Here is a 54,436-nt window from a genome sequence, read left to right on the forward strand (position 1 = left end):
CACCGCGCTGGTGGCGCACCGCCGCTTTCCTGCGCTCGAACGCAAGAAAGGCGCGTCCTTCTTCGGCAGCGTTGCGCGCTCGCTCGGCCTGACGCTGCTGGCGTTGCTCGCGCTCGTGGTCTCGATGCCGCTCTGGCTCATTCCGCCGCTCGTGCTGATCCTGCCGCCGCTGATCTGGGGCTGGCTCACCTACCGCGTGATGAGCTTCGACGCGCTGGCCGAGCACGCAAGCCCTGAAGAGCGTGCCGCGCTGCTGCGCGCGCACCGGCTGCCGCTGCTGTGCATCGGGGTGCTGTGCGGCTACCTGGGCGCGGCGCCCAGCATCGTCTGGGCCTCCGGCCTGCTGTTTGCCGCCGCCTTCTTCGTGCTGGTGCCGCTCGCGATCTGGATCTACACGCTGGTGTTCGCGTTCTCGGCGCTCTGGTTCGGCCATTACTGCCTCGATGCCCTGGCGCAATTGCGCGCGCAGCGCGGCGCCTCCGACGCTCCATCCGGCCCAACCGACGGCCTACCCGCGGCCGAGGCCGATCAGGCCCTTCTCTCCCATTGGAAATCCCCATGACCCGCGCATTCGGTCTGATCGTCGTCGGCGACGAAATCCTTTCCGGCAAGCGTGCCGACAAGCACATGCCCAAGGTCATCGAACTGCTCGCCGCGCGCGGCCTGCAACTCGGCTGGGCCGAATACGTGGGCGACGTGCCCGCGCGCATCACCGCCGCGCTCGGCCGCGCCTTCGGCTCGGGCGACATCGTCTTCTCGACCGGCGGCATCGGCGCCACGCCGGACGACCACACGCGGCAATGCGCCGCGCAGGCCCTGGGGGTGCCGCTGGAGCTGCATCCCGAGGCGGAACTGCTGATCCGCGAGCGCATGCAGGACACCGCGCGCGAGCAGGGCATTGCCTACGAGCCCGACCGGCCCGACAACATTCACCGCCTCAACATGGGTGTGTTCCCGAAGGGCGCCACGATCATCCGCAACCCGTACAACAAGATTCCGGGTTTCAGCGTCGAGCACGTCCATTTCGTGCCGGGCTTTCCGGTGATGGCCTGGCCCATGATCGAGTCGGTGCTCGACAGCCGCTATGCGCACATGTTTTCCAGCGGCAAGTCGGCCGAGAAGTCGGTCATCGTCTTTGGCGCCATGGAAGCAACGCTCACCCCGCTGATGCAGGCGATCGAAGCGGCGCATGCCGGCATCAAGGTGTTCAGCCTGCCGAGCGTCGACCATCCGCAGTACGGCCGCCACATCGAACTCGGCGTGAAGGGCGATCCAGTTCACCTGGATGCCGCCTACGCACAACTGATCGAGGGCCTGCACGCCTATGATGCGAGGCTTGGCCCGGAATTGGTGCGGTAGTTTTTATTGCACCAATTTGGTGACTTTTCGCCTTTTTTTGGGGTTTGCGGCCGCTGCGGAAGGCTCTCGACGAGCGGCGACAATGGCATAGAAACTGCATCCTCCGTCCCTGTATTCCTAACCACCATCCAACTCAGGAGAAACTGATGGCAAAGACCGTCGCCGATGTACTCAAGCTCGTCAAGGAAAACGAGGTCAAGTTCATCGACTTCCGCTTCACCGACACCCGCGGCAAAGAGCAGCACGTGACCGTGCCCGTCTCGGCTTTCGATGAAGACAAATTCACTTCGGGCCATGCTTTCGACGGCTCGTCCATCGCTGGCTGGAAGGGAATCGAGGCTTCGGACATGCAGCTCATGCCCGACCCGAACACCGCCAACATCGATCCCTTCTTCGAAGAAACGACGCTGATCCTGACCTGCGACGTGATCGACCCCGCCGACGGCAAGGCCTACGAGCGCGATCCGCGTTCGCTCGCCAAGCGTGCTGAGGCCTACATGAAGGCCTCGGGCCTGGGCGACACCGCCTACTTCGGTCCGGAACCCGAATTCTTCGTGTTCGACGGCGTGCGCTGGAAGAACGACATGTCGGGCTGCTTCGTGAAGATCGACTCCGAAGAAGCCTCGTGGAACACCGACAAGGAATACGAGCACGGCAACACCGGCCACCGTCCCGCGGTCAAGGGCGGCTACTTCCCGGTTCCCCCGGTCGACAGCTTCCAGGACATGCGCTCGGAAATGTGCCTGGTGCTCGAATCGCTCGGCATCCCGGTCGAAGTGCATCACCATGAAGTGGCCAATGCCGGCCAGATGGAACTGGGCACCAAGTTCAGCACGCTGGTGCAGCGCGCCGACTGGGTCCAGCTGCAGAAGTACGTGATCCACAACGTGGCCCACGCCTACGGCAAGACCGCCACCTTCATGCCCAAGCCCATCGTCGGCGACAACGGCTCGGGCATGCACGTGCACCAGTCGGTCTGGAAGGACGGCAAGAACCTGTTCGCCGGCGACGGCTATGCAGGCCTGTCGGACTTCGCGCTGCACTACATCGGCGGCATCATCAAGCACGCCCGTGCCCTGAACGCCATCACGAACCCCGGCACCAACAGCTACAAGCGCCTGGTGCCCGGCTTCGAAGCCCCGGTGAAGCTGGCCTACTCGGCCAAGAACCGCTCGGCCTCGATCCGCATCCCGTTCGTGGCCAACCCGAAGGGCCGCCGCGTCGAAGCACGCTTCCCCGATCCGCTGATGAACCCGTACCTCGGTTTCGCGGCGCTCCTGATGGCCGGCCTCGACGGCGTGGAAAACAAGATCCACCCGGGCGAAGCTGCCAGCAAGGACCTCTACCATCTGCCGCCGGAAGAAGACGCGCTGATCCCGACCGTGTGCCACAGCCTCGACCAGGCCCTGGAATACCTCGACAAGGACCGTGCGTTCCTGACCAAGGGCGGCGTGTTCACCGATGCCTACATCGATGCCTACATCGAACTGAAGATGCAGGAAGTCACGCGCTTCCGCATGGCGACCCATCCGGTCGAGTTCGACATGTACTACTCGCTGTAATTGGCCCACCCCCGAAGCGGCGCACTTCGTGTCGCCGCCTCCCCCTCGAGGGGGCAACACCGGCGGCCCGGCAGAGCCGGTTCCGCGGTGTTGCTGGAATGAACTCGAAAAGGACGGCTTGGCCGTCCTTTTTGCTTGGCGCGGAACATCTTGTCACCAGTGGCGTCGAATTGCAGGAAAATGCACCTTTGTCGCGCCAAGATCGATTCTCATGAAGACTGCTTCTCTCATTTTCCTGGCCGGTTCATTGCTGGCCGCCTTGCCCGTGCTCGCCCAGGAGCGCGTGTGGCGCTGCGGCAATGAATACACCAACAACTCGACCATCGCCCAGCAAAAGGGCTGCAAGGTCATGGAAGGCGGCAACGTCACGGTGGTGCAGGGCACCAAGCCATCGGGCGGTGGTTCGGCCGGCGGCAACTCGGCGCCGGCAGCTTCCCGTGCGCCCGCGGGCAGTCCGCGCGTCGAGGGCGTCGACCAGCGCGCACGCGACGGTGAAGCCCGCTCGGTGCTCGAAGCCGAACTCAAGAAGGCCGAGGCCCGCCAGGCGGAGCTCAAGAAGGAATACAACAACGGCGAGCCCGAGAAGCAGGGCAGCGAAGGCCGCAACTACCAGAAGTACCTCGACCGCGTGGCTGAAATGAAAGCCGAACTGGCGCGCAACGAGAGCGACATCGCGGGCATCCGCCGCGAACTCGGCCGCCTGCCGGCCAAGCAGTAGGGCCATGGCGTTCGGGAAGAAGGCGTCCGGCGCCACTCCGCGCTTTCAGTCCTTCGACCTGCTGTCCACGCTGATTGCGGTGGTCAGCACCAACGGTTCGGTGCTGTTTGCCAACGCCGCCCTCGAAGACGCGCTGGGCACGTCGCGCCGCACGCTCGAAGGCTCTCAGTTCGGTGCCTGCTTTCACGAGCCGCACGTGCTTCGCACCGCCATCGACGGGGCGCGCAGCAACGACTTCGCCACGCTGCGTTATGAAGCCTTCCTGCGCCGCGTCAACCACGAGCTGATGCCGGTGCAAGTCACGCTGGCGCAGGGCGACAAGCCGGGCGAGCTCATCATCGAGATGTCGCCGCTCGAGCAGCAGGTGCGCCAGGACCGCGAGGAACGCCTGCTCGACCAGGCGCAGGCCAACAAGGAACTCATCCGCAATCTCGCGCACGAGATCAAGAACCCGCTCGGCGGCATTCGCGGCGCGGCGCAGTTGCTGCAGATGGAGGTCGAGTCGCGCGACCTCATCGAATACACGCAGGTCATCATCCACGAGGCCGACCGGCTGCAGACGCTGGTCGACCGGCTGCTGGCACCGCATCGACGCCCGCACGTGGTGGGCGACGTGAACATCCACGAAGTCTGCGAGCGCGTGCGCTCGGTCATTCTTGCGGAGTTCCCGCGCGACCTGCACATCGAGCGCGACTTCGACGTGTCGATCCCCGAATTCCGCGGCGACCGCGAGCAGCTCATCCAGGCCACGCTCAACATCGTGCACAACGCGGCGCAGGCGCTGGCCGAGCGCCGCGCCGCGGGCGATGCGCAGATCACTTTCAAGACCCGCATCGCCAGGCAGGTGATATTCAACAAGCAGTGGTATCGATTGGCACTGGAATTGCATGTCATCGACAATGGACCGGGTGTGCCGGACACGATCAAGGACCGCATCTTCTATCCGCTCGTCTCGGGCAGGGAAGGCGGGACAGGGCTTGGATTGACGCTTGCACAAACTTTCGTGCAACAGCATCACGGCGTGATCGAGTGCGACAGCGTCCCGGGCCGAACCGATTTCAAGATATTGATTCCGCTGCCCTAGCAGCCACGGCAACAAGGAGATGCATGAAGCCGATCTGGATAGTTGATGACGACCAATCGATCCGCTTCGTGCTGGAGAAGGCCCTTTTGCGCGAAGACCTGCCCACGCGCAGCTTCACCAACGCGCGCGAGGTGCTGGCCGCCCTCGAACTCGCCGACGACGACGAACAGCAGGGCCCCCAGGTCCTGGTGAGCGACATCCGCATGCCTGGCGGTTCCGGGCTCGATCTGCTCGACAAGATCAAGGCCAAGCACCCCGGCCTGCCGGTCATCATCATGACGGCGTTTTCGGACCTCGACAGCGCCGTTTCGGCGTTTCAGGGTGGTGCCTTCGAATACCTGCCCAAGCCCTTCGACCTGCCGCGCGCCGTCGAGCTGATCCGCCGCGCCGTGGATGAAAGCCAGCGCGAGGAAGTGGCCGAGGAGCGCATGGTCGCCGCGCCCGAAATGCTGGGCCAGGCGCCCGCCATGCAGGACGTGTTCCGCGCCATCGGCCGGCTCTCGCAAAGCAACGTCACGGTGCTCATCACCGGCGAATCGGGCTCGGGCAAGGAACTGGTGGCGCGCGCGCTGCACAAGCACTCGCCGCGTGCCAACGGTCCCTTCGTGGCCATCAACACCGCGGCCATTCCCAAGGACCTGCTCGAGAGCGAACTCTTCGGCCACGAGCGCGGTGCCTTTACCGGCGCGCAGACCATGCGGCGCGGGCGCTTCGAACAGGCCGAGGGCGGCACGCTCTTCCTCGACGAGATCGGCGACATGCCCTTCGACCTGCAGACGCGCCTGCTGCGCGTGCTGAGCGACGGGCACTTCTACCGCGTGGGCGGCCACAACTCGGTCAAGGCCAACGTGCGCGTGATCGCGGCCACGCACCAGGACCTCGAGCAACGCGTGAAGCTCGGCGGCTTTCGCGAAGACCTGTTCCACCGCCTCAACGTGATTCGCCTGCGGCTGCCGGCGCTGCGCGAGCGCGGCGAAGACGTGCCGGCGCTCACGCGCCACTTCCTGCAGGTGAGCGCGCGCCAGCTCGGCGTGGAGCCCAAGCGCATTTCCGATGCGGCGCTGGCCAAGCTGGCTTCGTTCAGCTTTCCGGGCAACGTGCGCCAGCTCGAGAACATCTGCCATTGGCTGACCGTGATGGCGCCGGCCCAACTGATCGAGGCCAAGGACCTGCCGCCCGAGGTCATGGCCGCGCCCGCCGGCGCGCCGGCACAGGCCACAGAAACGAGCGCCGCGGCGGCACCCGTGCAAGCCGCGGTGCAGCCATCGCCCGGGCTCGAACGCGAAGCGGCACCGGCGAGCGGCGCTGCACCCGAAGCCACTGAAGGCCTGGTGGGCGCAAGCAGCTGGGAGAGCGGCCTGGAGATCGAAGCTCAGGCGCTGCTCGCGGCCGGGCGCACCGACGTCTGGGATGTGCTGTCGCGCCGCTTCGAGTCGCGGCTGATCCTCACGGCGCTGGCCAACACCCGCGGCCGCCGGATCGAAGCCGCTCAGAAGCTGGGCATCGGCCGCAACACCATCACCCGCAAGATCCAGGAACTCGGGATCGAGTAGGCTGCCTCACAGATAGAGAGGGGCCCCTTCCACGGAACACCGCGGAACCGGCTTTGCCGGGCCGCTGGTGTTGCCCCCGGCAGGGGGTGGCGTAGCGACACGAAGTGCGCGAAGACTGGGGGCGAGCTTATTCACCGGCTGCGCTGGCCCAGTGTCAGCGAGTCAAGCTGGAAGTTGCCGCTCTTGTCCCAGAGCCAGGTGTCCACATACGTGTGACCGCCCAGGCTCCCCGGGCTCGGCAGCGGGGACGCCGCCTTGATGAGCTCCGCAATCTTGCCCGGCACCTCGGGCGCATGGCTCGGCACGCGACTGAACGTGACGTTCTTGACGTTGCCTTCGGCATCGAGGTCGGTCTCGACCACCACCACCGCATAGACCAGAGGGGGAATCTTTCCCTTGTAGATGCGCTGCGGATAGGCCTTGTAGATCTGGCGCGCGCCGGTCTTGCGGTAGGCCCGCACGGCAGGCGTCTGCGCGGTGATCAGTCGCACGGTGGGCACGTCGCCCCTTGTGCCGGGCGCCTCGTCGGTGGCGGAGGTGGGCGACTTGCCGTCGTCGGCCTTGTCCGCAGGCTTGAACGCGGAACAGGCAGCGAGCGCGAGCGCCGCTGCGATGATCGTGAGGGTGCGGATGGTCATGGTCATCAAATCCCCTGGTCGAGATCGAGCACCACCGGTGCGTGGTCGCTCGGCTTTTCCCACTTGCGCGGCACGCGGTCGATGATGCAGCCCTTGGCGCGCGGCACCAGCGGCTCGCTCACCAGGATGTGGTCGATGCGCAGGCCGCGGTTCTTCTGGTAGCCCAGCATGCGGTAGTCCCACCACGAAAAGCTTTTTTCGGGCTGCTCGAAGAGGCGGAAGCTGTCGACCAGGCCCAGCTGGAGCAGTGCCTTGAAATGCTCGCGCTCCTCGGTCGTGTGATGGATGGTTTCGGCCAGGCCCACGGGGTCGAAGCTGTCGCGGTCTTCCGGCGCGATGTTGAAGTCGCCCAGAAGCACAAGGTTTGGATGGGCCGCCATTTCCGCACGCAGCCATTCGCGCAACGCGCGCAGCCAGCCCATCTTGTATTCGAACTTGTCGGTGCCCGGCGCCTGCCCGTTGACGAAGTAGCCGTTCACGATGCGCAGCGGACCCGCGGGCGTCTCGACCGTGGCCGCGATCACACGCGACTGGTCGTCGGTGAAGCCGCCGATGTTCCGCGCCACGTCGCGCATCGGCGCGAGGCTCAGGATGGCGACGCCGTTGTAGGTTTTCTGGCCGAACACGGCGGCCTCATAGCCGGCCGACTTGAGCACGTCGAGCGGGAACTTGTCGTCGCTCATCTTGAGCTCCTGCAGGCACAGCACGTCGACCGGGTTGGCGATCAGCCAATCGAGCACATGCTGCAGGCGGGCAGTGAGGGAGTTGACGTTCCAGGTAGCTATTTTCATGAATTATTCTAAGCTGTTGATTCTGAAAGGATTTTTTGTTTATTTTTGGCGCTGGACTCGGCTTGTACGCGGTGGCATACCCATTTTGTGCCTCACTGTCCTTCGCCACCAGGTCAGAGTTAGCCAGCTTAGCAAAAGCCTTCGAATCTCCCCTGGCCCCCAGGGTAGCGGACGCAGCTGCAGTTTGGGGATAACTGGGGTCAGCATTGGGTGCTACAGGCGCTGAGGTGCTGAAGGCCTCCGTTCTCGCGGGCCTGGCGGGGGTCCAAGAAGCGGCGATTCGGCCTGTGGCGGACGTGCGGGTGTTGACGCCCGAGGAGGGCTTCCCGAAGTTGCCTTCGTCCGAGATGTGGCCGGAGCGGGCGAACCGTGAGTTGCCAAGAGCGGCCAAGTGCCTGTACGAGTTTCTGGTGGAGCAGCTACCTCCATGGGTGGCTGAATGACCGTTCGCTCGTGCCCTTGAGGTGGAATCAGCGGCTCTTCAATCCCCTCCAGCGCCCCAACAATAGTTCGGACCGGGCCGATCAGTGCGCAGGATCCATGCGCAGCCGGTACGCCACACCATCGCGGCCGGGGTCGGCGCCGCCGTGCAGGCCATCGGCCTGTACCTGCACGCCGTGCACCCAGCCGATGGTGTAGTTGTACGGGTTGCGGCCAATGGCATAGCCCTGTGCTTCCAGCGCGCGCGTGGTGGAGCGCGGAATGCGATTGCACACGTCGATGGAGTTGCTGGTGGACGAGAAGCGAGGCGCCGACACGGCGGTCTGCATCTCCATGCCGTGGTCGATCACGTTGAGCAGCACCTGCAGCACGCCCATGGCGATCTGCGTGCCACCGGGGGCGCCGAGCACCACGTCGAGCTCGCCGTCCTTGAAGGTCATGGTGGGACAGGACGAGGTGAAGCGGCTCTTGCCTGGCTGGATGCTGCCTGCACGGCCCGGGCGCGGGTCGAACACGCCCATGCAGCCGTTGTACAGGAAGCCCATGCCCGGGGTGATGATGCCTGAGGGCATGGCCAGCGAGTGGGTCAGGGAGACGGCGTTGCCGTCGGCGTCCACCACGCTCAGGTGGGTGGTGTCGCGCGGCACGGGCGCGCCGGGGTTCACGCGCTCCACGTTGAAGCGATGGCCACCGCGGATCTGCTCGGCCACTTCGCGGGCCGTGTCCTTGGACAGCAACCGATCCAGCGGCACGTCGAAGAATTTCGGGTCGCCGATGCAGCAGTCCTTGTCGATCGTCGCCTTTTTCATGGCCTCGCACACCCTCTGCAGGTAGGCGGGGCTGTTGTGCTCCAGGCTCGCCAGATCGAAGTGCTCGAGGATGTTGAGCATCTCCAGCAGCATGGCGCCGCCGCCCGGGGGCTGGTTGGTGGCGATGGTGCGGTCGCGGTAGCGGCCCACCAGCGGCGGGTTGCGCTGCACCTGGTATCGGGCCAGGTCGTCGAGCGTGATCAGCGCGCCCAGCGACTGCAGGTGCGCCGCCATCTTTTGCGCCAGATCGCCCTGGTAGAACGGGTGCGCGCCTTCTTCGGCAATCTGGCGCAGCACGGCGGCCATGCCTTCGTTGCGCAGCGGCGCACCGATGGGCTTGGGACGGCCGTCGGGGCGGCAGTACAGCTGGCGGCTGTCCTCGCAGTACTGCAGTCGCTCCAGGTTGCCGACGCGGCCCATGCTGGGCTCGTCGATCCAGAAGGCGTGCATGCCGGGGCGGACAAAGTAGCCGTCCGCGGCCCAGCGAATCGCGGGCTCCACCACCTGCCGCCACGGCAGGCGGCCGTGCGCCTGGTGCATGGCCTCCAGGCCCTTGAGCGTGGCCGGCGTGCCGATGGACTGGGGACCGATGTCGTTGACGCGCCCCTTGAGGATGAAGCCGAAGCCGTCCCTGGTTTCGCCCTCCAACAGGCGCTCCCACATGTCTTCTCTGGCCGCCAGCGGCGCGGGCGAGTGAAAGTCGAAATACTCGTGCACCTGGGCGCCGGGTAGGTACACGGCGGCGGTGCCAAAACCTGCGATGCCGCACATCAGCGGATCGACCACCGTTTGCGCCAGCGCGGTGGCCACGGCGGCATCCACCGCGTTGCCGCCTGCGCGCAGGATGTCAATGCCGGATTCGGCGGCCTCCGGCTGTGGACAGACCACCATTGCTTCTTTTTTCATGACTTTGTGCTGACGAACTCCTTGCTGCATCGGCGATACCGCAAGGGGTGAAGATGGGGAAAAAAAGGAAGCGGCGCTTGCGCAGGTCGCCGGCTCACTTGGCGCTGAGATTCAGCGCCCCGAGCGTGGGCCCCCAGGCCTTGGCGTCGCGCGCCGCCGTTTCCATGACCAGCGCGGAAGGGCCGGACATGGGAATCACGCCCATGCTCTTGAGCTTGGCCTGAACGTCGGGGCTTTTGTGGAAGGCAGCCGTTGCCTTGTTGAGCTTTTCCACGATGTCGGGCGGCGTGCCGGCGCGTGCCACCACGGCACTCCAGCCCATGTTGTCAAAGCCCTTCACACCCAACTCGCCCAGCGTGGGCACGTCGGGCAGTTCGGGGGTGCGCTGCGGCGACAACACCGCCAGCGGATTGAGCTTGTGGTTCTTGATGTGGGGCAGGGCGGTGCCATACACCGGTGCCATCACTTCGGTCTGCCCGCCGATAGTGGCCAGGATGCCGTCGGCCTCCCCCTTGTAGGGGATGTGGGTCATCGAAATGCCCAGGGCGTTGGACACGAGCTCGACCGCCAGATGGGTCGAGTTGCCCAGGCCGGCAGAGGCGAAGTTCAGCTTGCCGGGCGCCGCCTTGGCTTTTTCCGTCAGGTCCTTGAGCGTCTTGATGCCCGTGGCCGGGTTGGCGGACAGCACGAACGGCACCGTGGTCAGCATGGTCACGCCAACAAAATCCTTCTCGGGGTTGTAGGGCAGCGGCTTGTAGGTGAATTGGTTGAGCACCATCAGCGACACGCTGCCCAATAGCAGGGTGTAGCCGTCGGCGGGCGCATTCAGCGCGCTCTGTGCGGCAATGAGGCCGCCCGCACCGGGCTTGTTCTCCACCACGATGGTGGCGCCAATGGCCTTGCCTGCGTGTTCGGCCCACATGCGTGCGATCGTGTCGCTGCTGCCGCCCGGGGCCTGCGATACGACGAGGCGCACAGGCCGGCTGGGGTAGGAGGAGGCTTGCGCGTACGCGGCGGTGGCCGTGGCGGCCGCGACCGCGGCGCCCATCAGGATCTTGCAGACGTTCGTGATTGCTTTGGGCACAGGGATTCCTCTGAGGGTCCGACATAAAAGATGAAGTAATTTTCATGACAACCCTGCTATCCGCCTAGTGAAAATGCAAAATGGAACTATGAAAATCTACTCATGATTGAACGTTCAGAAGGCCTTTCCTGGGCGCGAGGCATCAAGGTCCGGCATCTGGAATCCTTTCTGGTGCTGGACGAGGCGGGCACGCTGACCGAGGCGGCGGCGCGGCTGCATATGACGCAATCTGCCATGTCGCACTGGCTGGCAGAACTGGAACGCGTGGCGGGCACGCCGCTGATGGTGCGCGGGCGCAAGGTGCAGCTGACGCCTGCGGGGCATCTGCTCAAGCGGCTGGCCATCACCGTGCTGGGAGATATCGTCCGCACTGGCCGCGAGATGCATGCGGTGGCTGCGGGACGCGTGCCGCGTCTGAACGTGGGCAGCGTCTGGGCAGGCATCGCCGGCGGCCTGCCCGAAGCCGTGACCGCGTTCCAGCAGCGCCATGCCGATGTGGCCGTGTCGATTCACGACGGGCTGTTCGACGACCTGCTCAAGGGCCTGGACACGCGTGCCATGGACGCCGTGATCGGCGTTCTGGATGCAAGGGCGCACCAGCCGCAGCTGGCGCATCACGTGCTCTTCGACGACCAGGTGAGCATCGTCATCGGCCAGGGCAGCAAGCACTGGGACAGCGACCAGCCGCTGGGCTTTGCCGACGTCCTGAGGGAGAAATGGGTGATGCCGCCCCTTGGCACGCTCACCCGCATCCAGATGGATGCCTATCTCATCGAGCAACAAGCATCGTGGCTGGTGCCTAAGGCAGAAACCGCCTCGCTGGCCATGATGCAGGCACTGCTGCAAAAGGGCGACTATGTCGGCGTGTGTGCGCAATCCATGGCGGACTACATGGCCTCGCTGGGGCTGTTCAGGAAGATCGCCATTGATTCGAACATCCGCTTCGGTCCGATCACCGTGGTGTGGAACCGCGAACACGTCTCGGCCACTCTCATGGATTTCATCGCCTGCCTGAAGGCGCATGCGCGGAGCTTGCCTGCCGCGCCCGTGCAGACGCCGCCCCGCGCTTAGCCTCCGGGCCACCGCTGTGGCCGTCGTTGCAGCCTGTTCATAGGCATCGCCCAGGTGGCAACGGGCATCTCCGCTCCATGACTCGCCGGCCCGATGCGCCGGGAACCGCAGAGAGTGGTTTCAATCGCTGAGCTGCACTGCAGCAGGCCCAGCCTGATTCGTGCCGCTCGAAGACGCGGATACCGCAGCCTAGAAATCAGCGACCTTGCCCCATGCCGAGTTGCTGAAGCGCTCCGGCCGGTAGGGCATGGGATCCACGATCGGTTCGGCGCCGCTGGCGAGGTCCGCGATCAGGTGGCCGGCGCCGGGGCCGATGCCGAAGCCGTGTCCGGAAAAGCCCGCGGCCAGGATGAAGCCCGGCATACCGGGCACCTCGCCGATGCCGGGAACACCGTCCGGCGTGCTGTCGATGTAGCCGGCCCAGGCATGCGTGATCCTGGCGTCGCGAAGCTGGGGCAGCAGTTCGATGGCGCGGCGGTGGGTCTCCCTGACCGTGGGCAGATCGGGCTTCGGATCGAGGATGCGCACGCGCTCCATCGGCGTCGGCGCGTCGAGCCGCCAGCGTGCGAGCGTTTCGTGGCCACTCCGAATGGCTTCCAGGCCGCCCGGGCGAAGGTTGCGCCAGCGCTTGGCGAACATGGGCACGAATTGCGGCGCGAAGCGCATGAACTGCCCTGTCGGGTCCACGCGTGCACGGCCGCTGATGGCCAGTGCATAGCGTCCGTCGTTGCGGCGCGTGGCGGACACGCCCGCGCTCACCACGGCATCCGGCAGGCGCTGCTCGACCGGCGACACGCTCAGTATGGATTGGCGGATCGAGGCCTGCGGAAAGCGGATGCCCAGCTGCCGGCAGAACGAAGACGCCCAGGCGCCGCCGGCCAGCACGGCCGTCCGGGTCTTGATGACCCCGGCTTCCGTGATCACGCCGCTGACCCGTCCGCCTTCCGTCTCGATGCCGCGGGCCGCGCAGTTCTGGTGGACGCTGCCGCCGAGCTTGATGAGCGCAGCAGCCACGGCCGGCGCGGCCTTGCCGGGATCGGCGGTGCCGTCGCTGGGCGAGAAGACGCCGCCCTTCCAGGCGCGGCCGGTCGCATGGCCGCGCTCGGCGGCCTCGCGGGCACTCAGCATGAGGGTCGTCACGCCTGCGGTCTTCGCAAAATCGCGCCAGCTGGCCCAGCGGGAAATCTCGGCCTCGTCATTGCTGAGATACAGCAGCCCGCAGCGATGAAAACCGGTGTCTTCGCCGCTCTCGGCGGCGAATCGTTCCCAGAGATCGAGGCTCTTCGTCGCTAGGGGTAGTTCGCGGGCATCGCGGTTCTGCTGCCGGCACCAGCCCCAGTTGCGGCTCGACTGCTCGGCGCCGATCCGGCCCTTCTCCACCAGGGCGACCGACAGGCCGCGCCTGGCCAGGTAGTAGGCGCTAAAGACACCGATGATGCCGCCGCCGATCACGACGACATCGGCTGAAGCCGGCAGCGTGGGTGAAGTCTGGATGTGTTGCAGCGGGGGTGACATCTCGCTCCCCGATTCAAGCCGGGACGCTTTGGCACACGTAGAACTTCGCCACGCGATCGCTGCTTTCCCAGCCGATCGGTGCGCCCTGGGGCACGAACAGCGCGTCGCCGGCCGCCGTAGAAAGCACGCTGCCGTCAGGCGCTGCGAAGCGCACGCTGCCGGCCAGCAGATGCATGAACTCGTTCATGCGATGCGGCCGAACGATGCGGTGGTAGGGGGTCGAGTCCCAGGCGCCGGCGCTGTATTGCGCGCCGTCGTCGATGAAGACCTTGTCGCTGCGGCACGCCGGCGCGGGGCCCAGCAGCACTTCCGCGGGCAGCGTCGCGGTGGGCTTGAAGTCGGCGGCGGCGTGCAGCGGGAAGACGCCGCGCTTCGTCGGTCTTTCGCAAGCGGCCGCGCAGAACACGAAGCGCACGCGGGATTCGGCCTGGACATGAAGCGAGGTGCCGCATCCGATGACGGCGCCCGCCTGGGGGCCGACCACCAGCGGGGCCGCGCCGGCCGCCGTCAGGGTCAGCTCGCCCTCGACCACGACGATGGTTTCGATGTGGGGATAGCTCGCGACTTCGAGCTCGCCGATGAAGCTGGTGCGGCCCGCGCTCATCGCGCCGGATCCTTCCCACGCGATCTCGCGATGCCGCGCAAAGGGGTCGTCGTTGCCGAACGGCGCCCTGCGGAAAGCGGTGGAAAGAGGCGCACCATCGGCGCGGTGCAGTACGAGGGCCACGGTCATGATTGCTCCAGCGCGATGCGCAATGTCTTCTTTGAAATCTGTCATTCGGTCGCGGGTGCCGAGGCATCCTGGAAGCCGAGAATGGCCTTGGTTTCCAGGTACTCCTCGAGACCTTCGATACCGTATTCGCGGCCGTTTCCGGAGCGCTTGTAGCCACCGAAGGGGGCATGCGGATTCCAGGCTGGATAGTTGATGTGCACCTGCCCGGACCGGATCCGCGCCGCGACGGCACGCGCCGCGGCCAGGTCCTTTCCTTGCACGTGGGCGCCCAGTCCATAGACGGTGTCGTTGGCAATTTCCACGGCCTCGTCCACGCTGTCATAGGGAATCAACACGAGCACCGGCCCGAAGATCTCCTCCTGCGCGATCTGCATCCGGGAATGCACCGCGGTGAAGATGGTCGGTCGGCAATAGAAGCCGCGGCTCAAGCCCTCCGGCCGGCCGAGGCCGCCGCAGACAAGCCGCGCGCCTTCGGCGATGCCGACACCGATCATTTCCTGCACGCGATTGAACTGCGCGCGGTTCGCCACGGGGCCGTGCGTGGTCTGCTGCGAACGCGGGTCGCCCACGACCATGCCGGATGCCGCCTCGAGCGCGATCCGCTCGACCTCCTGCAGGCGCGCACGGGGCACGATCATGCGGGTCGGAGCACTGCAGGACTGGCCGACGTTGCGGAAGCCGGCCGCCACGCCTCCTGGTACGGCGCGCGCCAGGTCCGCATCCGGCAGGATGAGGTTGGGAGATTTTCCGCCGAGTTCCTGGGCCACGCGCTTCACCGTCGGGGCCGCCGCCTGGGCCACCAGGACGCCGGCCCTTGTCGAACCGGTGAACGAAATCATGTCCACCTCCGGATGCTGCGCCAAGGCCGCGCCGACCTCCGGTCCGCTGCCGTTCACGAGGTTGAACACACCGGGCGGGATGCCGGCGTCTTGCATCACTTCGGCAAAGAGCAAGGCGCTCAGGGGCGACAGCTCGCTGGGCTTCAGGACGACCGTGCAGCCTGCTGCCAGGGCGGCTCCGACCTTGGCTGTGATCTGGTAGAGCGGCCAGTTCCAGGGTGTGATCAGGCCGCACACGCCGATGGCCTCGCGCAGGATGGCCATGTCCCCGCGATGGGTGATAAACGCATAACCGCGCGCATTGTCGCGCGCCACGCGGATGTGCTCCGCTGCTGACGGCACCTGTGTGCGGCGCGCGAAGTCGATGGCCGCGCCCATCTCCAGCGAGATCGCCTGGGCGAACAGTTCTGCCCGCTCGAGGATCAGGGCGTGGACGCGATCGAGGAGCAGGGCCCTGCTCTGGGCGGAACGCACGGACCAGGCCGCGAATGCACGCCGGGCCGCGGCCACGGCCGCAGCGACATCTCCTGCGCTGCCCAGCGCGATCTCCGCCACAGGCTCCTCGGTCGACGGGTCGACGACGCTGCTGCGAGCCTGCGTTTCGGGCACGGCCCACTCGCCGTCGACAAACATGCGGTCCAGGCGCCCAGCGCGCCTCAGGTGCTCGACGATCGAGGAGTTCATGGATTGATGGGGCCTTTGCATGTCCAAAATCTTAGGCCGTGCATCCCGCGGGCCGGTGCTTCAATGGGGGTCTTGAACAAAGCAGGCTGCCGTTGTGCGAGCCGCGACAGCAGATCCTGCCGTCGTGCATCTTGGCCACACGGTGCAGGGCGAGCCGGTGGAGATATTTCCCTCTCTCGGCAGCAGTTGCCTGGACGAGCCGCTGCTGCGCCATCCGATGGATGCGGTATTCCCCACGGCCACGCGCACCGCGGCACGTCCGAGGAAGAAGCGGAACTGGCTTCATGAAACATCCCGAAACCGCAGCAGATGACAGCATGTAGAACATGTCCTGCATCAGCCATGGCGTCCGGCTGGCATGGCGGCTTCGCCGGGCGGTGAAACTCCCGTCTCCAACCCACCTGGAGACCCCGCGATGCCGGACGACATGGAGATCCGCGTCCCACAGGACGACGAGCGAATCGACATCACCGACCTGAAAGAGGTCGACTACTGGACGAAGTGTTTTGGCGTCAGCGAGGCCCGCCTGCGCATGGCGGTCGCGTCAGCGGGGTCCATGAAGGACGACCTGCGGATCTACCTCGGCCTTCCCTGAAGGCCGGGCTGAACGCAAGGGCCGAGCGGCGCACCGCCGTCCGAATCCCTATGGCCGCCGAATCGAAGCTTGCGATCTACGGCGCCATCGCGGCCAATGTGGCCATTGCCGCCACCAAGTTCACGGTCGCCGGCATCACCGGCAGTTCGGCCATGCTGTCCGAAGGCATCCATTCGGCGGTCGACACCTTCAACGGCGTCCTGCTGCTGGTGGGCATCCGGTTGAGCCAGCGGCCCGCGACCACCGAGCATCCCTTCGGCCACGGCAAGGAGCTGTACTTCTGGAGCCTGATCGTCGCGGTGCTGATCTTCGGGCTGGGCGGCGGCGTGTCGTTCTACGAGGGCATCCAGCACATCCGCAAACCGGAGCCGATGCGCGATCCGGGCTGGAACTACCTGGTGCTGGGCCTGGCCGCATTGTTCGAAGGCGCGAGCTTCCTGGTTGCACTGCGGCAGTTCCGTGTCCAGTCGCACGGCGCTCCGTTCTGGCGCGCGCTCGGGCAGAGCAAGGACCCCACCACCTACACCGTGCTGGCCGAGGATTCGGCGGCGCTGGCCGGGCTGGCGGTGGCGGCGCTGGGCATCTACTTCAGCCACCGGCTCGGCATGCCCGCGCTGGACGGCGCGGCCTCGGTGGTGATCGGGCTGCTGCTGGCCGGCGTGGCGGTGCTGCTGATCAGCCAGGCCCGCGGGCTCCTGATCGGCGAGGGCATCCGCCCCGAAACCGCGCGCGCCATCCGCAGCCTGGCCATGGAGCAGCCGAGCGTGCAGGACGTCGGCCACGTGCTGTCGATGTACATCGGCCCCGACGAGGTGCTGGCGGTGGTCGACCTGAATTTCAGGGAGGGCACGGCGACCGGCGAAGCCGCCGATGCCATCGCCGCGATCGAGCAGCAGGTGCGCGGGCGTTTCCCGATGATCCGGCGGCTCTTCATCGAGGCGAGCGAGGCGCCCGTGGAAGACGCGGCTTCCGCGCGGGCCGGCGGGATCGTCGGCGTTGGCTGACGGCCGCTGGCGCCATTGCCTGAGCGCTGCCGTGCCGCAGGCACTCCACTGTCGGGGCTCATTCAGGAGGTCCAGCGATGAACAAGCCACCGCCCGAGCGCCGCGAGCGTTCCCCCGACGAACCGGAAATCACCCAGGAGGAATCCGTGCCCACGGATGGAAAGGACACCGAGGGCGAGAAGCAGATGAAGAAGGTCGAAAACAAGAAACTCCAGGACCCCGGCGATGCCGAGCGCAAGACGCCGGACAAGTCCTGAGGCCGTCCGCGGCCGGCGCGCAGCGGCCGCGGCGCAGTGGCGTTGTCTTGTCCCGAAGAAGGGTGATGCCCTACAACCCAGGGGCCGCAGCTCCTGATAAAAATTCTTGCGCCAGCAGATCGCAAGCAGAACAGGGCAGAAAGGACTGTCTGTCCGACGATGGAGGAAGAAAAATGAAACTCGACGGCACGGCCTTGCCGTCCGCCCAGGACGGCCTGATGAAAGTCGGTGTTCCCGGCCTCGACGATGTTCTTGGCGGCGGGCTCACGTCCAACCGCCTCTACCTGGTCGAAGGCACGCCCGGTGCCGGCAAGACCACCATCGCGCTTCAGTTCCTGATCGAAGGCGCGAAGCGCGGCGAGTCGGTGCTGTACGTCACCTTGTCGGAAACCGCGCAGGAGCTCAAGGGCGTGGCGCGTTCCCATGGCTGGGACCTGAGCGGCATCGAGGTGCGCGAGATGCTGCCGTCCGAGGCCGCGCTCGAGCCCGACGAGCAGTACACGATGTTCCATCCATCCGAGGTCGAGCTCAGCGAGACGACCCTGCGCATCCTCTCGGACGTCGATGTGCTCAAGCCTTCGCGCGTGGTGTTCGACTCGCTGTCCGAACTGCGCCTGCTGGCCGGCAGTTCGCTGCGCTACCGGCGGCAGATCCTCGCGCTCAAGCAGTTCTTTGCCGGACGCCAGTGCACGGTGCTGCTGCTGGACGACATGACCGCCATGAAGCACGACCTGCAGGTGCAGAGCATTGCCCATGCGGTGATCCGGCTCGAGCAGATCAGTTCCGACTACGGGGCCGCGCGGCGCCGGCTGGTGGTCAGCAAATACCGGGGCCAGCAGTTCCGCGGCGGCTATCACGACTACCGCATCGAGCGCGGCGGCCTGCGCGTCTTTCCGCGCCTGGTTGCTTCCGAGCATCCCTCGGCACCGGCGGCCACGCAGGCGCGCATTCCCAGCGGCCTGGAGGCGCTCGACGCGCTGCTGGGCGGCGGCCTGGAACGCGGCACGAGCACGCTGTTCGTCGGCGCGCCGGGCACGGGAAAATCGACGGTGGCCGTGCAGTTCGCGCTGGCGGCGGCGCGGCGCGGCGAATGCGCGGCCCTCTTCATCTTCGACGAGAGCATCCACACGCTGCGCACGCGCTGCGAAAGCATGGGCATGGACCTGGGGCCGTTCATCGAATCCGGCCGCATCAAGGTGCGGCAGGTCGACCCCGCCGAACTGTCGCCGGGCGAGTTCGTGCACCTGATCCGGCTGGCGGTGGCGGAGTGCGGTGCGGCGGTGGTGGTGATCGACAGCCTCAACGGCTACCTCAACGCGATGCCCGACGAGCGCTTCCTGATCGTGCAGCTGCACGAGCTGCTTTCCTACCTGGGCCAGGCCGGCGTCGCCACGCTGCTGGTGGGCGCGCAGCATGGCCTCATCGGGATGCAGATGAAGACGCCGGTGGATGCGAGCTACCTGGCGGATGCGGTGGTGCTGCTTCGCTACTTCGAGCTCGAGGGCGAAGTGCGCCAGGCGATCTCGGTGCTCAAGAAGCGCGGCGGCGCGCACGAGCGCAGCATCCGTGATTTCTCGATGACCGCCACAGGCCTCAAGGTCGGCGAGCCGCTGCGTCATTTCAGGGGCATCCTGACGGGCATTCCCGTTCCCACCGACGGCGTGCAGCGCGCATCGTGAGCCCGCCCGCCGCATCCGCCGAGCAGCGCATCCTGTTGCGGACCGCAACCTCCAGGGACGCCCTCATGGCAAGTGCCGTGCTGGCCCGCGCGCAGATTGCGGCCTACACCTGCGACAGCCTGTGCGAGCTCGTGCGGGCTATCCAGGAAGGCGCCGGCGCCATCATGCTGGCGGAAGAGGTGCTGGCCGATCCGGCCGCGGCCGCGCTGGCCGAAGTGCTGGGCTCGCAGCCGCCGTGGTCCGATCTGCCGGTGCTCGTTCTTGCTCGCCAGGGCGCGGATTCGCCCGTCATCGTCAAGGCCATGGACCGGCTCGCGAACGTCACCGTGATCGAGCGGCCGATGCGCGTGGCCTCGCTGATCAGCACGGTCCGCACGGCACTCAGGGCGCGCAACCGGCAGTACCAGCTGCGCGAGCTGCTCGACGGCCTGCGCGAATCCGACCAGCGCAAGACCGAGTTCCTTGCAACGCTGGCGCACGAGCTGCGCAACCCGCTCGCGCCGATGAGCACTGCGCTCACGCTCCTGATGCGCAAGCCGCACGAGCCCGCGGAGGCCCGGCGCTACTACGAGCTCATGGGGCGGCAGATCGACCACATGGTGCGGCTCGTAAACGACCTGATGGAGGTCTCGCGCATCACGCGCGGCAAGATCGAGCTGCGCATGGAGGCGGTCTCGCTTGAAGCGGTGATCGAGGACGCCATCGAGCTGAGCCGGCCGCTGCTCGAAGGCGCCAGGCACACGCTGAGCACGCGGCTGTGCAGCGAGCCGGTCGTGGTGCGGGGCGACGGCGTCCGCCTCACGCAGGTGTTCTCCAACCTGCTCAACAACGCCGCAAAGTACACCGCGCCCGGCGGAAAGATCCGCATCGTGCTGCGCCGGGAAGGGCGCGACGCCGTGGTCGAGGTCTGGGACAACGGCACCGGCATTGCGCCGGACATGCTGAAGTCGATCTTCGAGATGTTCGTGCAGGTGAGCGGCACTTCCAAGGCGGCGCAGGGCGGCCTGGGCATCGGCCTCACGCTGGTGAAGAGCCTGGTCGAGCTTCATGGCGGCAGCGTCGAGGCAACCAGCGCGGGCCTGGGCCAGGGCGCGATGTTCTGTGTGCGCCTGCCGCTTGCCCGCGTCGAGGCCGGCGTGCCCGCGTCGTCGGCACCGGCCGTTCGCGGCTGGCCGGCCTCGTTGCCGGGCACGGTGCTGATCGTCGACGACAACCGGGACGCGGCCGATGCACTGGGCGAACTGCTGCGCTCGATGGGCGCCACAACGCGCGTGGCCTACAGCGCAGATGCCGCGCTGCGCATGGTGGCCGAGGGTCTGGCGCCCGGGCTCGCGATCCTCGACATCGGCATGCCGGGCATGGACGGCTGCGAGCTCGCAACCAGGCTGCGCGCCAACCCCGCCCTGGCCGGATTGATCCTCGTCGCACTGACCGGCTGGGGCCAGCACGGCGACAAGGAGCGCATTGCGGTGGCCGGGTTCGACCACCATCTGCTCAAGCCGCTTGACCTGCCGGCGCTGATCTCGACCCTGGGGGCCGCGCCATGAACCATGACGCGACCATGCTTTCGGCGGCGGACCATCCGGCCGGCAGGCCCTCGCTCTGGCGCCGCTGCCGCCGATGGCTGCTGCCGCTGCTGGGGCTCGCGGTGCTGGGCCTGCTGCTGTCGCATGCGCACAAGGTCGACTGGGCAGGCGCATGGGAGGCGCTGCAGCGCTATCCGGCGATGCTGCTGCTGGGGGTCTGGGCCATCGCAACCGCGAGCCACGCGCTCTACGGATGCTTCGACCTCATCGGCCGGCGGCACACGCGCCACCGGGTGCCGCGCTGGCGCACCTGGGCCATTGCGGTGACGAGCTATGCCTTCAATCTCAACCTGGGTTCGCTGGTCGGCGGCATTGCGATGCGTGCCCGGCTCTATGCGCGCGCGGGCCTCGATGAAGCCGTGGTGGCGCAGATCGTCGGCGTGAGCCTGGCCACCAACTGGCTCGGCTACGGGCTGCTGGCCGGCGGCCTGTTCGCCGCTGGCGTCATCACGCCGCCGCGCCAGGCGAGCATCGGGGCGGACGCGTTGCGCGCGCTCGGCGTGCTGATGATTCTTCTCGCGGCAGCGTATGTGGTGGCCTGCGCCTTTTCGCGCGGGCGGCAGTGGCAGCTGCGGGGGCGGCGGGTGAGGCTCCCTTCGGCGCAGCTTGCGGTCGTCCAGCTCACGCTCTCCGCCGCCAACTGGGCATTGATGGGCTGCGCGATGTACCTGCTCCTGGACCGGCAGGTGCCGTACGCCACCACGCTGAGCGTGCTGCTGGCCGCGTCCATCGTCGGCGTGATCACGCCGATCCCGGCCGGGCTCGGCGTGCTCGAGGCGGTCTACCTGGCGCTGCTCTCAGGCACCGTGCGCCAGGGCGAGCTGATGGGGGCCGTGCTGGCCTACCGCGCGCTCTACTACCTGCTGCCGCTGGCCGGCGGCCTGGTGCTCTACCTGCTGCTCGAACGCTACGCGGCGGGCCATCCGCTGGACGTGGAGGCCGACACACCATGGCGCGCGCAAACTCCCTGAAGCGCTACAAGGAAAAGCGCAACTTCGGCGCCACGCCCGAGCCCGAGGAGGGCGGCGCATCGGCGCCCGGCGTGCTGCAGTTCGTGGTGCAGAAGCACTGGGCGACCCGGCTGCATTACGACTTCCGCATCGAGCTCGATGGCGCCATGAAGAGCTGGGCGGTGCCCAAGGGCCCGAGCTACGACACGCACGACAAGCGCATGGCCGTGCATGTGGAAGACCATCCCATCGCCTACAACCAGTTCGAGGGCGAGATACCGCCCCGGCAGTACGGCGCGGGCAAGGTGATCATCTGGGACAAGGGCAGCTGGACGCCCATCGGCGATCCGCGCAAGGGCTACAAGGCGGGGCACCTCAAGTTCGAGCTGCATGGCTACAAGCTGCGCGGCAAGTGGGCCCTGGTGCGCATGCACGGCAAGGCCGATGACAAGCAGGACGCGTGGCTGCTGATCAAGGAGCACGACGAGTACGCCCGCCCGGCCGCCGAATTCAGCGTGGTCGACCAGTTCCCGGACAGCGTGGCGCAGATGCCGATGCCCGCCGCGGCGGTCTCGGCGCCCGCCGAGGCGCCGCCCGCACCGGCAAGAAAGCGCGGCAAGGCATCGGCCGGCGGCATGCCCGCCGATGCGGTGAAGGCCGCCATGCCCGCCAAGCTCTCGCCGCTGCTCGCCACGCTGGTCGACGGCCCGCCGCCCGATCCGCAGAACTGGATCTACGAGATCAAGTTCGACGGCTACCGCCTGCTCGCGCGCGTCGATGCGAAAGGCGGCGTGCAGCTGCTCACGCGCAATGGCCATGACTGGAGCGGCCGCATGCCGCACCTGGTGCGCGCGATCGAGCGCATGAAGCTCGCGCCCGGCTGGCTTGATGGCGAGATCGTGGTGCTCAACGAGTCCGGCGGCACGGACTTCCAGGCCTTGCAGAACGCCTTCGACAGCGAGAACACGCGCAACATCGTTTACTTCCTGTTCGACTTGCCCTACTACGGCGGCTTCGATCTCACCGGCGTGCCGCTGGTGGAGCGCCGCGGCCTGCTGCAGGCGCTGCTTGCCAAGGCGCCGCCCGAAATCCGCTTCAGCGAGATCTTCGATGCGCCGCCCGAGGACATCGTGGCCTCGGCCTGCAAGATCGGGCTCGAGGGTGTGATCGGAAAGCGCAAGAACAGCACCTATGCCTCGCGCCGCTCGCCCGACTGGATCAAGCTCAAGTGCTCGCAGCGGCAGGAGTTCGTCATCGGCGGCTACACCGATCCGAAGGGCTCGCGCGTGGGCATCGGCGCCTTGCTGATTGGCGTGCACGACGACAAGGGCGAGCTGGTCTACGCTGGCGCGGTGGGCGCGGGCTTCAATGGCCGAACGCTCGCCGACATGCTCGAAAGATTGAAGCCGCTCGGCATCGACCGGCGGCCGTTCAAGAACCCGACCGAGAACGACCGGCGTGCGCACTGGGTCAAGCCGGTGCTGCTGGCCGAAGTCACGTTTTCCGAATGGACCAAGGACGGCCATGTGCGGCATCCGGTGTTCCACAGCGTGCGCTCGGACAAGCCCGCCAGGGCCATCGTCCGCGAGAAGCCGGTGCACCAGGCGGGCGCCGGCCGTGAACCCAGGCCCGAGCCCGAACCTGCCGCCACCATGCCCGCCAACTTCAAGGTTTCGCACGCCGACCGCGTGGTCGACCCCTCGACCGGCATCACCAAGGTGGAAGTGGTGCGCTTCTACGGCCTGGTCGCGCCGCTGATGATGCCGCACCTCAAGGGCCGGCCCGTGTCGTTCGTGCGCGCGCCGCAGGGCATCAACGGCCAGCTGTTCTTCCAGAAGCACCTGGAGCTCGGCCAGATGGCCGGCGTGCGGCAGCTCGACGCGGCACTGTGGCCGAAGCACCCCGAGCTGATCGAGATCGCGGGCCCGCTCGGGCTGCTGAGCGCGGCGCAGATGAACGTCATCGAGTTCCATACCTGGAACGGCCTGAAGACGCTCATCGGCAAGCCCGACCGCATGACCTTCGACCTCGACCCGGGCGAGGGCGTCGGCTGGCCCATGGTGCTGCAGGCGGCGGAGCTGATGCGTGTGGTGCTGGACGAACTGGGCCTCGCGCCGTTTTGCAAGACCAGCGGCGGCAAGGGGCTGCACGTGGTGGTGCCGCTCAAGCGGCAGTACGACTGGGACACCATCAAGGATTTTTCCCAGGCCATCGTGCGCCACATGGCGCGCACCCTGCCGCAGATGTTCGTCGCCAAGAGCGGGCCGGGTAACCGCGTCGGCCGCATCTTCATCGACTACCTGCGCAACGGCTTCGGCGCGACCACCATCTGCGCCTGGTCGGTGCGGGCGCGTCCCGGCATGGGCGTGTCGGTGCCGGTGGAATGGCAGGAGGTTCCCACGCTCGCGAGCGGTGCGCAGTGGACCCTGCGGAACATCCATGCACGGCTCGACCGCGGCAACGATGCATGGGCCGCGTATGCAAAGGCTGCAAAGAGTCCGGGAGCCGCAATGAAGCTGCTGGGGTTCGAGGCCGACGTGCGCAAGCGCTAGCCGGATCCCGCGCGGAACGCGGGGCTCGCGAGCGCGGCGATGGCGTTCAGAGTTCGATGAAGGCCGAGGTGGCCTTGTTCAGCGCCAGCTTGCCCTTGGCGGTGATCGATTCCACCTGGGCGAGCTGGCGTATCGCGCGATCGTCCGGCGCGTGGCTGGACGGCGGAATGAAAGCGGTCACCAGCTCGGCCGCACGCAGCACGCGCAGCCTGTCGATGTCGGCTGGCGTGTGGACGACATATGGCAATTTCTGCTCGGCGATGACCCGAAGAAACTCCATGGACATGAGCCGTCTCCTTGTCTGGGTGGTGGAGAGAACATTCTGCGGAAAAAATCACAGTTTTGCCTAATCCCTGTGAGGCACATGACTTTCCGATGTGTACCTAAGTGTTCTTTTGTCGCCGGTGCTGGAAACCAAGGTGCCGAAGGTGTTTCGGCGGCGGGCGCTCACCTTGCCCGCTGGATCGGTGCCGGGGCCTGTTCGGGGGAAAGAATCTGCCAGAGGCCGGGGGCCACGCCTTCGAAGGCGGCCGCGTAGCGCTCGGCGCGGCTGTCCTCGCCGGTCACGTCGCGTATGGCGATGCTGTCGATGCGGCCGGGATGGGTGCGAACGACCTGCCCGTAGATCTCGGGATCGCTCTCGCCCGAATCGCCCACCAGCATGAACCGGCGCTGCGGAAAGTCGGCCAGCAGGCGCTCGATCACGCCGAGCTTGTGCGTGCGCGAATCCTGCTCGCCGGGAATGAGCGTGCGCCAGGTCGTGCTTTCGCGCAGGTGCATGCTGCCCATGGGAAAGTCCGCATCGCGAAGAAAATCGGCGAGCGCGGGGTACAACTGCATCGGGCTGGCCGAGAGATAGTGGAAGCGCGTGTCCGGCGCCTTGGCCAGCGTGCGGTAGTACGCCGCCATGCCCGGTGCCGCTTCGAAGCGCCGTGCAAACGTGTTCAGCAGCATCTCGCGCCGGTCGCGCACCTGGGTGCGCTTGATGGTGTCGTCGATGTCCGAAATGATCGACAGGCCTTGCGCGGGAACGATCAATGCCTCGCCCCTGAAGCGGTGCAGCAGTTCGCCGGGCCCGGTCACGGCATGGAACTTCAGCCACTCGCTCGAAGGCGGCATGCGGGGCGGGTCGATGACGATGCGCATGTTCATGCGGCCGTCGGCGCCCGAAGGCGGCGTGGGCACGCGCGCGGCACTGCCTTCGAAGTCGAGCTCGAACACCTTGCCTTCTTCCGATTCGGCGTGGAACAGCGCGGTGCGCTGGTTGAAGCGCAGCCGTGCCGCGGGCGAGAGCTTCTTGAGGCTCAGGCCCAGGTAGCGCGCGAACGCGGCATTCAGGCCCCAGCGGCGCTCGGGTTCGTAGACCCAGGCATGGATGTCGACCTCGAGCCGGCCATCGCCGGTGGGGCGCGCGGTGCCGGGGATGAAGAGCGCTTCTTCGTCGGGATCGAGCCGCTCGGCCGCGCGCAGCGCCTGCATGGGCGCCAGGCCGCAAAGCAATGCGGCGCCGACCACCAGGGAGCGGCGCCGCAGCGGCGCAGCGGCGATGGCGCGCGGCTCGCCTGCGTTCATGCCTTCGGCGCGGCGATGCGTTCGTAGGTCACGAAGCTGTAGTGCAGGCCTTCCTTGGCCGAGACGTGCGATTCGCGCCTGGTTTCGCGCCATTCGGAAGGAGCCAGTTCCGGCGCATGCGCATCGCCTTCGTAGTCGCGCGCGATCTCGGTGACGACGGCCTGCTGTGCCAGCGGCTGCGCCTCGGCATAGATCTGCGCGCCGCCGATGATCCAGACATCGGGCACTTGCGAATCCTCGCACAGCGAGAGCGCCTCCTGCAGGCTGCCCGCGCGCTGCGCGCCTTCGGCTTTCCAATCGTCCTGCCGCGTCACGACGATGTTCCAGCGGCCGGGCAGCGGCCGGAAACGCGGCGGCAGCGAATCCCAGGTCTTGCGGCCCATGACGACCGGCGCGCCGCCGGTCTGCTGCTTGAAGTGCGCCAGGTCTTCAGGCAGGTGCCAGGGCATGAAGCCGTTGGCACCGATCACGCCGTTGGCGGCGCGCGCGAAGATCAGGTGGATGCGCGGTGTCGTCATGAGGCCGGACATGGGCTCACACCGCCACCGGTGCCTTGATGGGATCGTGGTGCCGGTAGTCGAGCACTTCGAAGTCTTCGTACTGGTAGTCGAAGATCGAGGCCGGCTTGCGCTTGATGTGGAGCGTGGGATACGGGTAGGGCGTGCGGCTCAACTGCAGCGCCACCTGCTCGGCGTGGTTGCTGTAGATGTGGCAGTCGCCGCCGGTCCAGATGAAGTCGCCCACGTCGAGCTCGCACTGCTGCGCCACCATGTGGGTGAGCAACGCGTAGCTTGCGATGTTGAAGGGCACGCCCAGGAAGATGTCGGCGCTGCGCTGGTAGAGCTGGCAGCTCAGCCTGCCGCGCTCGCCGGGTGCCTGCGGCGGCGCCACGTAGAACTGGAAGAAGGCATGGCAGGGCATGAGCGCCATCTTGGAGAGCTCGGCCACGTTCCATGCGCTCACGATGATGCGGCGCGAATCGGGGTTGGTCTTCAGGGTCTTGATGACTTCGGAGATCTGGTCGATGTGGCCGCCGTCCGGCGTGGGCCAGCTGCGCCACTGCACCCCGTACACCGGACCCAGGTCGCCGTCCTCGCGCGCCCACTCGTCCCAGATGGTGACGCCGCGCTCCTTGAGCCAGTTGTTGTTGCTGGAACCGGTCAGGAACCACAGCAGTTCCTGGATGATGGACCGCAGGTGCACCTTCTTGGTGGTCACCAGCGGGAAGCCTTCGTTCAGGTCGAAGCGCATCTGGTGGCCGAACACGCTCTTGGTGCCCGTGCCCGTGCGGTCGCTCTTGTGGACGCCGTGGGTGTCCACATGGCGCATGAAGTCTTCGTACTGGGAGCGGACGGGGCGGCTGGGCGAGGTCATGTTGGGAATTTTACGGGGCGGCGCTAGCATTGGCCGATGACCGGCCATGACCACGCCCACCAACACAGCGAACTCGACGAGATGGACCTGCGCGTGCGGGCGCTCGAAAGCGTGCTCACCCAGAAGGGCTACATCGATCCGGCCGCGCTCGACGTGCTGATCGATACCTACCAGACCCGCATCGGCCCGCGCAACGGCGCGCGCGTTGTGGCCAGGGCCTGGGTCGATCGAGAGTTCCACGACTGGCTGCTGCAGGATGCCACCGCGGCCATTGCCTCGCTGGGCTACACAGGCCGGCAGGGCGAGCACATGGTGGCGGTGGAAAACACCGCCGAGCAGCACCACATGGTGGTGTGCACGCTGTGCAGCTGCTATCCCTGGCCGGTGCTCGGCCTGCCGCCCACCTGGTACAAGAGCGCGCCGTACCGCTCGCGGGCCGTGAAGGATCCGCGCGGCGTGCTGGCCGATTTCGGCACGGTGCTGCCCGAGTCGACGCGCATCCGCGTCTGGGATTCGACCGCCGAGGTGCGCTACCTCGTCATACCGCAGCGCCCGGAAGGCACCGAAGGCCTGAGCGAAGAAGAGCTTGCCGCGCTGGTCACGCGCGATTCGATGATCGGCACGCGGCGGGTGGAAGCACCCGCAACGCCGGGGAGCGCCGCATGAGCTATCTCACGCATGCCGACCTCGGCGGCCAGCCCGGTTTCGGCGCGGTCACGCCCGAGCCCGAAGGCGAGCTGTTCCATGCCGCGTGGGAGCCGCGCGCGCTGGCGCTCACGCTCGCCATGGGCGCGACCGGCTCCTGGAACATCGATGCGAGCCGCGCCGTGCGCGAGACGCTGCCGGACTACGCAAACCTGAGCTACTACCAGATATGGCTCGGCGCGCTGGAGCAGCTGATGCTGCAGCGCGGCCAGGTCTTTGCGGACGAACTCGCATCGGGCGAAATGCGCCATCCCGCTGCACCGGTCGCCCGCGTGCTGCAGGCCGCCGGCGTTCCGGCCGTGCTGGCCAAGGGCTCGCCCACCCGGCGCCCCGAGGCCGGCCCGGCGCGCTTCGCCGTCGGCCAGCGCGTACGCATGCACCGCGGCAAGGTCGACCACCACACGCGGCTGCCGGGCTACGTGCAGGGCAAGCGCGGCGTGATCGAACATGTGCATGGCGCGCATGTGTTCGCCGATTCGAATGCGCAGGGCCGGGGCGAGCAGCCGCAGTGGCTCTACACCGTGGTCTTCGACGAGGCCGAGCTCTGGGGCGAGGACGCGCCGCGCCAGAACCTCGCGGTGTCGGTCGACGCCTGGGAAAGCTACCTGGAGCCTGCCGCATGAACAGCGGCGGCATGCCACCGCCCGCGCTGGCGCCCGGCATGCCGCGCGATGCCGACGGGCCGGTGTTCAACGCACCCTGGGAAGCCCAGGCCTTCGCAATGACGCTGGCACTGCATGAGCGCGGCCTCTTCACCTGGGCCGAGTGGGCCGAGGCGCTCGCCGCGCAGATCGCCGCCGCGCAGGCCGCGGGCGACCCCGACACCGGCAACACTTATTACCGCCACTGGCTCGCCGCGCTCGAAGGCCTGGTCGCGCGCAAGGGCGTGAGCTCGGGCGACGAACTCGCGCGCTACCGCCACGCCTGGGACCACGCGGCCGACCGCACGCCGCACGGGCAGCCCATCGAGCTGCGCGGCGAAGACTTCGCCTAGACGCGGATCACCCGCCCCGGGTTGAGGATGTTCTTCGGATCGAGCCCGCGCTTGATCGCACGCATCATCTCCAGCGCCACCGGCGACTTGTGCTTCTCGAGCTTGTCGACCTTGAGCGAGCCCACGCCATGCTCGGCCGAGAACGAGCCGCCGAACTTCTCGACCGCGTCGTACACCAGCGTGTTGATGCGCTCTTCCTCGTTCTTCAGGAAAGCCTTGGTGTCGATGTTCTCGGGCGCCTGCACGTTGTAGTGCAGGTTGCCGTCGCCCAGGTGGCCGAAGTTCACCAGCCGCACGCCGGCGATCTCGCGCGCCAGCAGGGCGTCGGTTTCTTCCACGAAGGCCGGAATGCGCGACACCGGAATCGAGATGTCGTGCTTGATGTTCAGGCCTTCCTCGGCCTGCGCGAGCGGAATGCTCTCGCGGATGTGCCAGAGCTGGTGCGCCTGCGCGAGGTTCTCGGCCACCACCGCATCGGTCACGCAGCCGTCTTCGAAAGCCGTTTCGAGCAGTGCCTCGAAGCGCGAACGCGCGTGGTCTTCGGATTCGCTGTCGGAGTTCTCGAGCAGCACGCAGTACGGCACGGCCTCATCGCCGATGAACGGCACGCGCAACTGCGGCATGTGCTTGTCGACCAGGCTCAATGCAAACCGGCCCATCACCTCGAAGCCCGTGAGGCCCGAGCCCAGCTGCCTGTGCGCCAGGCCCAGCAGCGTCACCGCATGGTCGAGCGAAGGCACCGCGGCCCAGGCCGTGAGCTGCGCGGCGGGCAGCGGGTAGAGCTTCATGGTGGCCGCGGTGATGATGCCCAGCGTGCCTTCGCTGCCGATCATCAGGTCGCGCAGGTCGTAGCCGGTGTTGTCCTTGCGCAGCCCGCTGGTGCCTTCCCAGATCTCGCCCTGCGGCGTGACCACCTCGAGGCCCAGGCACAGCTCGCGCGTGTTGCCATAGCGCACCACCTGCGTGCCGCCGGCATTGGTCGCCAGGTTGCCGCCGATGGTGCAGCTGCCCTCGGCCGCAAGGCTCAGCGGGAACAGGAAGCCCTGCTTCTCGGCCGCTTCCTGCAGCGTCTGCAGGATGCAGCCGGCCTCCACCGTCATCGTGAGGTTGGCGGCGTCGATGGTGCGGATGGCGTTCAGCCGCTGCAGGCTCAGCACCACCTGCGTGCCGCTGTCGTCGGGAATGGAGCCCACGGCGAGGCCGGTGTTGCCGCCCTGCGGCACGATGGCCGTGCCGGCCGCGGCGCAGGCCTTGACCACCTCGGCCACCTGCTGCGCATTGGCCGGCCGCACCACGGCCAGCGACTTGCCGCGCGCGCGCTTGCGCCAGTCCTGTTCGTAGGCGCTAAGGTCGCCCTCGTTCAGCACGTGCTGCGCACCGACGATGGCACGCAGCTGATCGATCAGGGGAACGGAAGAGGAAGTCGTCATGGGTTGGAAGTCTCCAGTTGGCGGGCCGCCTTGGCGTTGCGCAGGCGCAGCCTGACGTGCAATGCGCAGGCGGTGAAGAGCGCGAGGCACAGCAGCACCTCGATGAGCGCGAGCACCTGGCCCACGCCGTTGGTGTCGCTCCAGGCGCGCACCACGCCCTCGGTGAAATAGAGCCAGATCATCAGGCTGACCCAGCGGTAGGTGTACATGCGGTTCTTGTAGAGCCCCGCGAGCGGAATGACCAGCGGCAGCACCTTGAGCGCCAGCAGCGAGCCGCCGGGCCGCAGCGGCGCGAGCCACAGCTCCCAGGCCAGGCCCAGCACGATCAGACCGGCGAGGCTGCCCACGGCGAGCCAGCGGGTGGCGCTGACGGAAGAAGAGGTTTGCGGCGTGATGGTTGTCATGGGCGGAACACCGCGGAACCTGCGGCACGAAGTGCGCAAAGACGGGGGGAGGGATCGGGTTCTTATGATACCGGCCATGAATCGTCGTCAGCTCTGGAGGGATCTTTCGCGCTTTCCGTGGGGCAACACCGCGGCGGTGCTGGGCGAGCGTTTCCGCGAAGACCGGCTGGGCCTCACGGCCAGCAGCCTCACCTTCACCACCACCATTGCGATGGTGCCGTTCTTCACGGTGGCGCTCGCGCTTTTCACCGTGTTCCCGATGTTCGCCAAGCTGCAGGGGCGGCTGCAGCGCTGGCTTATCGAGAGCCTGATTCCCGACAACATCGCGCGCCAGGTGCTGGGCTACCTGAACCAGTTCTCGAGCAAGGCCGGCGGGCTCGGCATCGCGGGCCTGGTGGTGCTGCTGATCACCGCCATTGCGCTGATCCTCACCATCGACAAGACGCTCAACAATATCTGGCGCGTGCGATCGCCCCGGCCCTTTGCGCAGCGCGTGCTGATCTACTGGGCCGCCATCACGCTCGGGCCGCTGATCCTGGCGGTGAGCCTCTCGACCACCTCGTACGTGTTCGCGGCATCGCGCGACGTGGTGGGCGGAAGCATCCTCAAGCTGTTCTTCGATACCTTCGAATTCGTGCTGCTCGCGGCCGGCATGGCCTCGCTCTACCACTACGTGCCGAACACCAACGTGCGCTGGTCGCATGCCTGGGCCGGCGGCATCTTCGTGGCGGCCGCCATCGAGATTGCCAAGCGCGTGCTGGGCTACTACCTGAGCCTGGTGCCGACCTATTCGGTGCTCTACGGCGCCTTTGCCACCGTGCCGATCCTGCTGGTGTGGATCTACGTGGCCTGGGTCATCGTGCTGCTGGGCGCGGTCATCGCGGCCTACCTGCCGAGCCTGTTGACCGGCGTTGCGCGCCGCGGCGGGCGGGCCGGATGGCCGCTGCAGCTGGCCATGGAGGTGCTGCAGCACCTGGCGCGGGCGGGCGCCACGCCGGCCAAGGGCATGGGCGCCACCGAACTCGTCACGCGCATGCGGGTCGATGCGCTGCAGGTGGTGCCGGTGCTCGAAACGCTGGTGGCGCTGGACTGGATCGCGCCGCTCGCCGAGGAAACCGCCCATGAAGACCCGCGCTACGTGCTGCTGGCCGATCCGTCCACGCCGATCGAGCCGCTGCTCAGGGAGTTGCTGATGCCGCGCGCCGAACCGCTCGAAGACCTCTGGCGCAAAGGCCCGCTGCACTCGCTGCGCCTGGGCGACGTGCTCCTGATTTGATAGTGGCCCCTCAGATCTTGACCTTGCCCAGCCAGATGTCGCGGTACATCGCCCAGTCGCCCATGAAGCTGTAGAGCGGGCGCTTGAATGAGGCCGGCTTGTTCTTCTCGAAGCCGAAATGCCCGACCCAGGCAAAGCCGTAGCCCGCAACCAGCCCGGCCAGCAGCCAGAGCGGGTTGAGCGTGACGACCAGCGCCACCAGGCACAGCAGCGAGATCGTCGAGCCCGCGAAGTGCAGGCGCCGGCAGGTGCGGTTGGCGTGCTCGCTCAGGTAGAAGGGGTAGAACTCCGCGAAACTCTTGAAACGTCGCGGATCGACAGCAGATTCCGGGGCAGTCGTGGTGTTCATCGTGCGGGTCTCCTGAACGCCGGAGGCGCTTTGTCCATAATAGCCACGACCTCCCGGCCGCACCACTGCGGCTTCGTATTCACACCTTCGCCGCATCAGCCTTGAGCGCTCTTCCCGCCGCCCCCGTTTCCGCCGAGCCCGCCAGCGATGCGCCGTGGGTCGTGTGCCTGTGCGCCGAATGGTGCGGCACCTGCCGCGACTACCGGCCGCTGCTCGAGCAGGTGGCGCGGGCGCATCCGCAGTTCCGCTTTGCCTGGGTTGACATCGAGGACCACGCCGAGATTGCCGATGCCTTCGACGTCGAGACCTTTCCGACGCTGCTGATCGCCGGTGCCGACGGCACCCGCTTCCTGGGCCCGCTGCTGCCGCATGCGGAGACGCTCTCGCGCATGCTCGGCGCGCTGCAGGCGCCGCAGCCTTCCAGCCTCGACGTCGACCTGCTGCTGGCGGTGCTCGAGAAGCGTCCCGCCGACTTCGCGGTCTGACCGCGCCGCATCCCATGAACATCCTGATCTTTGGCGCCACCGGCATGGTGGGGCAGGGCGTGCTGCGCGAATGCCTGCTTGCGCCCGACGTGGCGCGCGTGCTCGCGGTCGGCCGCAGGGCCACCGGGCAGCAGCACCCGAAGCTGCAGGACCTGGTCATTCCGGACATGTTCGACTACAGCGGCTTCGAGCCGCAGCTGCAGGGCTTCGATGCCTGCTTCTTCTGCCTCGGCGTGTCGTCGGTCGGCATGAAGGAGGCCGACTACAAGCGCATCACCTACGACCTCACGATGGCTGCCGCCACCGTGCTCGCGCGGCTCAACCCGGGCATGACCTTCACCTACGTGACGGGTGCGGGCACCGACAGCAGCGAGCGCGGCAGCAGCATGTGGGCGCGCGTGAAGGGCGCGACCGAAAACGCCTTGCTCAAGCTGCCGTTCAAGGCCGCCTACATGTTCCGCCCCGGCATGATCCAGCCGCTGCATGGCGTGCGTTCGAAGACGCCGCTCTACCAGGCCGCGATCATGGTGCTCAAGCCTGTGCTCGGGCTGGCCTACCGGCTCTGGCCCGACAAGGTGACGACCACCGAGAAGGTGGGCCGCGCCATGCTGGCCGTGGCGCGGCACGGCGCGCCGAAGGTGCTGCTCGATCCGGCCGACATCAACGCGCTGGGCCGCTGAGGCTCAGACGCTCGAACGCGCACGCCCCAGCTTGCGCCGGCCTGCGCTGGCAATGGCATGCACCAGGTGCCGCACGAATTCCTGCGCCAGCGGCGTGAGCGTGCGGCCTTCGAGCGCCAGCACCTGAAGCTGCCGCTGCTGCAGCGGCGCCTCGGCGAACGGGCGCGCCACCACCGTGCCCGCATCGATCAGGTGCGTGACCGTGAGGTGCCCCGACAGCATCACGTCCGGTGTGCGCAGCAGCGGCAGCAGCACCGACGAGAAATTGCTGACGAAGATCGCGCGGTACTGCAGGCCCTGCAGGCTGCACGCCTGGTCGAACAGCTGCCGCGCGGTCACGCCCTTGTCGCCCACGGCCAGCGGGTAGCGCACCGCGTCCGCCACCGACACCACGCGCTGCCGCGCCAGCGGATGGTCGGGGCGCAGCACCGCGAACACCGGCGCATTGGCCGAGTGCTCGATCTTCAGGCCGGGCTCCGGCGCCACCACGTACTTGAGTGCGATGTCCGCCTCGCCGCGCGCGAGCAGCGCGCTCACGCCATCGGGCGAGCCCACATGGAGTTCGAGCTGCGTGCCCGGATGCGCCGACTCGAAGCTGCGCATGAGCTGCGGCATGAAGTGCGCGGCAAAGCCTTCGGTGCAAGCCATGCGGATGCAGTGCGCGCTGCGGCCGCCGAGGTCGCGCACCTGCTCGATGACCTGCTCGATGTCGAGCTGCGCATTGCGCAGGTGCGCCGCGAGCCGCTCGCCGGCCGCGGTGAGCGCCATGCCCCTGGCGTGGCGCTCGAACAAGGGCGTGCCCAGGCTGTCCTCGAGCTTGGCGATCTGCCGGCTGACCGCCGACGAGGCCACGAACAGCCGCGCCGCGGCCTGGCTGACCGAGCCGCTGCGCGCCACCTCCAGGAAATGGCGCATCGGAATGCTGAGGAGCGGTGGTGTCATGGCGATTGAAGCGTTGCCTTGAAGGCAATGGTAGCTTGCGAAATCGGTGCTGGAAGCATCGCCCTTCAGGCCTTGTACTTGCTGCATCCCACGCCAACAGGAAATCCCTCCATGCAACGTACCGACAGCCTTGCCGCTGCCGCCGCCTATTTCGACGATGGCGGCTTCTTTGCCGACCTGCAGCGGCGCATCGCCTTTCGCACCGAGAGCGACACCGGCGCCGCCACGCCCGCGCTCGGTGCCTACCTGCGCGACGAGCTGGTGCCGCCGCTGGCCGCGCTGGGCTTCGCGTGCGAAATCGTCGAGAACCCCGTGGCCGGCGGCGGGCCCTTCCTGATCGCGCGCCGCATCGAAGACCCTGCCCTGCCCACCGTGCTGAGCTACGGCCACGGCGATGTGGTGAGCGGGCAGGACGCACAGTGGGACGAAGGCCTCGGCCCCTGGGTGCTCACCGTGCGCGGCGACCGCTGGTACGGGCGCGGCACGGCCGACAACAAGGGCCAGCACAGCATCGCGCTCGGCGGGCTGGCCGCCGCGCTGCGCGCGCGGGGCGGGTGCCTGGGCTACAACATCACCTGGCTCATCGAGACCGGCGAAGAGGCCGCGTCGCCGGGCCTGCACGCAGTGTGCGAGCAGCAGCGCGACCGTCTGCGCGCCGACCTGTTCATCGCCAGCGACGGGCCGCGCGTGAGTGCCGAGCGGCCCACGCTGTTCCTGGGCTCGCGCGGCGCCGTCAACTTCAGCCTGCGGCTGCGCGCCCGGGCGCGGGGCTACCATTCGGGCAACTGGGGCGGCGTGCTCGTCAATCCGGGCGCGGTGATCAGCCACGCGGTGGCCTCGCTGGTGGATGCGCGAGGGCGCATCCTGGTCGAGGCCTTGCGGCCGCCTGGAATTCCGCAGGGCGTGCGCAAGGCGCTGGCCGACATCGCCATCGGCGGCGGCGCCGACGACCCCGCGCTCGACGAAGGCTGGGGCGAGCCCGGCCTGAGCCCGGCCGAGCGGCTGGTGGCGTGGAACACCATCGAGGTGCTCGCGCTCGGCGCCGGTTCGCCGCAGCGGCCCGTCAATGCGATTCCGTCCGAGGCGGTGGCGCATTGCCAGCTGCGCTTCGTGGTCGGAACGCCGTGGCGCGAACTGGCGAGCATCGTGCGCGCCCACCTCGATGCGCATGGCTTCGGCCAGGTGGAAGTGCAGGTCACGCTGGAAGGCGCGGCAACGCGGCTCGACGTGGAGAACCCCTGGGTCGACTGGGCCCGGCACTCCATCGAAGAGAGCAGCGGCCAGCGCGTCGACCTGCTGCCCAACCTCGCGGGCTCGCTGCCCAACGACGTCTTTGCCGATCTGCTCGGGCTGCCCACGCTGTGGGTGCCGCATTCGTACCCGGCCTGCGCGCAGCACGCGCCCAACGAGCACCTGCTGGCGCCACTGGCGCGCGAAGGCCTGCAGATCATGGCCGGCCTCTACTGGGATCTGGGCGAGCCGGGGCTCGCACCGTGGGCCGCCGGTAAAACACCGCACGCCGCGGCGGCCTGATTTCTCTTCCTGGACGAACCCATGAAAACTGCTCTCTTCCATCGCCTTGGCGGCCTGCTGGTCTGCGCTTCGGCGCTCATCGCCTTCCACGCGCCCGCGTTCGCGCAGGCCAACTGGCCCGACAGGCCCGTGAAGCTGGTCGTGCCCTTTCCGCCGGGCGGCGGCACCGACATCGTCGCGCGTGCGATGGGGCAGGGCCTGTCGGAGCGGCTCGGCCAGCCCGTGGTCATCGACAACAAGCCAGGCGCCGCCACCATCATCGGTACCGACGCGGTCGCCAAGGCTGCGCCCGACGGCTACACGCTGCTGCTCTCGGGTTCCACCAGCTACAGCGTGAACCCCGCGCTGCGCGCCAGACTGCCCTACGACCCGGTGCGCGACCTGGCGCCCATTGCCATCGTTGCGCGCACGCCGCTGGTGCTGGTGGTGGGTGCCGGCACGCCATGGCGCTCGCTGCCCGAGCTCATCGCCGCCGCCAAGGCCAAGCCGAAGAGCATCCGCTACGCCACCTTCGGTTCCGGCTCGGGCCCGCACCTCGCGGGCGAGCTGCTCGCGCTGGCCGCGGGCATCCAGCTGCAGGACATTCCGTACAAGGGCAGCAGCCAGGGGTCGATGGCGGTGATCGGCGGCGAGATCGAGGTCGGCATCGACACCGTGGCGGCCGTCGCGCCGCATGTGCGCTCGGGCAAGCTGCGCGCCTTAGGCATCGTGGGCGCGGCGCGCTCGAGCATGCTGCCCGAGGTGCGCACGCTGGCCGAGCAGGGGCTGCCTGACGCCACGTTCGACGCCTGGTATGGCTTTGCCGCGCCGGCGCGCACGCCGGCCCCGGTGCTCGACAAGCTGGCGCGCGTGGTCGCGGCCACGATGGGCAGCGCGGCCCTGCAGGCGCAGCTGCGCGCGCAGGGCATGGAGCCCGTCGCCATCGGCGCAGCGCCGTTTCGAACCCAGATGGAAGGCGAGATTTCCCGCTACCGCGCGCTGGCGCACCGCGCAGGCATCGCGGCGGAATAAAAGCGGCTCTTCAGGCGGGCGCGCCGAGGAAGTCGCGCAGCGCGAACAGCACTTCGTCGGGCGCCTCGCTCATCAGTGCGTGGCCGGCGTGCACCGTCACCACCTTGGCGTTGCGGGCCTTGCCCACCAACGCCCTGGTCGCGCGCGGCGGCGTCATCTGGTCGGCATCGCCGAGCAGGAACAGCACGGGGCATTGCACGGCTTCGATCGCTTTCTCGCCGTTCGCGTAGTCGTTGCAGGCCTTGAAGCCGATGTGGAACACGTTGGCGTCGCGGTTGCTCGCGAACACGCGCCGCATCAGCGCACGCGAGCTGCCGTAGAGCCAGGTGCCGGGGCCGAGCGAGGAGGGCGGGGGCGCGAGCAGCGAGTGCGAGAAGGTGTTGACCATCGCGATGGCGCGCTGCGGGTCGTTGAGCGCGCCGTCGAGCAGCGCGGGCGACACGGCCATCGGGTAGGCAGTGCCCACCAGCGCCAGATGGGTCACCCGTTCGGGTGCACGCGAAGCGGTCTCGAGCGCGATCAGCGAGCCGAAGCTGTGGCCCACGAGCGCGGCCTTCTGCACGCCGGCCGCATCGAGCAGCGCGATCACGAACTGCGCCGCCTCTTCCACGCTGGCCGGCGGCGGGCCTTCGCTCCTGCAGTGGCCGGGCAGGTCGACCGCGAGCACGTTCCAGCCGTGGTTGGCGAACCAGCGGCTCTGCAGGATCCACACGCTGTGGTCGTTGAGCACGCCATGGATGAAGACGACCGTGGGCTTTACCGCATCGAAGGGCTTGCCGCCGGTGTAGCAATATGTGGTGTGGCCGTTGACGGTGTAGTTCATGTCAGGCACCCGCCTTTTCCGCGGCCTTCAGGGCGCGCTTCAGGTCGTCGATCAGGTCGGCGGGGTCTTCCAGGCCGATGGACAGGCGGATCGTGCCCTGCGAGATGCCCGCGCCCGCCAGCGCCTCGTCGGTCATGCGAAAGTGCGTGGTGCTCGCGGGATGGATCACCAGGCTGCGGCAGTCGCCCACATTGGCCAGGTGGCTGAAGAGCTTGAGCGCCTCGATGAAGGCCTTGCCCTGCGCGCGGCTGCCCTTGATGTCGAAGCTGAACACCGCGCCTGCGCCGCGCGCGCCATGGCGCAGCAGCTTCTGCGCGAGCACGTGGCTCGGGTGCGATTCGATCAGCGGATGCCCCACGCGCGACACGAACGGATGGCTCGCGAGGAACTCGACCACCTTCTGCGTGTTGTCGATGTGCCGCTCCATGCGCAGCGGCAGCGTCTCGATTCCTTGCAGGATCAGCCACGCCGTGTGCGGGCTCATCGAGGCGCCGAAGTCGCGCAGGCCTTCGCGGCGGGCGCGCAGCAGGAATGCACCGACGGTGCTTTCCTCGCTGAAGACCATGTTGTGAAAGCCGTCATAGGCCTGGGTGAGCTCGGCGAACTTGCCCGACTTCTCCCAGTCGAAGCTGCCGCCGTCGACCACCACCCCGCCAATCACCGTGCCATGGCCCGAGAGGAATTTGGTGGCCGAGTGGTAGACCAGGTCGGCACCCCAGTCGAAGGGCTTGATGAGATAGGGCGAGGTGAGCGTGGAATCGACCAGCAGCGGCACGCCGGCTTCGTGCGCGATGTCGCTCACCGCGGGAATGTCGAGCACGTCCAGGCCGGGGTTGCCCACGGTTTCGCCGAACAAGAGCTTGGTTTCGGGCCGGATCGCGGCGCGCCAGCCGTCCAGGTCGCCGGGCTTCACGAAGGTGGTCTCGATGCCGAAGCGCCGCATCGTGTAGTGCAGCAGGTTCTGCGAGCCGCCGTAGAGCGCGGTGCTCGCCACAATGTGGGAGCCGGCGCCCATGAGCGTGGCCACCGAAAGGTGCAGCGCAGCCTGCCCGCTGGCGGTGGCAATGGCGCCGATGCCGCCTTCGAGCGCCGAGACGCGCTGCTCGAGCACCGCGTTGGTCGGGTTGCTGATGCGCGAATAGACATGGCCCGCGCGCTCCAGGTTGAAGAGCGCCGCCGCATGGTCGCTCGACTCGAAGACGAAGGAGGTGGTGAGGTGGATCGGCACCGCCCGCGCGCCGGTGGCGGGGTCGGGCGCGGCGCCGGCATGCAGCGCCAGGGTGTCGAAGCCGGGGTCGGAATAGCCGGGCATGGGAGCCTTTCTGGGTTCGTTCGCAATGCCCCGTTACGTCTGCTAATCATGCGCGCGCAACATGGGCGTGGGAGTCGGCGCCGATTGTGGGCTATATTCAAATCGGCACCGCCGCCGAGAACGATTTCCGAGAGGAGCACACGATGAAAGTCAGCGACATCCTTCGCGTCAAGGGCAACACGCTCTTCACCATCACGCCCGACGACCTGCTGGCCGAAGCCGTCAACACCATGGCGGAAAAGGACATCGGCTCCCTGGTGGTCATGGAACACGGCGACCTGGTCGGCATGCTCACCTTCAGGGAAGTGATCCTGGCCATCGTCGACAACGGCGGCCAGGTGGGCGGCACGCTGGTGCGCAAGGCCATGGACGACGCGCCCGTGACCTGCACGCTCGAAACCGACCTCGACGAAATCCGCCGCATCATGCTGGAGCGCCACGCGCGCTACATGCCCGTGATGGACAAACGCATGCTGATGGGCGTGATCAGTTTCTACGACGTGGCCAAGGCGGTGGTGGACAGCCAGAACTTCGAGAACAAGATGCTCAAGGCTTATATCCGCGACTGGCCCGAAGAGCAGTAACCAGCCACGCGCCGGCTCTGGCCGGCTGGCTTATTCCTTGATGTTGGCCGACTGCACGATCTTCTGATTGCGGGCGTATTCGGCCTGGACGAACTGGCCGAACTGCTCCGGCGTGCCGCTGCCGGGCAGGGCGCCCTGCTCATTGAGCTTGGCACGCACCTGCTCCTCGGCCAGCACGGCGTTCAATTCCTGGTTGAGGCGCGCCACGATGGCGGGCGGAGTCCGGGCGGGGGCGAAGATGCCGGTCCAGCTCACCATGTCGTAGCCCTTGAGCCCGGGCATCTCGTTGAAGGTGGGCACCTCGGGCAGCGCGGCGAGGCGCTGGCTGCCGGTGATGCCGAGCGCCTTCAGGCGGCCGCCGTTCACGTGCGGAATGGCGCTGGTGCTGACCAGCATCGCCAGGTCGACCTGGTTGCCGATCACGTCGGTGGCAATCTGGGCGCCGCCGCGGTAGGGCACATGGGTCACGAAGATGCCGCTCTTCTGCTTGAGCAGCTCCATCGCCAGCTGCAACACCGTGCCCACGCCCGAGGTGGCGTAGTTGTAGGCGCCGGGCTTGGCCTTGGCGAGCTTCACGAAGTCGGCATAGGTCCGGGCCTCGAGGCCGGGCCGCGCCACCAGCACCATCGGCGCGGTGTTGAGCATGCCAACCGGCGCCAGCTCCTTGAGCGGATCGAACTTGAACGCCGAGGGGTTGACCAGCCGCCCGATGGCGATCGCGCTGTCGGGCCCGACCACCAGCGTGTAGCCGTCGGGTGCTGCGTTGACGGCCTTGGCCACGCCGATGGCGCCCCCGGCACCGCTCACGTTCTCGATCACCACCGACTGCTTCAGCCGCTCGCCCAGCCGCGTGGCGACGAGGCGCGCGTTGACGTCCACGCTGCCGCCCGCGGTGTAGGGAACGATCAGCGTGACGGGCCTGGCGGCGGGCCATGCGCCCTGTGCGAGCGCCGCGGCGGGCAGCACCGAGCAGAGGGTGGCGGCAAGAAGAAGGCGGCGAGGGTTGTTCATGGCGTGGTTCATTGCGGGTGGGCGGGATGCTGCGGCGCTTGCGCAAGGCCGGCGCGCAGCGTGTCGAACTCGCGGCTCCATTGCGTGCGCCAGGCGCGGCGCTGGGTGTCGTCGATCCATGCGCCGTCGAGCCCGTTGTGCATGAAGCCGCGCAGCTCGTCCAGCCCGAAGCCGAAGTCGCGCGCCATCATCAGCCAGGCCTCGGTGGGCGTGACCTTGTGCAGCGTCGGGTCGTCGGTGTTGGGATGGATGCGCAGGCCCAGGCCGGGCATGCGGCGGATGGGATGGTCGAGCGCCCAGCGTTCCGGCGGCAGCGTGCGCAGGTAGTAGGAGTTGGTGGGCACCACGGTGAAGATGACGCCGCGCTCGGCGCACTGGCGCGCGAAGTCGGGCTGGTCGACCACCGTGTAGCCGTGGTCGATGCGGTCCACCTGCAGCACCTCGAGCGCGGTGCGCACGTTGGTCCACGGCATGCCGAACTCGCCCGCATGCGCGGTGGCCTTGAGTCCGGCGCGCCGCGCGTCGGCGTAGGCCTGGGCGAAGAGTTCGGGCGGCCGGTCGACTTCGCGGTAGTCGATGCCGATGCCGATCACCTCGTCGCAGCGGTGCGCCCTGACCCACGCCACCATTTCCACGGCGGCCTCGGGGCTGGCCTCGCGGTCGATGGCGGCGATGAGCCGGCCGGTGATGCCGAACTCCTGCTGCGCGTCATGGATCGCGCGCACGATCGCGCCCTGCGCCATCGGGTAGGCAATGCCGGAGCCGTGCACCGTGCCGGTCGGGTTCCAGAAGAATTCGGCGTAGCGCACGTTGTGGGCCGCCGCGTCCTCGAGGTATTCGCGCGTCAGCTGGTAGAGGTCGCCGGGGCTGCGCACCAGCTGCGCGTCGAGCGCGCGCAGCACGCGCAGCACGCCGACCGGCTTTTCTCCGCGCGTGTAGAAGCCTTCGATCTCCTCGGCCGCGAGCGGCGAGCCGGCGCGGTGGTTGAGCTGCTTGAAAGTCTCATGGCGCACCGTGCCGAACAGGTGGCAGTGCAGCTCCACCTTGGGAATCGCATGCAGCATGGATTCCAGCGTGAGCGGCGGCGAGGCGGGGCTGGTCATGCCGGCCAGTCTAGGGAAGGTCAGCTCATAAACAAAATTTTGAATTTCTATAATTTGATTCATTGAATCGATAACAGGAACGCCATGGCCTCCTTGCCGCTCCGGGCGCTCACCCTGCGCCAGCTCCAGTTCTTCTCGGTGCTGGTGGAAGAAGGGCATTTCGGCCGCGCGGCGCGCCGGCTGGCCATCACCCAGCCGGCGCTGAGCAACGCGATCAAGCAGATGGAGAAACTGCTCGGCGCCGAACTGCTGACCCGTTCCACCCACCGCCTCGAACTCACCCCGGTGGGCGCGGAGGTGCTGGCGCGCACCGATTTCCTGGTCAACACCTTCGAGGTAGCGCTGCGAGACATCGAAAGCACGGTGCAGCGCGGGCGGGCCTTCGTGCGCGTGGGCGTGATCCCCTCGGCCAGCGCGCGCGTGACGGCCGCGGCCAGCGAGTTTCTGCAAGCCGGGCAGCGCGAGGTCGAGATCGCCTGGCGCGATGCGCCTTCGACCACCTTGCTGGCCGAACTGCGCAGCGGGCAGCTCGACATGGCGGTGGCCGCCATCACCGAGCCGCCGGGCGGGCTGGCCTGCGTCGACCTGTTCCGCGACCCGCTGGTGCTGGTGGTGCGCCGCGACCATGCGCTGGCCACGGCCGCGGACGCGAGCTGGGAGGCCATCGGCCGCGAGCGGCTGGTGCTGTTCGAGAGCGGCAGCATGCCGGCGCTCGGCAACCCGGCGCGCGCGCAGTTCGAGCAAGGCCCCGAGCCCTACCGCGTGAGCTATTCCGAAACGCTCTATGCGCTTGTGCGCAGCGGCCAGGCGCTGGGCTTGATGCCGCGGCTCTACACCTCGTCGCTGCGCGACCCCGAACTGGTGGTGCTGCCGCTCTCGAAGCCGCGCGTCGAGCGCCGCGTGGTGCTGGCCTACCTGCCGGGGCCGATCCGCAACGTGGCGGCGCAGGAACTGATCGCGTTCCTGCGCGAGCGGCTGCCGCAGGCAGGCGAAGCGACAGTGCGGCGCGTGGCGACGAAAGGGAAGCGCAGCCGGCGCTGAAGGCGGGCATTCGCCCCGAAGGCTCAGTGCAGCTCGGCCGCGGCGTGGATGGTCTCGCGCACGCGCGGATAGATCTGCGCGTTCCACTTGCTGCCGCTGAAAACGCCATAGTGGCCCACACCGGCCTGCAGGTGATGCACCTTGAGGTACGGTCGGATGCCGGTGCAGAGGTCTTGCGCCGCCACCGTCTGGCCGACCGAGCAGATGTCGTCGCGCTCGCCTTCCACCGTGAGCAGCGCGGTGCGGCGGATGGCCGCCGGGTTCACCGTGCGCTCGCCCACGGTGAGTACGCCGCGCGGCAGGTCGTAGGTCTGGAACACGCGTTCCACGGTCTCCAGGTAGAACTCGGCCGGCAGGTCGTTCACCGCCAGGTACTCGTCGTAGAAGCTGCCGATGGTGCGCGCCTTCTCGACCTCGCCCTCGACCAGGTGGCGGAGCATGTCCTGGAACTGCTTCCTGTGGCGCTCGGGGTTCATGCTCATGAAGGCCGAGAGCTGCAGGAATCCCGGGTACACGCGCCGCATCATGCCGGCATGCGGCCAGGGCACGTGGCTGATGAGGTTGCGGCGGAACCACTCGATCGGCTTGCTGGTGGCAAGCGCATTCACGCCGGTCGGGTTGACCCGGCAATCGACCGGGCCGGCCATCAGCGTGAGGCTGCGTGGCGTGGCGGGGTTGTCGTCCTCGGCCATCAGCGCGGTGGCGGCCAGCGCGGCCACGCAGGGCTGGCAGACCGCGACCATGTGCACGCCCGGGCCCACGGCCTCAAGAAAGCGCATGAGCTGCAGCGTGTAGTCGTCCAGGCCAAAGCCGCCGTGCCACAGCGGCACGTCGCGCGCGTTGTGCCAGTCGGTCAGGTACACGTCGTGGTCGCGCAGCAGGGTGCGCACGGTTTCGCGCAGCAGCGTCGCGAAATGGCCCGACAGTGGTGCGACCAGCAGCACGGGCGGGTGCACGGCCTGCGTGTCCTTGCGGAAATGCAGCAGCGTGCCGAAGGGCGAGACCAGCGTTTTCTCTTCGTGCACCGCGGTTTCCGCGCCATCGACCGGCACGCTGGCAATGCCGTAGTCGGGGCGCGAATGGGTCAGCCGCATGCGCGAAAACACTTCGAACTGCGCGGCCATGCGCCGCAACATGGTGCGTTCGGTGCCGTCCTTCCAGAGGGCCCGGGCAAGGTACTGGGCTGCGAGCCGGGAGGGCGAAAGCAGATCGGCTTGGTTCTGGTAGGCCCGGTACAACATGAAAGTAGTACAGGCAAGTTGCGGGCCAAGCGGTGGCACAGGCCTTGCACGCCCCATGGAGCCAACCGGCAGCAGGCAGCCCGTCAAGGAGATCCACGATGGCCAAACCCGTTCTCACGATCAGCAGCAAGAACTACGGCGCCTGGGCGCTGCGGGGCTGGCTGATGTGCAGGCTGGCAGGGCTCGACTTCAGCGAGAAGATCATTCCGCCCGACGACCCGGCCATGAAGGCCGAGATGCTGCTGCTCTCTTCGTCGATGCTGGTGCCCTCGCTGCAGCACGGCAGCGTCAAGGTGTGGGACACGCTGGCCATCGGCGAATACCTGAACGAGATCAAGCCCAAGAGCGGGCTGCTGCCGGCCGACATCCAGGCCCGCGCGCATTGTCGCGCCATCTGCGGCGAGATGCACTCGGGCTTCGCTTCGATGCGCGGCGCACTGCCGATGAACATCAAGGCCCGGTTCCGCGGCTTCAAGATCTGGTCGCGCGCGCAGGCCGACATCGACCGCATCGTCGCCATCTGGCGCGAGTGCCTGAAGACCTACGGCGGTCCTTTCCTGTTCGGCAAGCAGCCGGGCATGGCCGATGCGATGTATGCGCCGGTGGTCACGCGCTTCCTGAGCTACGACGTGCCGCTCGACAGCGTCTGCGCCGCCTACTGCAAGCGCGTGATGGACCTGCCCGCCATGCAGGAGTGGGTGGCCGCCGCGAAGGAGGAGCCCGAGGAAATCGACGAGCTCGACGCCGAGTTCTAGGCCGATTTTCTGCGCCGGTTCTTCAGGCCGGGGGTGGCCCGAAGCCCACCTGCCGCAGCTTGCGCTCGATGCCCTGCGCCGCCTGTTGCAGGTCGGCCAGGTGCGCCGAGACGATCTCGCGCTCGGTCTTCACGGCCGGCAGCCACGCGCAGCTCAGGCAGCCCACCACGCGTTCGTCCAGGCGCACCGGCACCGAGAGCGCGCCGAAGCGGTCGGGCGAATCCATGCTGGTCGACGTCGGGTCGCGCACCACGTAGCCCTGGTCTCTGGCATGGGCCACCATGCGCCGGATGTTCTCGGGGCGGCGCGCGGCGCGGTCGGTGTCGTTCGGCGAACGGGCCAGCGCCGCGAGAATCTCGCGCCGCTCGTCCTCGGGACAGAACGACAGATAGCAGCGGCCGAGCGACGACAGCAGCATGGGCGGCCTGAAGCCCAGTACGCGGTAGTTCACAGCCAGGCCGTTGCGCGGCCGGTCGGTGTCCAGGATGAGCATGGCCGCGCCGTCGCGCACGCCCAGGTCGGTGGGCCACGGCACCAGGCGCTGCAGCGTGGCGCGGGGCTGCGCTGCGAGCGCTGACAGGCGAGCGCGCCATTGCACCGCGGGCCCTGATTCGCCGCTGGCCGGGGCCGGCACGTAGCGCTTGTCGAGCTCGCTGCGCTCGGCCCATCCGGCCTGTTGCAGTGTCTTCAGGATGCGCAGCAGCGTGGCCTTCGAGAGGCCGGTCTGGCGATGCAGCTCCGACAGCGTGGCGGCCGACGAGCGCTGGATGGCCAGCATCACGTCGAGCCCGCGGCGCAGCGCATCGATCGATTTCACGCCTCGGACTCCGGCGGTGTCTGCCATGCAGGGCTCCAGAAAAAAGTTCACCTGGTGAAACTATATCTTCTGGCTTCGGCAGCGCGTTCCTACAGTGCATCGACCCCACCCGTCGTCCCACTGAAAAGGAAACCGAGCATGAAGTTCACCCGTCGCAAAGCGGTCCGTACCGCTGCCGCCATTGCCGCATCGAGCCTTGCGCTGCTGGCCGCCGGCAGCGCCATGGCGCAGGCCTGGCCGGCCAGGCCGATCACCGTCGTCGTTTCCTATCCCGCGGGCGGCGACACCGATGCGGTCGCGCGCATCTATGCCGAGAAGCTCTCGCTGCGCCTCGGGCAGCCTGTGCTCGTCGACAACCGGCCCGGCGCCAGCGGCATGATCGGCAACGCCTGGGTTGCCAGGGCCGCGCCGGATGGCTACACGCTGCTGTTCACTCCCAGTACCTTTGCGATCGCGCAGCACGTGCTGAAGGCCGGCCCCGGCGTGGCGCACGACGTGGTCAAGGATTTCACGCCCATCGTGAAGACCGGGAACATACCGCTGCTGCTGGTGACCGCCCCATCGACCGGCATCAAGAACGTGGCGCAGCTGGTGGCCGACGCCAGGGCCGGCAAGGCGCTGAGCTACGGCACGCCGGGCGCGGGCTCGCCGATGCACATCGCGGGCGAACTCTTCAACAAGGACGCCGGAACGCAGATTGCCCATGCGCCGTATCGCGGCGTGGCGCCGGTGGTGAACGACGCGCTCGGCGGCCACGTGGGCGTGGGCTGGATCACGCCAGGCGCGGTGGCGGGCCACATCGCCAGCGGCAAGCTGGTCCCGCTGGCCGTGGCCGAACGCCAGCGCACGAAGCTGATGCCCGGCGTGCCCACCCTGGTCGAGCTTGGCTACAAGGACGTGGACGTCAGCGCCTGGATGGGCCTGCTCGGCCCCAGGGGCATGCCGGCGGAGCTGGTGCAGGCGCTGAACCGCCAATTCAACGAAGTGCTGAGGATGCCCGACGTGCAGGCCCGCATGGCCGCGCTCGGCATCGAACCCGTCGGCGGCGCGCCGTCGGTGCTGGCGCAGCAGATCGCGGACGACGACCAGCGCTTCGGCAGGCTGGTGAAGGAATTCGGCATTCGCGCCGAATGAACCGGAACAAGGAGACAAGCACATGCTGAGCGAAGAGAAGAACCGCCTGCTGACCGAGGTCGGTCCCGGCAAGCCGATGGGCGACTACCTGCGCCGCTACTGGCATCCGATTGCCGGAGCGAGCGAGTTCGACGACCAGGCCGTCAAGCCGCTGCGCATCCTGGGCGAGGACCTGGTGCTCTACAAGGACCTGGGCGGCAACTACGGCTTGGTGGACCGCCGCTGCCCGCACCGCAATGCCGACATGTCCTACGGCTTCGTCGAGCAGTGCGGCCTGCGTTGCAGCTATCACGGCTGGCAGTACGACCAGAGCGGCCAGTGCGTGCACCAGCCCTTCGAGGAAACGATGGACCCGGGCGCGCGCATGCGCAGGAACACGAAGATCAAGGCCTACCCCGTGCAGGAGAAGGCCGGGCTGCTCTGGGCCTACATGGGGCCGCAGCCCGCACCGCTGCTGCCCGACTGGGAGCTGTTCAATTTCAGGAACGGTTTCGCGCAGGCCGTGTTCGCCGAGATACCGTGCAACTGGTTCCAGTGCCAGGAAAACTCCATCGACCCCGTGCATTTCGAGTGGACGCACAACAACTGGACCACCCGCCTGCAGGGCGACGAGGGCCCCTATGTGCCCACCCATCTGAAGCTCGCGTTCGAGGAGTTCGAGCACGGCTTCGTCTACAGGCGGTTGCGCGGCGGCGAGAGCGAGGACAACGTCATGTGGACGGCGGGCCGCGTCACGCTGTGGCCCAACGGATTTTTTCTCGGCCATCACTTCGAATGGCGCGTGCCCATCGACGACCACAACACCCTGAGCGTGCTGTGGGTCCTGAGCCGCGTGCCGACCGAGCAGGAGCCCTACGTGCAGGAGCGCATCCCGTCCTGGTACGGCCCGATCAAGGACCCGGCCACCGGCCGCTGGATCACGAGCCACGTGGCCAACCAGGACTTCGTCGTCTGGGTGGGGCAGGGCACGGTCACCGACCGCACCCGCGAAAAGCTCGGCCAGAGCGACAAGGGCATTGTGATGATGCGCCGCCGCTTCTTCGAGGAGATCGAGGCGATGCAGGCCGATCCGGCGCACGAGCCCAAGGGCCTGATCCGCGATGCCGCGATGAACCGCGACCTGCGGCTGCCTTCGGCCTGCCGCGACGAGATGCTCCACGGCCTGCTGCGCGCGCAGCTTGCCGCCCATCCGCTGCTCGGTCCCTACCTGAAGGATTTCTTCGGCCAGGCCGGACAGCCCGAGCATGTGCGCGCGGCCTACGAACGCGCGATCGGCCAGAAGGTGGAAGGCGCGAAATTCTTCAAGGTGCACGGCAGCGCCGCGGAGCAGTCGAGTTAGCGCCGGAACATCCGCAAGTCGAGCGGGCTTTCCTCGCCGAGCCACATGGCATGCGCCGTGTGGTCGGCGAAGTCGTCGCCCGTGACGCCGTGCACGAAGATGTCGAGGCCGTTGCGGTGCGTCTCGAGCCATTCGATCACCTGGTCGAACTCGGCCGCGTCGAAGGCCAGCTGGCAGCTCCAGTGCGTGTGGGGGCCCACCAGCCGCTCGTGCACCCGGCCGACCACCACCATCAGTTCGCGGCCCGCCTCTTCGCACAGCTGCCTGGCCTGCGCCACCGTGGCGGGGCCGAAGTAGACGTGGGCGTGGTATTGCGGATAGAGGTTTTCGGGGCGGCGCGGCATGGTCCGCTCATTGTGGACTGTTCAGGCCGCGGCCGCCGCAGCGGTTTCGCTGCGCGCCTTGTAGAAGCGCAGGATGTGCTCGGAGAAGTCGCCCAGCAGGAACTGCGCCACGCGGTCGGCATACCAGTTGAAGCGCGTGCTCACGCGCCAGGAAACATCGATGCGAAGCTCCGTGCCGCCTTCGCGCGGCGTGAGCGTGTAGGCCGAATCGCGCAGGTCGAAATAGTGGCCGCCGATCACCACATGGTCGTCCAGCGCGCCGGCGGGAAAGGAGTCGGGCGAGAAGCGGTAGCGCCACTTCACGCGCTGCAGCGGCTGCCACTCGGTGATGATTTCGTCGAAGTGCACGTCCTTTTGCCATTGCACCTTGCGCACGCGGCCCTCGGGCGTGTCCTGGGTCACGCCCGCCACCGGCATCGGCACGCCGATGCGGTAGGCCCAGGCATCGCCGACTTCGTTCGGGCGGATGTCCTGCGCATCGTTGAGCTCATGCCACACGCGCTCGGCGGGTGCGGCAATGAAGAGGGTGCGCGAAGTGCTCGAGATCTGTTCGGGGTTGGGCCATTGTGGCTCGATGGCGCCGAACAACAGCGGCAGCAGGGCGAAGCTGTAGAGCGCCGGCCTGGGCCAGTTCGTGATGCGGCAGACAATGCCCATCGCAAGCCCGCCGAGGCTGCCCATGACGCCGAAGAGGGGAACGATCACCACCGCGCAGACTATCCCTTCGATGAAGACCAGCAGCGTGCCCACGACGAACAGCGCGGTCGAGACCCACGGTGCCCAGATGTAGTAGCCCCAGCTGCGCCGCTCGATGCGCTCGGCCATGTAGACCGTGACCGCGCCGCACACGGCGGGGGCAAGGTAGATGAACGAACCCAGCATGGCCGAGAAGCGCTGGCCCGGCAGGCCGCTGAAGGCAATGCGCAGCACCAGCGCGGCGGCCGCGCCGACGAGCAGTGGCCAGAACCACGCGAAGGGAATAGGGTGCCTGGGCATGTCGCGCACCTGCGCGTCGGTGGGCGGGGGCTCGGGGGGCGTGGTTTGGCCGGGTTCGGTGCTCATGAAAATTGCTTCTCCTCGCTGCGCCTGGCCGTCACCATGCAGTAGTCGAAATCGCGCCAGAAAAGGCCCAGCACCAGCGCGCAGTAGCTGGCCACGATGTGCTTGCGGCGCCAGGGGCTGAGCCGCCCGCGCGCCTTCCAGAGTTCGGCCAGCGCGAAGCGCGTGGCAAGCACCGGGATGTGCAGCGCGCTGGGCGCCACGCGCCAGCGCAGCGACTGCACCTCGATGTCTTCGAAGCCGTGGTCGCGCAGCGCGGCAACGAAATCGTCCCGCACGGCCAGCGTGGGCACGGCCCAGCTGTCGGCCCACAGGCGGTGCAGCCAGCCGGCGCTGCGGCCGGGCTTCTCGCGCAGCAGGAAGCCGTCGATCACGGCGAGCCGCGCGCCGGGCTTCAGCAGGCGGGCCGCCTCGCGCACGAAATCGGCCTTGGCCGTGCCGCTCGCGTAGCAGGCGCTTTCCACGGCCCAGGCACCATCGGCCTGCGCGGCGGGCAGGCCGGTGCGGGTGTAGTCGGCTTCGATGTGCGCCACGCGGTCGGCCACGCCCGCGCCGGCATCGAGCCGCACGGCGATGCTGTTCTGCACGGCCACGTTGGTGACCGTGACGGCAAACAGCGACGGATCGTCGCCCACCAGCGTGCGCGCGGTGGCGCCGGCGCCGCAGCCAAGGTCGACCACGCAGCGGCGCTGCGTGCTTTCCTGCACCGGCCGGGGCTCGTCGAGCTTCAGCGCGCGGCCGACGGCGCGGTTCATTTCCACCAGCATGCTTTCACGGCGCAGCGGATTCAGCCCGAGCCGCCAGAAGCCGAAGTGCATGTTGTAGCTGGGGCTCCATGCGCGGTAGTCGTCGGCCACCTCGGTGAAATAGTCCTGCGTGTCGGCCTTGGTGATGGAGGCTTCGGGCGCCGCGGAGGTTCGAGGCGCGGTCCGGGCGCCGGAGGGAGGGAAATCGGGCTGGAAGACGTTGGTCACGAGAGCTCCTTTTCTTTTTTTCAGATCCGGCAATTGCCGCCGGCGCAGGTGCGGGATGAGCGCGCGGCCTCGCCCGCGAGCAGGGCCACCAGCCAGCGCGGCAGCCGGTAGCGGTTGCGCGCAAGCACCGCATAGGCGCGGTCGGCCAGCGGCGCGAGCAGCGGCAGGTCGAGCAGGAAGCTGCCGCTCGGCAGCCCGACGGCATCGCGGCAGGCGCGAATGGCGGGAACGCCCACGAACACCTGCCCCGCTGCGTCGACCGCGTGGATGGCGGCCATCAGCGCTGCGCGTGGGGCCGGGCCGGCGCCGAAGCCGGCGGGCGAGCAGTCCACGAGGTTCAGGCGGGCCGTGGTGTCGCGCGCCTTCATTGCGTTCATTTCTGCCGTGCACAAGGCACAGGTGGCATCGAAATAGACGGTCAGCGGATAGGTGGCAACGGCGGGCATAAGGTTTGTTTTCGTTGTTTCTGTCAAAACAGAAACTAAGAAGCAAAAAAAGAGCGGCTCAGATCATCGGCAGGCTGGCATGGTGGGCATCGGAATCGTCGTCCTTGCCGGAGGCCGCGGTAGTTGCCGCCGGCGCCGCATCGCCGCGAACGAACTTCTGCACGCTGGCCCCGAGCGTCAGCACCTTGTCGAGCGTGCCGGGCGAGAGCCGCAGCATTTCGTCGGCCCAGGTGGCGAGCTTGCTCATCAGGTCCATGGTGGAGCGGATGCGGTCCTGCGCATCGGCGGGCTCCTTCTGGAAGTCGGGGCTCGAGACGATCTCGCGCAGCACGCGGATGGTCGGGTCGAATTCGCGCTCCTTGCGCTCGCGCACCACGGTGCGGAACAGCTCCCAGACGTCGACGCTGGTTTCGAAATAGTCGCGCCGGTCGCCCAGGATGTGCGTCACGCGCACCAAGTTCCACGCCTGCAGTTCCTTCAGGCTGTTGCTCACGTTGGAGCGGGCCACGCCCAGCGTGTCGGAGAGCTCTTCCGCATGCATGGGCCTGCCGCGCGCGAACAGCAGCGCATGGATCTGCGAGACCGTGCGGTTGACGCCCCACATGGAGCCCATTTCTCCCCAGTGGAGAACGAACTTGCGTTGGATGTCGGTGAGTTCCATGCGTTGGAGTCTAGGATTTTATAAATTTCTGTCAAGAGAGAAATTCAAAATCAGCTTGATCCCGGAAAAGCTTTGGAATACTGTGTAAACATACAGTATTCGAGAGAAGGACCTGCCATGCCCGCCGCCCGGATCCCCATCCACGCCATCAAGGGCCGCGGCGCGGCCACGCGCCTGGCGCACCGCTTTTCGCGCGACGAGCGCAATGCCTTCGACGACGGCTGGGGCACGCTCGAAGAAGGTGCGGCCGAAGCCGAGGAACTGCTGCCGCTCGCCACCGAAGTGCGCTTCGAGGACGTGAAATCGGTGCTCAATCAAAACGACTCGCCCGATATTTCCTTCGACCGCTCGCTCAACCCGTACCGCGGCTGCGAGCACGGCTGCATCTACTGCTTTGCGCGGCCCACGCACAGCTACCTCAATCTCTCGCCGGGGCTCGACTTCGAAACCAAACTCATCGCCAAGCGCAACATCGTCGAGGTGCTGCGTGCCGAACTCGGCCGCAGGAGCTACCGGCCCAGCCACATCGCGATCGGCACCGCCACCGACTGCTACCAGCCCATCGAACGCGAACTGCGGCTCACCCGCTCGGTGATCGAGCTGCTGAAGGAAACGCACCATCCGTTTGCGCTGGTCACGAAATCGAGCGCGGTGGAGCGCGACCTCGACCTCATCGCGCCCATGGCCGCCGAGCACCTGGCCGCGGTGTACATCACCGTGACCACGCTCGACGGCGAGCTGGCCCGCAAGCTGGAGCCGCGCGCTGCCGCGCCGCACCGGCGGCTGCGCACCATCCGCACGCTGGCCGAGGCGGGCGTGCCGGTGGGCGTGAGCGTGGCGCCGCAGATTCCCTTCGTCAACGAAGACATGGAACAGGTGCTCGAAGCCGCCTGGGACGCCGGTGCGCGCAACGCCTTCTACACGGTGATCCGGCTGCCCTGGGAAGTGGCACCGCTCTTCAAGCAATGGCTCGAACTGCACTACCCGCAGCGCGCGGACCGCATCATGGCGCGCATCCACGAGATGCGCGGCGGCAAGGACTACGACGCCGACTTTGCCACCCGCATGAAGGGCTCCGGCCTCTGGGCCGACCTGATCCGCCAGCGCTTCGAAAAGGCGGCGAACCGCATCGGCTTCAACCGCGAGCGCATTGCGCTCGATCTCGGCGCGTTCCGGCCACCTGGCGCAGCGGGGCAGGGCAGCCTGTTCTAAGGGCGGCCGCGGCGGTGGTCCTGTTCCGGCGAAAAAGCGCTGCATCATGAGGAAGTGGATTCAAGTTCCACTGAAGCGCGGAGAATATCTCCGCGGTCTCACCAGGAAGGGTATGTATGAACGGGCCATGGCTGGTCGTGATGGGTGTTTCGGGCTGCGGCAAGTCGAGCCTCGGGGCCGCGCTGGCGGTGGGGTTCGGGCTGCCGCTGATCGAGGGCGACGACTACCACCCGCCGGCCAATGTCGAGAAGATGAGCCGCGGCATCGCACTGACCGACGCGGACCGCGCCGGCTGGCTCGCGACGCTGGGGCAGAAGCTGGCGGCTGCGCCGCAGGGGGCGGTGCTGACCTGCTCCGCGCTCAAACGCAGCTACCGGGAGCAGTTGCGCGCGGCCGTGCCGGGCCTGCGCTTCGTGTTCATGGAGATCGAGCGCGCCGAAGCCGAGCGCCGCGTGGCCGCACGGGCGGGTGCAGGCGAGCACACGTTTCCCGCAAGCCTGGTGGCCAACCAGTTCGCGACGCTGGAGTCGCCGGTCGGCGAGCCGGGCGTGCTGGCTGTCAATGCGACCGCGCCGCTGGGGGTGCTGGTCGGGCAGGTGAAGGCCTGGTTGCCCGGCGGCTGATTTGTTCGGGGCTAGCCGATGACTTCCGGCCAGTTGGTATGGAAGAACTCGCCGGCCGGCTTGTCCACGCGCTCGTAGGTGTGGGCCCCGAAGAAGTCGCGCTGCGCCTGCAGCAGGTTCGCGGGCAGCCGCTCGGTGCGGTAGCTGTCGTAGTAGGCGAGCGAGGCGCTGAACGCCGGCACCGGAATGCCGTTGCCCACCGCCAGCGCCACCACCTCGCGCCAGTTCTGTTGCGTGCGGTTGAGCAGGTCCTTGAAGAAGGGGTCGAGCATCAGGTTGCCCAGTGACGGATCGCTGCGGTAGGCGTCGGTGATGCGGTTCAGAAAGCGCGCGCGGATGATGCAGCCGCCGCGCCAGATCGCTGCGATGCGGCCCAGGTCGAGCTTCCACGCCTTCTTCTCGCCCATGGTCTGGATCAGGTCGAAGCCCTGCGTGTAGCTGACCACCTTCGAGGCATAAAGCGCGTCGTGCACCTTGGCCACCAGCGCCTTCTTGTCCAGCGACAGTGCGATCTTCGGCCCCTGCAGCGGCTTGCTGGCCGCCACGCGCGCCTTCTTTTGCGACGACAGCACGCGCGCCTCGACCGCGGCATTGATGGTGCTGATGACTACCGCGTTCTCGGCCGCGTTGACCAGCGTCCACTGGCCCGTGCCCTTCTGGCCGGCCTTGTCGAGAATGAGCTCGACGATCGGCTGGCCGGTCTCCGGGTCCTTCTGTTCGAGGGCCTTGGCGGTGATCTGGATCAGGTAGCTCTGCAGCTCGCCCTCGTTCCATTCGCTGAAGACCGCCGCC

57 protein-coding genes (2 of these 57 cut by a window edge) are annotated in these 54,436 nt (G+C 67.6%); 30 read left to right on the forward strand and 27 right to left on the reverse strand.

Annotated features, from left to right (window positions below):
• The 6 genes from IB278_RS20460 to ntrC all read left to right on the forward strand — a co-directional run.
• Positions 1-562 carry the 3' portion of an EI24 domain-containing protein gene (locus IB278_RS20460; protein WP_145741817.1) on the forward strand. It extends 323 nt beyond the left edge of the window, so 562 of the gene's 885 nt are visible here — the last part of the coding sequence; its start codon lies off the left edge, out of view; it ends in the stop codon at positions 560-562.
• A complete protein-coding gene (locus IB278_RS20465; RefSeq protein WP_192325091.1) occupies positions 559-1,359 on the forward strand; it encodes a competence/damage-inducible protein A in 801 nt (266 codons plus the stop codon). Before IB278_RS20460 ends, IB278_RS20465 begins: the two co-directional genes overlap by 4 nt.
• A 146-nt stretch (positions 1,360-1,505) precedes the next feature.
• Positions 1,506-2,921: a type I glutamate--ammonia ligase gene (gene glnA / locus IB278_RS20470; protein ID WP_012746775.1), complete on the forward strand. Its 1,416-nt coding sequence runs from the start codon at positions 1,506-1,508 to the stop codon at positions 2,919-2,921.
• 211 nt (positions 2,922-3,132) lie between these two features.
• The gene (locus tag IB278_RS20475; RefSeq protein WP_145741820.1) at positions 3,133-3,639 is read left to right on the forward strand and encodes a hypothetical protein; all 507 of its coding nucleotides are present in this window, start codon (positions 3,133-3,135) and stop codon (positions 3,637-3,639) included.
• Positions 3,640-3,643: 4 nt separating this feature from the next.
• On the forward strand, positions 3,644-4,723 hold the full coding sequence (gene glnL, locus IB278_RS20480) for a nitrogen regulation protein NR(II) (RefSeq protein ID WP_145741822.1): 1,080 nt from the start codon (positions 3,644-3,646) through the stop codon (positions 4,721-4,723).
• 23 nt (positions 4,724-4,746) lie between these two features.
• Positions 4,747-6,276 (forward strand): nitrogen regulation protein NR(I), encoded by a 1,530-nt coding sequence (gene ntrC / locus IB278_RS20485; protein ID WP_145741824.1) that lies wholly within the window; start codon positions 4,747-4,749, stop codon positions 6,274-6,276.
• Between the two features lie 131 nt (positions 6,277-6,407).
• Here ntrC and IB278_RS20490 read toward each other — a convergent pair whose 3' ends face one another.
• Entirely contained in the window at positions 6,408-6,914 is a 507-nt protein-coding gene (locus IB278_RS20490; RefSeq protein ID WP_225613031.1) for a hypothetical protein, read from the reverse strand.
• Between the two features lie 5 nt (positions 6,915-6,919).
• The gene (xth, locus tag IB278_RS20495; protein WP_145741827.1) at positions 6,920-7,705 is read right to left on the reverse strand and encodes an exodeoxyribonuclease III; all 786 of its coding nucleotides are present in this window, start codon (positions 7,703-7,705) and stop codon (positions 6,920-6,922) included.
• Between the two features lie 227 nt (positions 7,706-7,932).
• Here xth and IB278_RS33880 point away from each other — a divergent pair, with 227 nt between their 5' ends.
• Positions 7,933-8,148, forward strand: a complete 216-nt coding sequence (locus tag IB278_RS33880; protein WP_186454134.1) for a hypothetical protein — start codon at positions 7,933-7,935, stop codon at positions 8,146-8,148.
• Positions 8,149-8,229: 81 nt separating this feature from the next.
• On the opposite strand, the gene ggt is transcribed toward IB278_RS33880, so the two are convergent.
• Positions 8,230-9,861 carry a gamma-glutamyltransferase gene (gene ggt, locus IB278_RS20500; protein ID WP_192325095.1) on the reverse strand — a complete coding sequence of 544 codons (1,632 nt, stop codon included), beginning with the start codon at positions 9,859-9,861 and terminating at the stop codon, positions 8,230-8,232.
• A gap of 94 nt (positions 9,862-9,955) precedes the next feature.
• Positions 9,956-10,945 (reverse strand): Bug family tripartite tricarboxylate transporter substrate binding protein, encoded by a 990-nt coding sequence (locus IB278_RS20505; RefSeq protein ID WP_145741832.1) that lies wholly within the window; start codon positions 10,943-10,945, stop codon positions 9,956-9,958.
• Between the two features lie 102 nt (positions 10,946-11,047).
• Between IB278_RS20505 and IB278_RS20510 the strand changes: the two genes are divergently transcribed.
• Complete coding sequence (locus IB278_RS20510) at positions 11,048-12,016, forward strand: LysR family transcriptional regulator (protein ID WP_145741834.1); 969 nt, start codon at positions 11,048-11,050, stop codon at positions 12,014-12,016.
• 189 nt (positions 12,017-12,205) lie between these two features.
• Here the strand turns inward: IB278_RS20510 and IB278_RS20515 are convergent, their stop codons facing one another.
• Genes IB278_RS20515 through IB278_RS20525 form a run of 3 tightly spaced genes read right to left on the reverse strand, consistent with a single transcriptional unit; the run spans position 12,206 to position 15,787 of the window.
• The gene (locus IB278_RS20515) at positions 12,206-13,531 is read right to left on the reverse strand and encodes an NAD(P)/FAD-dependent oxidoreductase (RefSeq protein ID WP_145741836.1); all 1,326 of its coding nucleotides are present in this window, start codon (positions 13,529-13,531) and stop codon (positions 12,206-12,208) included.
• A gap of 13 nt (positions 13,532-13,544) precedes the next feature.
• Positions 13,545-14,264, reverse strand: a complete 720-nt coding sequence (locus tag IB278_RS20520; RefSeq protein ID WP_192325097.1) for a cupin domain-containing protein — start codon at positions 14,262-14,264, stop codon at positions 13,545-13,547.
• A 41-nt stretch (positions 14,265-14,305) separates the two neighbouring features.
• On the reverse strand, positions 14,306-15,787 hold the full coding sequence (locus IB278_RS20525) for an aldehyde dehydrogenase family protein (protein ID WP_192325099.1): 1,482 nt from the start codon (positions 15,785-15,787) through the stop codon (positions 14,306-14,308).
• A 415-nt stretch (positions 15,788-16,202) separates the two neighbouring features.
• On the opposite strand from IB278_RS20525, the gene IB278_RS20530 reads away from it, so the two are divergent.
• The 7 genes from IB278_RS20530 (at position 16,203) to ligD (ending at position 24,410) form a co-directional block, all read left to right on the forward strand.
• Complete coding sequence (locus IB278_RS20530) at positions 16,203-16,382, forward strand: DUF3606 domain-containing protein (protein ID WP_192325101.1); 180 nt, start codon at positions 16,203-16,205, stop codon at positions 16,380-16,382.
• A 50-nt stretch (positions 16,383-16,432) separates the two neighbouring features.
• Complete coding sequence (locus tag IB278_RS20535; RefSeq protein ID WP_145741842.1) at positions 16,433-17,386, forward strand: cation diffusion facilitator family transporter; 954 nt, start codon at positions 16,433-16,435, stop codon at positions 17,384-17,386.
• Positions 17,387-17,463: 77 nt separating this feature from the next.
• Positions 17,464-17,643 (forward strand): hypothetical protein, encoded by a 180-nt coding sequence (locus tag IB278_RS20540; RefSeq protein ID WP_145741844.1) that lies wholly within the window; start codon positions 17,464-17,466, stop codon positions 17,641-17,643.
• A gap of 173 nt (positions 17,644-17,816) precedes the next feature.
• Complete coding sequence (locus IB278_RS20545; protein WP_145741846.1) at positions 17,817-19,322, forward strand: ATPase domain-containing protein; 1,506 nt, start codon at positions 17,817-17,819, stop codon at positions 19,320-19,322.
• Positions 19,323-19,387: 65 nt separating this feature from the next.
• Positions 19,388-20,869 (forward strand): ATP-binding protein, encoded by a 1,482-nt coding sequence (locus IB278_RS20550; RefSeq protein ID WP_225613032.1) that lies wholly within the window; start codon positions 19,388-19,390, stop codon positions 20,867-20,869.
• Positions 20,866-21,879: a lysylphosphatidylglycerol synthase domain-containing protein gene (locus tag IB278_RS20555; RefSeq protein WP_192325103.1), complete on the forward strand. Its 1,014-nt coding sequence runs from the start codon at positions 20,866-20,868 to the stop codon at positions 21,877-21,879. Before IB278_RS20550 ends, IB278_RS20555 begins: the two co-directional genes overlap by 4 nt.
• Positions 21,858-24,410: a DNA ligase D gene (ligD, locus tag IB278_RS20560; protein ID WP_192325105.1), complete on the forward strand. Its 2,553-nt coding sequence runs from the start codon at positions 21,858-21,860 to the stop codon at positions 24,408-24,410. The genes IB278_RS20555 and ligD overlap by 22 nt, the downstream gene beginning before the upstream one ends.
• 46 nt (positions 24,411-24,456) lie before the next feature.
• On the opposite strand, the gene IB278_RS20565 is transcribed toward ligD, so the two are convergent.
• The 4 genes from IB278_RS20565 to IB278_RS20580 all read right to left on the reverse strand — a co-directional run bounded on the left by IB278_RS20565 (position 24,457) and on the right by IB278_RS20580 (position 27,356).
• The gene (locus IB278_RS20565; protein ID WP_145741851.1) at positions 24,457-24,696 is read right to left on the reverse strand and encodes a hypothetical protein; all 240 of its coding nucleotides are present in this window, start codon (positions 24,694-24,696) and stop codon (positions 24,457-24,459) included.
• A gap of 161 nt (positions 24,697-24,857) precedes the next feature.
• A complete protein-coding gene (locus tag IB278_RS20570) occupies positions 24,858-25,982 on the reverse strand; it encodes a phosphatidate phosphatase App1 family protein (protein ID WP_192325107.1) in 1,125 nt (374 codons plus the stop codon).
• A complete protein-coding gene (locus IB278_RS20575; RefSeq protein WP_145741855.1) occupies positions 25,979-26,512 on the reverse strand; it encodes a dihydrofolate reductase in 534 nt (177 codons plus the stop codon). Before IB278_RS20575 ends, IB278_RS20570 begins: the two co-directional genes overlap by 4 nt.
• A gap of 4 nt (positions 26,513-26,516) precedes the next feature.
• The gene (locus IB278_RS20580) at positions 26,517-27,356 is read right to left on the reverse strand and encodes a thymidylate synthase (protein ID WP_192325109.1); all 840 of its coding nucleotides are present in this window, start codon (positions 27,354-27,356) and stop codon (positions 26,517-26,519) included.
• 36 nt (positions 27,357-27,392) lie between these two features.
• Here IB278_RS20580 and nthA point away from each other — a divergent pair, with 36 nt between their 5' ends.
• From nthA to IB278_RS20595, 3 genes are read left to right on the forward strand one after another with little or no spacing between them, the layout of a single operon-like run.
• Positions 27,393-28,022, forward strand: a complete 630-nt coding sequence (gene nthA, locus IB278_RS20585) for a nitrile hydratase subunit alpha (protein WP_192325111.1) — start codon at positions 27,393-27,395, stop codon at positions 28,020-28,022.
• Positions 28,019-28,684: a nitrile hydratase subunit beta gene (gene nthB / locus IB278_RS20590; protein ID WP_192325113.1), complete on the forward strand. Its 666-nt coding sequence runs from the start codon at positions 28,019-28,021 to the stop codon at positions 28,682-28,684. Before nthA ends, nthB begins: the two co-directional genes overlap by 4 nt.
• On the forward strand, positions 28,681-29,055 hold the full coding sequence (locus tag IB278_RS20595) for a nitrile hydratase accessory protein (protein WP_145741863.1): 375 nt from the start codon (positions 28,681-28,683) through the stop codon (positions 29,053-29,055). The genes nthB and IB278_RS20595 overlap by 4 nt, the downstream gene beginning before the upstream one ends.
• Here the strand turns inward: IB278_RS20595 and IB278_RS20600 are convergent.
• Entirely contained in the window at positions 29,052-30,485 is a 1,434-nt protein-coding gene (locus tag IB278_RS20600) for an FAD-binding oxidoreductase (protein ID WP_192325115.1), read from the reverse strand. The genes IB278_RS20595 and IB278_RS20600 overlap by 4 nt on opposite strands.
• Positions 30,482-30,889, reverse strand: coding sequence for a DUF2069 domain-containing protein (locus IB278_RS20605; RefSeq protein ID WP_192325117.1), 408 nt, complete (start codon positions 30,887-30,889; stop codon positions 30,482-30,484). The genes IB278_RS20600 and IB278_RS20605 overlap by 4 nt, the downstream gene beginning before the upstream one ends.
• A 64-nt stretch (positions 30,890-30,953) precedes the next feature.
• On the opposite strand from IB278_RS20605, the gene IB278_RS20610 reads away from it, so the two are divergent.
• The gene (locus IB278_RS20610) at positions 30,954-32,165 is read left to right on the forward strand and encodes a YihY family inner membrane protein (protein ID WP_192325119.1); all 1,212 of its coding nucleotides are present in this window, start codon (positions 30,954-30,956) and stop codon (positions 32,163-32,165) included.
• A 10-nt stretch (positions 32,166-32,175) separates the two neighbouring features.
• Here IB278_RS20610 and IB278_RS20615 read toward each other — a convergent pair whose 3' ends face one another.
• The gene (locus IB278_RS20615) at positions 32,176-32,514 is read right to left on the reverse strand and encodes an Mpo1-like protein (protein WP_125964428.1); all 339 of its coding nucleotides are present in this window, start codon (positions 32,512-32,514) and stop codon (positions 32,176-32,178) included.
• A gap of 101 nt (positions 32,515-32,615) precedes the next feature.
• Between IB278_RS20615 and IB278_RS20620 the strand changes: the two genes are divergently transcribed.
• A complete protein-coding gene (locus IB278_RS20620; RefSeq protein ID WP_192325121.1) occupies positions 32,616-32,999 on the forward strand; it encodes a thioredoxin family protein in 384 nt (127 codons plus the stop codon).
• 14 nt (positions 33,000-33,013) lie between these two features.
• Positions 33,014-33,679: an epimerase gene (locus tag IB278_RS20625; protein ID WP_192325123.1), complete on the forward strand. Its 666-nt coding sequence runs from the start codon at positions 33,014-33,016 to the stop codon at positions 33,677-33,679.
• A gap of 3 nt (positions 33,680-33,682) precedes the next feature.
• Here the strand turns inward: IB278_RS20625 and IB278_RS20630 are convergent, their stop codons facing one another.
• Complete coding sequence (locus IB278_RS20630) at positions 33,683-34,621, reverse strand: LysR family transcriptional regulator (protein ID WP_192325125.1); 939 nt, start codon at positions 34,619-34,621, stop codon at positions 33,683-33,685.
• Between the two features lie 111 nt (positions 34,622-34,732).
• Here IB278_RS20630 and IB278_RS20635 point away from each other — a divergent pair, with 111 nt between their 5' ends.
• Together IB278_RS20635 and IB278_RS20640 are read left to right on the forward strand one after the other, a co-directional pair.
• Complete coding sequence (locus IB278_RS20635) at positions 34,733-36,154, forward strand: M20 family metallopeptidase (RefSeq protein ID WP_192325127.1); 1,422 nt, start codon at positions 34,733-34,735, stop codon at positions 36,152-36,154.
• Positions 36,155-36,175: 21 nt separating this feature from the next.
• Positions 36,176-37,165, forward strand: coding sequence for a Bug family tripartite tricarboxylate transporter substrate binding protein (locus tag IB278_RS20640; protein ID WP_192325129.1), 990 nt, complete (start codon positions 36,176-36,178; stop codon positions 37,163-37,165).
• A 10-nt stretch (positions 37,166-37,175) separates the two neighbouring features.
• On the opposite strand, the gene IB278_RS20645 is transcribed toward IB278_RS20640, so the two are convergent.
• The gene (locus IB278_RS20645; protein ID WP_192325131.1) at positions 37,176-37,988 is read right to left on the reverse strand and encodes an alpha/beta fold hydrolase; all 813 of its coding nucleotides are present in this window, start codon (positions 37,986-37,988) and stop codon (positions 37,176-37,178) included.
• Between the two features lies 1 nt (position 37,989).
• On the reverse strand, positions 37,990-39,300 hold the full coding sequence (locus tag IB278_RS20650) for an O-acetylhomoserine aminocarboxypropyltransferase (RefSeq protein ID WP_192325133.1): 1,311 nt from the start codon (positions 39,298-39,300) through the stop codon (positions 37,990-37,992).
• 143 nt (positions 39,301-39,443) lie between these two features.
• On the opposite strand from IB278_RS20650, the gene IB278_RS20655 reads away from it, so the two are divergent.
• Positions 39,444-39,884: a CBS domain-containing protein gene (locus IB278_RS20655; protein ID WP_055799807.1), complete on the forward strand. Its 441-nt coding sequence runs from the start codon at positions 39,444-39,446 to the stop codon at positions 39,882-39,884.
• 30 nt (positions 39,885-39,914) lie between these two features.
• On the opposite strand, the gene IB278_RS20660 is transcribed toward IB278_RS20655, so the two are convergent.
• Together IB278_RS20660 and add are read right to left on the reverse strand one after the other, a co-directional pair.
• Entirely contained in the window at positions 39,915-40,895 is a 981-nt protein-coding gene (locus IB278_RS20660) for a Bug family tripartite tricarboxylate transporter substrate binding protein (protein WP_192325135.1), read from the reverse strand.
• An 8-nt stretch (positions 40,896-40,903) separates the two neighbouring features.
• The gene (add, locus tag IB278_RS20665) at positions 40,904-41,998 is read right to left on the reverse strand and encodes an adenosine deaminase (RefSeq protein ID WP_192325137.1); all 1,095 of its coding nucleotides are present in this window, start codon (positions 41,996-41,998) and stop codon (positions 40,904-40,906) included.
• An 84-nt stretch (positions 41,999-42,082) separates the two neighbouring features.
• Between add and IB278_RS20670 the strand changes: the two genes are divergently transcribed.
• Entirely contained in the window at positions 42,083-43,039 is a 957-nt protein-coding gene (locus tag IB278_RS20670; protein WP_145741888.1) for a LysR family transcriptional regulator, read from the forward strand.
• Positions 43,040-43,062: 23 nt separating this feature from the next.
• On the opposite strand, the gene IB278_RS20675 is transcribed toward IB278_RS20670, so the two are convergent.
• Positions 43,063-44,280 (reverse strand): polyhydroxyalkanoate depolymerase, encoded by a 1,218-nt coding sequence (locus IB278_RS20675; RefSeq protein WP_192325139.1) that lies wholly within the window; start codon positions 44,278-44,280, stop codon positions 43,063-43,065.
• Positions 44,281-44,378: 98 nt separating this feature from the next.
• On the opposite strand from IB278_RS20675, the gene IB278_RS20680 reads away from it, so the two are divergent.
• Positions 44,379-45,035 carry a glutathione S-transferase gene (locus tag IB278_RS20680; protein ID WP_145741892.1) on the forward strand — a complete coding sequence of 219 codons (657 nt, stop codon included), beginning with the start codon at positions 44,379-44,381 and terminating at the stop codon, positions 45,033-45,035.
• A 22-nt stretch (positions 45,036-45,057) separates the two neighbouring features.
• Here IB278_RS20680 and IB278_RS20685 read toward each other — a convergent pair whose 3' ends face one another.
• Positions 45,058-45,879: a helix-turn-helix domain-containing protein gene (locus IB278_RS20685; RefSeq protein WP_145741894.1), complete on the reverse strand. Its 822-nt coding sequence runs from the start codon at positions 45,877-45,879 to the stop codon at positions 45,058-45,060.
• A 111-nt stretch (positions 45,880-45,990) separates the two neighbouring features.
• On the opposite strand from IB278_RS20685, the gene IB278_RS20690 reads away from it, so the two are divergent.
• Both IB278_RS20690 and IB278_RS20695 read left to right on the forward strand, forming a co-directional pair.
• On the forward strand, positions 45,991-46,986 hold the full coding sequence (locus IB278_RS20690) for a tripartite tricarboxylate transporter substrate binding protein (RefSeq protein ID WP_192325141.1): 996 nt from the start codon (positions 45,991-45,993) through the stop codon (positions 46,984-46,986).
• Between the two features lie 22 nt (positions 46,987-47,008).
• Positions 47,009-48,325 (forward strand): aromatic ring-hydroxylating dioxygenase subunit alpha, encoded by a 1,317-nt coding sequence (locus IB278_RS20695; RefSeq protein WP_192325143.1) that lies wholly within the window; start codon positions 47,009-47,011, stop codon positions 48,323-48,325.
• Here the strand turns inward: IB278_RS20695 and IB278_RS20700 are convergent.
• Genes IB278_RS20700 through IB278_RS20720 form a run of 5 tightly spaced genes read right to left on the reverse strand, consistent with a single transcriptional unit; the run spans position 48,322 to position 51,809 of the window.
• Positions 48,322-48,669, reverse strand: coding sequence for a DOPA 4,5-dioxygenase family protein (locus IB278_RS20700; protein ID WP_025569454.1), 348 nt, complete (start codon positions 48,667-48,669; stop codon positions 48,322-48,324). The two genes, IB278_RS20695 and IB278_RS20700, sit on opposite strands and share 4 nt — an antisense overlap.
• Positions 48,670-48,690: 21 nt before the next feature.
• On the reverse strand, positions 48,691-49,731 hold the full coding sequence (locus tag IB278_RS20705) for an SRPBCC family protein (RefSeq protein ID WP_192325145.1): 1,041 nt from the start codon (positions 49,729-49,731) through the stop codon (positions 48,691-48,693).
• Positions 49,728-50,702, reverse strand: a complete 975-nt coding sequence (locus IB278_RS20710) for an SAM-dependent methyltransferase (RefSeq protein WP_192325147.1) — start codon at positions 50,700-50,702, stop codon at positions 49,728-49,730. The genes IB278_RS20705 and IB278_RS20710 overlap by 4 nt, the downstream gene beginning before the upstream one ends.
• Before the next feature lie 20 nt (positions 50,703-50,722).
• The gene (locus tag IB278_RS20715) at positions 50,723-51,148 is read right to left on the reverse strand and encodes a thiol-disulfide oxidoreductase DCC family protein (RefSeq protein ID WP_192325149.1); all 426 of its coding nucleotides are present in this window, start codon (positions 51,146-51,148) and stop codon (positions 50,723-50,725) included.
• Positions 51,149-51,206: 58 nt separating this feature from the next.
• Positions 51,207-51,809 (reverse strand): GbsR/MarR family transcriptional regulator, encoded by a 603-nt coding sequence (locus IB278_RS20720; protein WP_192325151.1) that lies wholly within the window; start codon positions 51,807-51,809, stop codon positions 51,207-51,209.
• Positions 51,810-51,926: 117 nt separating this feature from the next.
• Here IB278_RS20720 and IB278_RS20725 point away from each other — a divergent pair, with 117 nt between their 5' ends.
• Together IB278_RS20725 and IB278_RS20730 are read left to right on the forward strand one after the other, a co-directional pair.
• Positions 51,927-53,021 carry a PA0069 family radical SAM protein gene (locus tag IB278_RS20725; protein WP_145741906.1) on the forward strand — a complete coding sequence of 365 codons (1,095 nt, stop codon included), beginning with the start codon at positions 51,927-51,929 and terminating at the stop codon, positions 53,019-53,021.
• Positions 53,022-53,137: 116 nt separating this feature from the next.
• The gene (locus IB278_RS20730; RefSeq protein ID WP_225613033.1) at positions 53,138-53,644 is read left to right on the forward strand and encodes a gluconokinase; all 507 of its coding nucleotides are present in this window, start codon (positions 53,138-53,140) and stop codon (positions 53,642-53,644) included.
• An 11-nt stretch (positions 53,645-53,655) separates the two neighbouring features.
• Here IB278_RS20730 and gnd read toward each other — a convergent pair whose 3' ends face one another.
• A protein-coding gene (gene gnd / locus IB278_RS20735; protein WP_192325153.1) for a decarboxylating NADP(+)-dependent phosphogluconate dehydrogenase crosses the window boundary here: on the reverse strand, positions 53,656-54,436 show its 3' portion. The gene runs 644 nt beyond the window's last position; only the last 781 of its 1,425 coding nucleotides appear in the window; its start codon lies off the right edge, out of view; its stop codon occupies positions 53,656-53,658.

It is taken from the genome of Variovorax sp. VRV01, from assembly GCF_014852545.1.
Lineage (GTDB): Bacteria > Pseudomonadota > Gammaproteobacteria > Burkholderiales > Burkholderiaceae_C > Variovorax > Variovorax beijingensis_A.

Coding starts and splice junctions, on each gene's coding strand:
- IB278_RS20640 (WP_192325129.1), top strand. CDS start 36,176: ATGAAAACTGCTCTCTTCCATCGCCTTGGCGGCCTGCTGGTCTGCGCT.
- IB278_RS20725 (WP_145741906.1), top strand. CDS start 51,927: ATGCCCGCCGCCCGGATCCCCATCCACGCCATCAAGGGCCGCGGCGCG.
- IB278_RS20675 (WP_192325139.1), bottom strand. CDS start 44,280: ATGTTGTACCGGGCCTACCAGAACCAAGCCGATCTGCTTTCGCCCTCC.
- IB278_RS20670 (WP_145741888.1), top strand. CDS start 42,083: ATGGCCTCCTTGCCGCTCCGGGCGCTCACCCTGCGCCAGCTCCAGTTC.
- IB278_RS20475 (WP_145741820.1), top strand. CDS start 3,133: ATGAAGACTGCTTCTCTCATTTTCCTGGCCGGTTCATTGCTGGCCGCC.
- IB278_RS20720 (WP_192325151.1), bottom strand. CDS start 51,809: ATGGAACTCACCGACATCCAACGCAAGTTCGTTCTCCACTGGGGAGAA.
- IB278_RS20595 (WP_145741863.1), top strand. CDS start 28,681: ATGAACAGCGGCGGCATGCCACCGCCCGCGCTGGCGCCCGGCATGCCG.
- IB278_RS20465 (WP_192325091.1), top strand. CDS start 559: ATGACCCGCGCATTCGGTCTGATCGTCGTCGGCGACGAAATCCTTTCC.
- IB278_RS20645 (WP_192325131.1), bottom strand. CDS start 37,988: ATGAACTACACCGTCAACGGCCACACCACATATTGCTACACCGGCGGC.
- IB278_RS20575 (WP_145741855.1), bottom strand. CDS start 26,512: ATGTCCGGCCTCATGACGACACCGCGCATCCACCTGATCTTCGCGCGC.
- IB278_RS20695 (WP_192325143.1), top strand. CDS start 47,009: ATGCTGAGCGAAGAGAAGAACCGCCTGCTGACCGAGGTCGGTCCCGGC.
- IB278_RS20650 (WP_192325133.1), bottom strand. CDS start 39,300: ATGCCCGGCTATTCCGACCCCGGCTTCGACACCCTGGCGCTGCATGCC.
- IB278_RS20570 (WP_192325107.1), bottom strand. CDS start 25,982: ATGAACGCAGGCGAGCCGCGCGCCATCGCCGCTGCGCCGCTGCGGCGC.
- IB278_RS20565 (WP_145741851.1), bottom strand. CDS start 24,696: ATGTCCATGGAGTTTCTTCGGGTCATCGCCGAGCAGAAATTGCCATAT.
- IB278_RS20680 (WP_145741892.1), top strand. CDS start 44,379: ATGGCCAAACCCGTTCTCACGATCAGCAGCAAGAACTACGGCGCCTGG.
- IB278_RS20530 (WP_192325101.1), top strand. CDS start 16,203: ATGCCGGACGACATGGAGATCCGCGTCCCACAGGACGACGAGCGAATC.
- add (WP_192325137.1), bottom strand. CDS start 41,998: ATGACCAGCCCCGCCTCGCCGCCGCTCACGCTGGAATCCATGCTGCAT.
- IB278_RS20545 (WP_145741846.1), top strand. CDS start 17,817: ATGAAACTCGACGGCACGGCCTTGCCGTCCGCCCAGGACGGCCTGATG.
- ligD (WP_192325105.1), top strand. CDS start 21,858: ATGGCGCGCGCAAACTCCCTGAAGCGCTACAAGGAAAAGCGCAACTTC.
- IB278_RS20730 (WP_225613033.1), top strand. CDS start 53,138: ATGAACGGGCCATGGCTGGTCGTGATGGGTGTTTCGGGCTGCGGCAAG.
- IB278_RS20555 (WP_192325103.1), top strand. CDS start 20,866: ATGAACCATGACGCGACCATGCTTTCGGCGGCGGACCATCCGGCCGGC.
- ggt (WP_192325095.1), bottom strand. CDS start 9,861: ATGAAAAAAGAAGCAATGGTGGTCTGTCCACAGCCGGAGGCCGCCGAA.
- IB278_RS20715 (WP_192325149.1), bottom strand. CDS start 51,148: ATGCCCGCCGTTGCCACCTATCCGCTGACCGTCTATTTCGATGCCACC.
- IB278_RS20515 (WP_145741836.1), bottom strand. CDS start 13,531: ATGTCACCCCCGCTGCAACACATCCAGACTTCACCCACGCTGCCGGCT.
- IB278_RS20690 (WP_192325141.1), top strand. CDS start 45,991: ATGAAGTTCACCCGTCGCAAAGCGGTCCGTACCGCTGCCGCCATTGCC.
- ntrC (WP_145741824.1), top strand. CDS start 4,747: ATGAAGCCGATCTGGATAGTTGATGACGACCAATCGATCCGCTTCGTG.
- glnA (WP_012746775.1), top strand. CDS start 1,506: ATGGCAAAGACCGTCGCCGATGTACTCAAGCTCGTCAAGGAAAACGAG.
- IB278_RS20700 (WP_025569454.1), bottom strand. CDS start 48,669: ATGCCGCGCCGCCCCGAAAACCTCTATCCGCAATACCACGCCCACGTC.
- IB278_RS20510 (WP_145741834.1), top strand. CDS start 11,048: ATGATTGAACGTTCAGAAGGCCTTTCCTGGGCGCGAGGCATCAAGGTC.
- IB278_RS20540 (WP_145741844.1), top strand. CDS start 17,464: ATGAACAAGCCACCGCCCGAGCGCCGCGAGCGTTCCCCCGACGAACCG.
- xth (WP_145741827.1), bottom strand. CDS start 7,705: ATGAAAATAGCTACCTGGAACGTCAACTCCCTCACTGCCCGCCTGCAG.
- IB278_RS20600 (WP_192325115.1), bottom strand. CDS start 30,485: ATGACGACTTCCTCTTCCGTTCCCCTGATCGATCAGCTGCGTGCCATC.
- nthB (WP_192325113.1), top strand. CDS start 28,019: ATGAGCTATCTCACGCATGCCGACCTCGGCGGCCAGCCCGGTTTCGGC.
- IB278_RS20525 (WP_192325099.1), bottom strand. CDS start 15,787: ATGAACTCCTCGATCGTCGAGCACCTGAGGCGCGCTGGGCGCCTGGAC.
- IB278_RS20520 (WP_192325097.1), bottom strand. CDS start 14,264: ATGACCGTGGCCCTCGTACTGCACCGCGCCGATGGTGCGCCTCTTTCC.
- nthA (WP_192325111.1), top strand. CDS start 27,393: ATGACCGGCCATGACCACGCCCACCAACACAGCGAACTCGACGAGATG.
- IB278_RS20630 (WP_192325125.1), bottom strand. CDS start 34,621: ATGACACCACCGCTCCTCAGCATTCCGATGCGCCATTTCCTGGAGGTG.
- IB278_RS20550 (WP_225613032.1), top strand. CDS start 19,388: ATGGCAAGTGCCGTGCTGGCCCGCGCGCAGATTGCGGCCTACACCTGC.
- IB278_RS20610 (WP_192325119.1), top strand. CDS start 30,954: ATGATACCGGCCATGAATCGTCGTCAGCTCTGGAGGGATCTTTCGCGC.
- IB278_RS20490 (WP_225613031.1), bottom strand. CDS start 6,914: ATGACCATCCGCACCCTCACGATCATCGCAGCGGCGCTCGCGCTCGCT.
- IB278_RS20705 (WP_192325145.1), bottom strand. CDS start 49,731: ATGAGCACCGAACCCGGCCAAACCACGCCCCCCGAGCCCCCGCCCACC.
- IB278_RS20635 (WP_192325127.1), top strand. CDS start 34,733: ATGCAACGTACCGACAGCCTTGCCGCTGCCGCCGCCTATTTCGACGAT.
- IB278_RS20660 (WP_192325135.1), bottom strand. CDS start 40,895: ATGAACAACCCTCGCCGCCTTCTTCTTGCCGCCACCCTCTGCTCGGTG.
- IB278_RS20615 (WP_125964428.1), bottom strand. CDS start 32,514: ATGAACACCACGACTGCCCCGGAATCTGCTGTCGATCCGCGACGTTTC.
- IB278_RS20625 (WP_192325123.1), top strand. CDS start 33,014: ATGAACATCCTGATCTTTGGCGCCACCGGCATGGTGGGGCAGGGCGTG.
- IB278_RS20535 (WP_145741842.1), top strand. CDS start 16,433: ATGGCCGCCGAATCGAAGCTTGCGATCTACGGCGCCATCGCGGCCAAT.
- IB278_RS20580 (WP_192325109.1), bottom strand. CDS start 27,356: ATGACCTCGCCCAGCCGCCCCGTCCGCTCCCAGTACGAAGACTTCATG.
- glnL (WP_145741822.1), top strand. CDS start 3,644: ATGGCGTTCGGGAAGAAGGCGTCCGGCGCCACTCCGCGCTTTCAGTCC.
- IB278_RS20685 (WP_145741894.1), bottom strand. CDS start 45,879: ATGGCAGACACCGCCGGAGTCCGAGGCGTGAAATCGATCGATGCGCTG.
- IB278_RS20605 (WP_192325117.1), bottom strand. CDS start 30,889: ATGACAACCATCACGCCGCAAACCTCTTCTTCCGTCAGCGCCACCCGC.
- IB278_RS20655 (WP_055799807.1), top strand. CDS start 39,444: ATGAAAGTCAGCGACATCCTTCGCGTCAAGGGCAACACGCTCTTCACC.